Raw genomic sequence first — 57,045 nt, forward strand, 5'->3', positions numbered from 1 at the left:
CAGCGACGGCACCGTGTCGATCACCGACAGCGTCGGCCAGGTCGCGCGGGTGATCACCGACATCCCCGGCGACGGGTACGGCGTCGTGCGCGTCGTCGTCGGCGGCCACACCCTGCGCTTCAACGCCAGCGCCCACCAGCCCATCGCCGCCGGTACCGAGGTCAACGTGACCGGCGTCCTCTCTCCGACCGCGGTGAGCGTCACCGAGGTCTGGCAGCCCTGATCGACCGCCGACCCTGAACCCCCCACCCCAATGAATCGGAGACCGACGTCATGAACGCCGAAGTCCTCGGGCCCATCGCCGGCATCGTGGTCCTGCTCATCCTGCTGGTGCTGCTCGTCACCAGCCGCTACAAGGTGGCGGGGCCGAACCAGGCCTTCATCGTCACCGGCCGCAAGGGCAAGGCGGTGATCAACCCCGAGACCGGTGAGCTCACCACCGACCTCTCCGGCCAGAAGGTCGTGCTGGGTGGCGGCGTCTTCGTCATCCCGTTCGTGCAGAAGCTCGCCACGATGGACCTCTCCAGCCGCCGGATCTCGGTGCAGATCCGCGGCGCCGTGTCCGGCCAGGGCATCAAGCTCAACCTCGACGGCGTCGCCATCGTCAAGGTCGGCGGCAACGCCGACCAGATCCGGCTCGGTGCGCAGCGCTTCCTGAGCCAGCAGGGCGACATCGAGACCTTCACCCAGGAGGTGCTCGCCGGTGCGCTCCGCTCCATCGTCGGTGGCCTGACCGTCGAGCAGATCATCCGCGACCGCGCCGCCTTCGCGCAGCGCGTGGCCGACGAGTCCGAGAGCTCGCTGACCGGCCAGGGCCTGATCCTCGACGCCTTCCAGATCCAGGACGTCACCGACGACGGCACCTACCTCGCCGACCTCGGCCGTCCCGAGGCCGCCCGCATCCAGCAGGCCGCCGCCATCGCCGAGGCCAACGCCCGCCAGGCCGCCGAGCAGGCGCAGATCGCCGCCGAGCAGGAGATCGCGGTCGCTCAGCGCACGCTCGCGCTCAAGCAGGCCGAGATCAAGTCCGAGACCGACGCCGCCGCGGCCCAGGCCGCCGCGTCCGGTCCGCTGGCCCAGGCCGAGCGCGACCAGGCGATCCTCGCCGAGCAGGAGAAGGTCGCCGTCCAGCAGGCCGCGCTGACCGAGCGCCAGCTCGAGACCCAGGTCCGCAAGCCCGCCGACGCCGAGCGCTACCGGGTCGAGCAGGAGGCCGAGGGACGTCGTACGGCCGAGATCGCGGGCGCCGACGCCCGCAAGGCCGCCACCATCGCCGCGGCCCAGGCCAAGGCCGAGGAGACCAAGCTCAGCGGTGAGGCCGAGAAGGCGCGGCGTGCCGCGCTCGCCGAGGCCGAGGCGATCGAGGGTCTCAAGCGCGGTGAGGCCGAGAAGGGCCGGCGTCTGGCCGAGGCCGACGCCACCCGGGCCGAAGGTGAGGCGCAGGCCGCCGCGACCCTCGCCATCGGCCAGGCCGAGGCCGAGGCGATGGACAAGCGGGCCGAGGCGTTCGCGCACTACAACGACGCCGCCGTCCTGCAGATGCTCATCGAGGTGCTGCCGCAGATCGCCAAGGAGGTCGCCTCGCCGATCGCCGCGATCGACCAGCTCACCGTGCTCTCCACCGACGGCGCCGGCGCCCTGCCCAAGCAGGTCACCGACAACGTCACCCAGACCCTGCAGATGCTCAAGACCTCGACCGGTCTCGACCTCGAGTCGCTGATCAAGAAGTCGGTCGGCAAGGCCGCCGAGGGCGCGATCGCCGGCGAGCTCGACGGCACCGGCAACGGGACCGGCGCCGGGGCCTGACGTGGCTTCCTCGACAAGGTCAAGGCCGCCTTCGCCGGCCCCGACATCGACATCGCGGAGGAGATCGCGAAGGTCGAGCCGGGGCACCGGGTGATCGGTCACGCGCGCGTCGTCGCCAGCGCCTTCGAGCGCGGCGGCGGCGTCGCCTCGGGTCCCAACAAGCTGCTCGGCAAGGCGGTCGAGGCCGCCTCGACCGCCGCGTCCGGCGCGCGCCACGTCGGCGGCGACGACGGCACCGTCGCCCGCGACCTGCCGCGGGCGGCCGACCTGCACGTGCTGGTGCTCTCCGACCGCGGCCTGTCGCTGTGGGACTTCGGCATGACCGGGACGTCGACCCCGCCCGACCACGTCGCCAGCGTGCCGCGGGCGTCGGTCGCGGCGATCACCGACACCGGCAAGAAGGCCCAGGGCGGGGTCACCGTCGCCCGGGTCTCCTTCACCGACGGGTCGTTCTTCGACTACCGGATCATGGAGAGGCCCGACACCGCCTTCTGGGAGGCGGTCGCCCGCTTCGACGACGCGGGCTAGGCCCGGCCGGGAGCGACCAGGCCGTGGTCGTACGCGTAGACGATCGCGGCCGGTCGGTCCCGCAGGCCCAGCTTGGTGAAGATCCGGCCGACGTGGCTCTTCACGGTCAGCTCGGAGATCACCAGCTCGGCGGCGATCTCGCCGTTGCTGCGGCCCAGTGCGATCGCGCGCAGCACCTCGAGCTCGCGCGCGGTCAGCGGGTCGACGGCGGCACTGGGCGCGGCGGCGGTCAGGCCGCGGAAGCGGTCGAGCACGCGGCCGGTGACGGCGGGGTCGAGCCAGCTGCCGCCCTCGGCGACGGTCCGCACCGCCCGGATGAGGTCGTCGGCCGAGGAGTCCTTGAGCAGGAACCCGGCCGCGCCGGCCCGCAGGGCGCCGGAGAGCATCTCGTCGTCGTCGAAGGTGGTCAGCACCAGCACCGGCGGGCCGCCGGCGTCGACGACGGCCTGGGTGGCGGTGATGCCGTCGACGACCCGCATCCGCAGGTCCATCACGACGACGTCGACCCCCGCCTCGCCGAGGCGGTCGAGGGTGCCGGGGAGCTCGCCGCCGTCGGCGCACTCGGCGGCGATCTCGAAGCCGTCGCGGCGGCGCAGGATCCGGCGCAGGCCGGAGCGGACGAGCTCCTGGTCGTCGACGAGGACGACCCGGACGGGGGTGGGGCTCACGCGGTCTCCGCCTTCCAGAGGGTGCGGCCGCAGGGCAGCTCGCCGCGGGAGCGCCCCGGCGCTCCCAGCCGTACGTCGACCACCCACGCGCCGCCGTCCGGCCCGGCCTCGAGCCGGGCACCGAGCTGGGCCGCGCGCGCCTGCATGCCGGCCAGACCGGAGCCGAGCCCGTCGGGGCGGGGGCGTCCGGCGGGCAGCGGGTTCGTCACCAGCAGCCGGGCCCGCGCGCCGGTCACCGCGAGGCGCACCTGCACCTGGGCGTCGGCGCCGCCGTGCTTGACGACATTGGCGAGGGACTCCTGCGCGATCCGGTAGAGCCCCAGGCCGGCCGCGGCCGGGAGCCGCCCGGGGTCGCCCTGCTCGTCGTACTCGACGGCGAGGCCGGCGTCGGCCAGCTGCCGCACCAGCGCGCCGATGTCGCTCGCGCCGGGCAGGGCGCGGCGCTCCGCGGTGCCGTCGGCCAGCGTGCTGACCGCGCGGCGGATGTCGCCCATCGCGCGGCGGCCGACCTGCTCGGCGTCGGCGAGCGCGGCATCGACCTCGGCGACCGCCTCGGCGGTCTCGTCGGGCCCGCTCGCCTCGCGGACGTCGCGCAGCGCGTGCCGGGCGCCCGTGATCTGGAGCAGCGAGACGCTGAGCGAGTGGGCGACGAGGTCGTGGATCTCGCGGGCGATCCGCTCCCGCTCGGTCGTGGTCGCCCGCTCCCAGGCCTGCTCGCGGGCGTGCCGCTCGGCGATGAGCGCTCGCATCTGCCACAGCAGCATGGCGCCGATGACGAAGCCCAGCAGCAGCTCGGCGGTGTAGAGCGGGGCGCCGGTCAGGCCCGGCCCGAGCGCGGCGCCGATGAGCACGACCTGCCCGACGCCGGCCACCGCGAGCCCCTCGCGCAGCCCGTCGCGCGCGGTGATCTCGGCCGTGGCGAGGGCCAGCAGGACGGGCGCGAGGTCGAGCGCGCCGTCGACCGGGCGGGACAGCAGCAGCGCGGCCGCGGTCACGCTGCCCGCGGCGTCGATCCACCACGGCAGCCAGCGGTTGGTGGTGAACTGGACCAGCGGCGAGGCGAGGACCAGCGGGACGCACACCAGCAGCGGGTCGAGCGGCCAGAGCGCGTCGCGGAGCGCGAGTGCGACGAGGAGCGACGCCACCTGCCCGAGGTGGGACGCGAGCGGCACCCACCACGGGTAGAGGATCTGGTGCCGTTCGAGGTTCGTCTCGATCCCGGCGCGCAACCAGCGCAGCATGCCCACCAGCCTAGGGAGCGCGGCGCGCGCGGTCATCCCGCGGCGGAAGGGCGGTCGTCTCCTCCCCTGGTAGGAGACGCAGTGCCTGCCGTCGTCCGATGTCCCCAGGGGTACCGCGCTCGTAGGTTCGAGCCATGACCTGGACCGAGACCAACCGCCGCTGGCAGGCGCTGCGCGTCGTCGAGGAGCAGCTCCGCACCTCGGTGCACCCGGTGCTGCCGTGGGACGACGAGCTCGCCCTCATCTTCGGCGACCGCGCCGGTCTGGTGGCGGCGCTCCGCTACCGCTGGCGGCTCACGATGAGCACCCAGCTCGACACGCACCTGCCCGAGCACGTCCTCGAGCAGAACCGGCGTGACCTCACCGCGCGCTTCCGCGCCCTGCGCGAGGCACTGGACAACGCGGCCGACGACGAGTTGGGTACGACGCATGCGGTCGCCTGATCTCGCTCGCGCCGCCGACCTGCCGCGCTCGTTCACCGCGTGGGCGCTGGCGCACGGTCTGCAGCGCTCGCTCATCCAGCGCGGTGCCCGCAAGGGCGACCTGATCAGCCGGATGGTGATGGACCCCGCGCTGCGGGTGGACCCGTTCCCGGCGTACGAGGAGCTGCGGGGACGGGGCCCGATCAGCGCCAACGACCTGATCTCGGCCAGCGTCGACCACGCGGTCTGCAACGAGGTGCTGCGCAGCGACGCCTTCGGCACGGCCGGCGGTCAGGGCGAGCTGCCCAAACCGCTGCAGTGGCTGCACCACAAGGTGCTCGACCCCGACACGCTCGGCCCGGTCGACCCGCCGTCCATGCTCGCGGTCGACCCGCCGCTGCACACCCGCTACCGCAAGCAGGTGGCCCGGGCGTTCACCGCCCGCAAGGTCGGCCGGATGGGCGACCGCGTCGAGCAGGTCGCCGCGAGCCTGCTCGACGACCTGGCCGGCGTCGAGGACTTCGACCTCATCGACCGCTACGCCTCGCAGCTGCCGGTGACCGTGATCGCCGACCTGCTCGGCGTCCGCGAGGAGGACCGCGGACGCCTCCTCGAGCTCGGCAACGAGGCCGCGGTGACGCTCGACCCGGGCCTGTCCTGGCGCCAGTTCCGGCGCGCCGAGAGCGCGCTGCGCGAGATGCACACGTGGTTCCGCGGGCACGTCGAGCGGCTGGCCGCCGACCCCGGTGACGACCTGATCAGCCAGCTCACGCTCCTCGAGGGCGACGACAGGCTGACGCCGGTCGAGCTGCACCAGGTCGGCCTGCTCGTCCTGGCCGCCGGCTTCGAAACCACCGTCAACCTGATCGGCAACGCCGTGGCGCTGCTCGACGCGCACCCCGAGCAGCTGCGCTGGCTGCAGGAGAACCCGGACGGCTGGACCAATGCCGTCGACGAGGTGCTGCGCCACCAGTCGCCGGTCCAGCTGACGCTGCGGATCGCGCTGCGCGAGACCGAGGTGGCCGGCAAGCGGTTCGAGCCGGGGCACGGCATCCTGCTCTACCTCGGCGGCGCCAACCGCGACCCGGCCGTCTTCACCGACCCGGCGTCGTTCGACGTCACCCGGGCCAATGCCGACCAGCACATCGGCTTCTCCGCCGGCGTGCACTTCTGCCTCGGCGCGAGCCTGGCCCGGCTCGAGACGGCGGTCGCGCTGCGCGCGCTGTACGAGCGGCACCCGGACCTGCACGTCGCCGGGCGCTCCGAGCGGCGCGGCACCCGCGTGCTGCGCGGCTACGAGCGACTGCCGGTGCGCACCTCGGCGTCCGTCACCGCCTGACCGGCAGTCTCCCCGAACCGCCGCGCGCGCCACCGCCGGGCCGCTAGATTCACCCGGTGAGAGTCTCCTCCCGACTCTCCGGCCTGGTGGGGCGCGCGCCGGCGCCGGAAGGGCCCCCCGAGCTCACCGCCCCCGAGCTCCGCACCCGCCTGCGCCGCGCCCGGGCGCGGGCGCGCCGCCTGCAGGCGGAGCTGGCCGACCTCAGGGCGCGGTACGACGGCCCCTCCCACCAGGCCCAGCTGACCGCCGCCTGGCGCGAGTGGCGCCACGTCCGGACCGCCGGCGGGGTCGAGGAGGGGCGCCAGTTCGACAACAAGCTCGTCTCCTACGCCTTCGCCCAGTCGCACGGCGTGGCCTTCCCCGCGCTGCACGGGCGCTGGGAGTCCCTCGACGACGTCGACCCGGTCGCCCTCGCGGCCGCCCCCGAGTCGGCCTTCCTCAAGGCCGCGCACGGGGCCGCCGCCCTGGGCGTGGTCGCCACCGACGACGCCGCCGAGATCGCCTCCGCCCTGAGCCGCTGGCGGACCCTGGCCCGGCCCACCGAGCTGCGCCTCGACCCGCCGGTGATCGCGCCGCCGTACTTCACCGAGGAGCGGCTGCGCCCCGAGGGCGAGCTGCTGCTCGACATCAAGGTGTTCGCGTTCTACGGCGAGGTCGCCCAGGTGCTGCTGCTGGCCGTGCCGGACTACCGCGACCGCAGCGCCAACCGGATGCGCGTGCTCGGCCCCGACGGCGCCGACCTCGGCCCCGTCGTCACCACCGCCCCCATCGACCCGGACCTGCCCGTCCCCCGCCACCTCGCGGAGATCGTTGACGTCGCCCGCCGGCTCTCGCTCGCGCTGCGCCGTCCCTTCGTGCGCCTCGACTTCTACGACACCGGTGACCGCGCGCTGCTCGGCGAGATCACCCCCATGCCGGGCAACGTGAACCGCTACGTCCGCGCGCACGACGCCTTCCTCGGCGAGCACTGGGAGCGGTCCCGCGGCCGGATGCGCGCCGACGTCGCGGCCGGCCTGGACCCGCGCGTCGTCTGGGGCCCGGGCCCGCGCGAGCTGGTCTTCCGGGACGCCTCGCCGTGGCGGCCGGGCGAGCTCGCGCACCGCTGAGCCTGCCTCAGTCGTCGACGGCCTCGGCGTCGCTGAGGTCCTCGACGCGGACGGGCCGGGAGCCGGCGAAGACCACGCTCACGCCGTACGGGTCGCAGAGCGGGAGGTCGCCCTCCGCGAAGCGCAGGTGCCACTCGTCGGCGTAGAAGTTCGCCTGCGCGCGCTCCAGCGGAAGGTCGGCGGCGGGACGGGCGACCAGGTCGGCCGCCGCGCCGGGGGTGAGTCCGTAGAAGGCGGGATCGGCGGCGAGGTGCGCGTGCAGGTGCTCGATCGCCGCGGCGACGTACGTGTCGACCTCGCGGACCACGCGCGCGACCAGGTCGAGGTCGAGCGTGGTGAGCGGGGCGTCGTCCTCGAGGAGGAGGTTGACCTCGACCGGCTGGTCGAGCAGCGCGCTGTGCGGGAGCGGGGTCGGCTGCCAGAGCGTGGTGGTCACGACGGCCACCCTAGGGATGTGACGGCGAGCACTTTACAACTCCGCCCCTCTTGTCAAACGCCTTTACAAGTCCTACGGTCTTGTCAAACAGCAGGCGATGCCGACTGCGAGGAGGGCACGACGATGACCGGACCGACCATCGGTGCGACGGTTCCCGAGGGATCGACCGAGGAGTGGAAGGACAAGAAGCGCTACCTGTGGCTGCTCGGGCTGATGGTGCCCGGGCTGGGCATCATGGCGGTGGTCGGCTGGCTCTACACCGACTGGGTCTGGCTGCTGCTCGCCGGGCCGCTCCTGGTCAACGTGATCATCCCGGTGCTCGACCTGGCGTTCGGGCTCGACCCGTCGAACCCGCCGGACGACGTCATGGAGGAGCTCGAGAACGACCGCTACTACCGGTGGGTCGTGTTCATGTACATGCCCGCCCAGTTCCTCATCCTCTTCGCGGGCTTCGCCCTCATCGCCGGCATCAACCCCGTCCTGTGGTTCACCGACCTCGTCGGCGCGACCGGCTGGGTCACCGACCACCTCGGCGCCGACGTCGTGCGCTCGATCGACATGGCCTGGTACGAGAAGGTCTTCCTCGCGGTCTCGATCGCCGGCGTCCAGGGCATCGGCATCAACACCGCGCACGAGCTCGGCCACAAGAAGGAGTCCGTCGAGCGCTGGCTGAGCAAGATCGCGCTCGCGCCGACGTTCTACGGCCACTTCTACATCGAACACAACCGGGGTCACCACGTCCGCGTCGCGACCCCGGAGGACCCGGCGTCCAGCCGCCTCGGTGAGTCCTTCTGGGCGTTCTGGCCGCGCACGGTCAGCGGCTCGCTCAAGTCGGCCTGGGAGGTCGAGGCCAAGCGCTACCGCCGCAAGAACACCCACCCGTTCCACCTCGGCAACGACGTCCTCAACGCGTGGCTCATGTCGGTGGTCGTGTACGGCGCCATGTTCGCGCTCTACGGCTGGCAGATCGCGCCCTACGCGCTCATCACGATCGTCTTCGGCTTCTCGCTGCTCGAGATCATCAACTACCTCGAGCACTACGGCATGAAGCGCCAGAAGGTCGGCGCGAAGCAGCGCTACGAGCGGGTGCTGCCGATGCACAGCTGGAACAGCAACAACATCGTCACCAACATCTTCCTGTACCACCTGCAGCGCCACAGCGACCACCACGCGAACCCGACCCGGCGCTACCAGACGCTGCGCGACTTCAAGGAGTCCCCGGCGCTCCCCACCGGCTACGCCGGCATGCTGACCATCGCCCTGTTCCCGCCGCTGTGGCGCCGGGTGATGGACCACCGCGTCGTCCAGCACCTCGACGGCGACGTGACGCTGGCCAACATCCAGCCGGGCAAGGAGGCGAAGTACCTCGCCAAGTTCCCGCCGCCGGCCGACCACGCGGTCAAGTCCGACGACCTCTTCGCGCAGCAGTTCGTGGGCGAGGTCCTCGCCGCCCGGTGCCCCGGCTGCTCCTACGTGTACGACGTCGCCGCCGGTGACGAGCACGAGGGCTTCGCCGCCGGCACCGCCTGGTCCGACATCCCGGACGACTGGTGCTGCCCCGACTGCGGGGTTCGCGAGAAGATCGACTTCATCCCCTTCGACCCCGAGAAGATCGGAGCCTGACGTCGTGAAGATCTCCGTCGACATCGACAAGTGCGAGGGCCTCGGCATGTGCGAGGCCATGGCCAACGACTACTTCGAGGTGGACGAGGACGAGGACAAGGTCGTCATCCTCGACGACAGCCCGGACGAGAGCGAGCGCGGCCACGTGTACGCCGCCGTCCAGGCCTGCCCCGTGCTCGCGCTGACCCTCGAGGGCTGACCGCGCCCATGTCGCTCCTCGCGGGCCGACCCGCGCCGTTCGTCGTGGGAGGGCAGGTGGCTACCCTCGGTGAGGTGGCCACCTCCCCCCTGCGCGAGCGCCTGATCGAGGCCGCGGTGCAGATCACCACCGACTCCGGGTGGGCCAAGGTCACCATGGCCCGGCTCGCCGACGACGTGGGCGTGAGCCGGCAGACGGTCTACAACGAGATCGGCACCAAGACCGACCTCGCCGAGGCCATGGTCATGCGCGAGCTCGACCGCTTCCTCGCCGGCGTGACCCGCTCGTTCGACGAGAACCCCACCGACCTCATCGGCGCCATCCGCGACTCGGCCCGCCGGGTGCTCAAGTACGCCCAGAACAACGCGCTCCTCCACGCCGTCGTCTCCGCCACCCACGGCGCCGACACCGAGCTCCTGCCGCTGCTGACCACCCACTCCGAGTACCTGCTCGAGGGGGCCAAGCAGGTCATCACGGAGCGCGTCGCGTCGTACGACGTCGCCCTGCCGGACCACCGCCTCGACGCCAGCATCGACATGGTCGTCCGCCTCGTCCTGAGCCACGTCATGCAGCCCACGGCCGACCCCGCGCAGACCGGTGACGACATCGCCTGGATCGCAGAACGCGTCCTGCGCTGAGGTGACCCGTACTACCCTCGGGCCAGGGAGGACTGCCGGGAGGACCGGCGGCAGGGAAGGGGCCATGCGGTGCGCGCGACGCCACAGGGCGCTGACGGCTGGGCTGTCGGCGGCCGCCGTCGTGCTCGCGCTCGGCGCCTGCGCCACCCCTGAGAAGGGCACCCCCGAGTCCGACCCGAGCGAGGCCGCCGCCTCCACCACCGCCACCGACCCCCCAGCCGACGACGCGGCCGACCCGGGCCACGCCGTCGCCCCGCCGGGCGACTTCGACGGCACGCTGTTCGGCGACGACCTGCTCGTCGTCTCGCAGGACACGCTGACCGAGGACGAGATCGCGGCGATCACGGGGGTCAAGGTCAACGGCGAGAAGGGCGTCGCCGCCTTCACCCAGCTGTCCTACGGCCAGTTCACGATGCAGAACCGGCTCTTCAACATCGCCGCGGTCGACCCGGCCGGCTACCGCCCCTTCACGGGCAGCGACAACGCCGCCTTCCAGCAGCAGTGGGACCGGATCGCGGGCGGCGAGGTCGCCGTCCTCGAGTCGTTGAAGAAGGAGCTGCCCACCGACGACGACGGCTACCTCACCGTCGACGACCAGCGGATCCACGTCGGTGCCTGGTCCCGCCCCGGCGTCGACGGCGTCGACGCCGTGGTCAACGCCAAGTGGGGTGCCGACCTGGGCCTGCCGCCGCGCAACGCCGTCCTGATCAACACGGGCATCGCCTCGCCGCAGGTCGTGCGCGCCAAGATCGAGAAGGCCGTCGGCGTCAAGACCTACGCCATCAGCAACCTCGACATCGTCGCCCAGCGCGGCCTCGACCTCGACACGTTCCAGAACGTCGTGCCGGTCGGCGCTTTCCGGGACGCGGTCGGGGTCTTCCGGTACACCGCCATCGGTGGCGGCCGGATCGCGCCTGACCCGGCCTGGGTGCGCTCGCACATCGTCAAGGAGGCTGTGCCGATCCTTGGTGTGGTCACGTGCAACAAGTACATGATGCCGCAGCTCAAGGCCGCCCTCCAGGAGGTCGTGAGGCGCGGGCTCGAGAACGAGATCCGTCGCGACCAGTACGCCGGCTGCTACTACCCACGCTTCATCGCCGGGTCGACGCAGCTCTCGAACCACTCCTTCGGGCTGGCCCTCGACCTCAATGTGCCCGGAAATCAGCGCGGCACGGTCGGTGACATGAACCGCGAGGTCGTCGCGATCTTCAAGTACTGGGGCTTTGCGTGGGGCGGTGACTGGGCCTACACGGATCCCATGCACTTCGAGCTGCACAAGATCGTGAATCCGGGCTAAGTCCCCAGTTTGTCCCTTGCCTTGTCTGTACGTGCCGGGCTACCGTGCCGGGACCCTGTTCTCGGCCAAGGGGGAAGTGGTGGCACTCAGCGCGATGGTCCTGGTGGGCGTGCTCTCGGGCGGTTTGATCGCAGGGGTGCCGCCGGTGACCGCTGCCGACGGCAGCGCGGCGCCGCGCTTGGCAGCGGCCACCGACCCGTGCCCGGACCTGTGCAGCTTCGACGTCAGAACCCCGATGGGTGGCGCATCGGCCAACGGCAACGCCGGCGGCCAGGCACGTGGCTGGGGTGACCTCTACTTCTTATCTGCGAAGAAGGTGAGCGTCTTCGTGAAGGTTCGCGACATCTGCAATGCCGCAGGGACGGGCGACGGACTGGGGGCCTATCTCTGGCTGCAGGCGGAAGAAGCAGGGACTGGCTTCAGGAATTTCGCTCTCCAGTACAAGACACCGTTCAAGGATGACAACGGTTGTGGGAACGGCTTCTACCAAGGGAATGCGGCACTGACCGAGGCATACAAGATCGCGCGGGTTCGGTTCAAGATCGTCGAATGTGACTACGACGGCGCGGTCAGGTGCTATGACAGCACCTGGAGCAACTGGAAGAACAACCCGTACGCCTGAGTGCCAAGCTCACCTTCGAACGAGAGCGTCAGCCGATCCGGCAGGCATTGGTCGCCCCCGGCAGCCGGTAGCGGTAGCGCGCGACGATCCGGTAGCCCACCGCCGCGAACGGCCGCACCACCCGCCAGGTCAGCACCCGCCCGGCCCAGCGCCAGGGAGCGCCGCAGGTCAGCAGCGCCTGGGCGACGGCGTCCGCGCCGCTCGCCGTGACCCGGCCGTCGGCGTCCTGCCACTGGACGGCGGAGGTGACCTGCTCCTCGGTGAGGCCGAGGGCGGCGAGGTCGAGGGCCTGCCAGGGGACGATCGCGCAGCTGCCGTGGCGCTCGAGCCACTGCGCGGACTGGGTGCAGAAGCCGCAGTCGCCGTCGTAGATGCAGGTGCCGGCCATGTCCTCAGCCTAGGTCGGTCGGGTGTCGCTCGGGTGCCGGGACGGCCGTGAACTCTGACACCATCGCTGTCACGTTCATGCCATGATCGCCCCATGACGTTCGCGCTGGGTCAGGGAACCGGTCCGCTCAAGGGCCTCAAGGTCGTCGAGATCGCCGGGATCGGGCCCAGCCCGCACGCGTGCATGATCCTGGCCGACCTGGGGGCCGACGTGATCCGGGTCGAGCGCCCGGGGGGCCAGATGCTCACCGGGGGCTCGCACGACCTGCTCAACCGGGGTCGGCCGAGCGTCGCGCTCAACCTCAAGGACGCTGAGGCGGTGGCCACGGTCCTCGACCTGGTCGAGCAGGCCGACGTGCTGGTCGAGGGCATGCGGCCGGGGGTCGCGGAGCGGCTCGGGTTCGGTCCCGAGGAGTGCCACGCGCGCAACCCGCGGCTGGTCTACGGCCGGATGACCGGCTGGGGGCAGGACGGGCCGTGGTCGCAGGCGGCCGGGCACGACATGAACTACATCGCGATCACCGGCACCCTCCACGGCCTGGGTCAGGTCAAGGAGAGGCCGCAGTTCCCGACCAACCTCGTCGGCGACTTCGGCGGCGGGTCGACGTACCTGGTGATCGGCATCCTGGCCGCGGTCTTCGAGGCCAAGGCGTCGGGCCAGGGGCAGGTCGTGGACGCCGCGATCGTCGACGGGACGGCGAACCTCAACGCCATGACGTCCGCCTTCCTCGCCGGCGGCGGGTTCAAGGAGGAGCGGGCGGCGAACCTGCTCGACGGCGGCGCGCCGTACTACGACATCTACGAGACCGCCGACGGCGAGCACATGTCGGTCGGCGCGCTGGAGCCGCAGTTCTACGACCTCTTCGTCGAGCTGCTCGGCATCAAGGACACCGCGCCCGACCGCTGGGACCTCGCCCAGACCGACGCGCTGCGCGAGCTCATCGCGTCGACGTTCAAGCAGCGCACCCGCGACGAGTGGTGCGCGGTCTTCGACGGCACCGACGCCTGCGTCGCGCCGGTCCTGAGGATGAGCGAGGCGCAGCACCACCCGCACATCAAGGGCCGCGAGATCTTCGTCGAGCACGAGGGCATCGTCCAGCCGCAGCCGGCGCCGCGCTTCTCCCGCACGAAGGCGACGCTGTCGCACCCGCCGGCCGCTGGCGCCGGCGTCCACACCCGCGAGGCGCTCACCGCGTGGGGCGTCAAGGACGTCGACGGGCTCATCGAGCGCGGCGCTGCGGTGCAGATCACGCCGTGACCAGGGCCCGGGATTGAGGGGTCACGGCTCCGAACCCCTAGGCTGGATGCACCGATCCGGCCAGTCTTGCCCCGGATCCCGGCGCTCCGCTCGCGGTGGCGCCCCTCATCTGAGGCACCGCTCCACCGCCCGTCGCCGACGGGCAGCACGGCGAGACGCCCATGAGGGGAACGCGCCGACCCGTGCTGCGGTCCCCGGAGAGAACCACGTGACCACCACCTTCGCCGAGCTCGGCGTGCCCACCGACCTGCTCGCCGTCCTGACGGCCGACCAGATCACCATCCCCACCCCCATCCAGGCGGCGACGCTGCCGGACTCGCTGGCCGGACGCGACGTTCTCGGCCGCGGTCGCACGGGGTCGGGCAAGACCTATGCCTTCGGGCTGCCGCTCGTCGCCCGCCTCGCGGCCGACGGCCGCCGTCGTCCCGCCCCCAAGCGGCCCCGCGCGCTCGTGCTCGCGCCGACCCGGGAGCTCGCCTCCCAGATCGCCGCGACCGTCGCGCCGCTGGCCAAGGCCGTCGGCCTCAGCACCACCACCGTCTTCGGTGGCGTCGGCCAGGGCCCGCAGGTCAACGCGCTGCGCAACGGCGTCGACATCCTCATCGCCTGCCCCGGCCGGCTCGAGGACCTCATCGGGCAGGGCTTCTGCAGCCTGGCCGACGTCCAGGTGACCGTGCTCGACGAGGCCGACCACATGGCCGACCTCGGCTTCCTGCCCGCCGTGCGGCGCCTGCTCGACCAGACCCCCAAGGGTGGCCAGCGGATGCTCTTCTCCGCCACCCTCGACGGCGCGATCAACGTGCTCGTCAAGCGCTTCCTCGACAACCCGGCCGTCCATGAGGCCGACTCGGCGCAGTCGCCGGTCGCCAAGATGGACCACCACGTCCTCCACGTCGAGCGCGAGCAGCGCCTCCCCGTGCTGCTCGACCTGGTCAGCGCGCCGGGCCGCACCGTCGTCTTCACCCGCACCAAGCACGGCGCCAAGGCGCTCGCCCGCCAGCTCAACAAGAACGGCGTGCCCGCGGTCGACCTGCACGGCAACCTCAGCCAGGGCGCCCGCACCCGCAACATGGACGCCTTCCACAGCGGAACGGCCACCACCCTCGTCGCCACCGACATCGCGGCCCGCGGCATCCACGTCGACGACGTCTCGCTCGTCGTCCACGCCGACCCGCCGGCCGAGCACAAGGCCTACCTGCACCGCTCCGGCCGGACGGCGCGCGCCGGTGCCGCCGGCACGGTCATCACCCTGATGACCAGCGACCAGCGCCGCGACGTCAGCGACCTCACCCGCGCGGCCGGCATCAAGCCGACCACCACGCGGGTCCAGGGCCCCGACCACCCGGTGCTCCAGGACCTCGCCCCCGGCGAGCGCACGCGGCCCGGCGGCATCGACCTCACCCCGGCCACGCCCCAGGGCGGCGGCAAGGGCGGCAGTGGCGGCGGCAACGGGGGCGGCGGCGGTCGCAACCGCAACCGCCGCTCGGGCGCCAAGCCCGCGGCCAAGGCCGGCGCCGGTGCCAAGACCTCCGGCGGCGCCAAGACCTCGGGTGCGCCCAAGGCGAGCGGCGGCGGCCAGGGCGGCAACCGCAACCGGCGTCGTCGTGGCGCCGGTGGTGCTGGTGGGTCCGGTGGGTCCGGCGGCGGCCACAGCGCCGCCAGCTTCAGCGGCCGGCGCTGAGCACGCGCGGCAGTTTCACCGCCTAGGCGGTGAAACTGCCCCTGGGCGCACGGAACTCCGTGCGCCCAGGACCAGTTTCGTACGCCGAGTCCGCGCGATCAGCGCACCCGCCGCGGCTGCCGTGCCGCCCGCGCGACGGCCGCCTCGTACGCCGTCACGAGCCCGCCGACCGACAGCGGCTTGAGCCGCTCCATGATCTCGCGGAAGTGCTCGGACTTGTCGTTGTCGTACAGCGGCGCCAGCTGGTCGTTGATGACGGCGTACAGCTCCTCGGCCATCTGCTGGCCGTGCTCCTGGTAGACCTTTGCGGCGGCGACGGCGACGTCGCGCGGGAAGCCCAGCTCCAGCAGTCGCACGCCGATGGCGAGCTGGTTGCTCGCCACGAGGTACGCCGACCCGCGCAGCCGGATCACGCCCAGCGCCTGGAGCGTGGCGACGTCGTCGTCCGACAGTGCCCGCCCGGCCTTCTTCTGCAGCTGGGCCGCGTCCATCTCGACCGGGAGGTCGGACTGCCAGGGCGCGAGCATCGTGCGCGCCAGGGCGATGTCCTCGGGGGAGGCGTCGTCCGGGATGCCGGCGACGTAGCGCTCGATCGCGGACAGCGTGAAGCCGTGGCTCTGCAGCTCGAGGACCAGCTCGATCCGGGCCACGTGCACGGCGGAGTAGTAGCCCGACCGGCCGCGCCGGATCGGCGGCGGCACCAGCCCCCGGGACGTGTAGAAGCGCACCGTGCGCACCGACAGCCCGACCCGGGCGGTGAGCTCCTCCAGGGTGAGCAGCGTGTCCGCCGGTGCGTCGTGGGTCACACCGTCCCCTGGGCCCTCGCTCTTGACCATGACAGTAATAGTGTCACAATCGTCCTCAGAGACACCGCCGAGAAACGCAGAGAACAAGGACGGTCATGGCAGAAGCATTCGTGTACGACCACCTCCGCACGCCGCGCGGGCGCGGCAAGGCCAACGGCTCCCTCCACGAGGTGAAGCCGATCGACCTCGCGGTCGGCCTCCTCGACGCCGTCAAGGAGCGCAACCCCGGTCTCGACGCGAACCGCGTCGACGACGTGATCCTCGGCGTCGTCTCGCCGATCGGCGACCAGGGCGGCGACATCGCCAAGTCCGCCGCCATCGCGGCCGGCTACCCCGACACCGTCGCGGGCGTCCAGCTCAACCGCTTCTGCGCCTCCGGGCTCGAGGCCGTCAACCAGGCCGCCGGCCGGGTCCGCGGTGGCTTCGAGGACCTCATCATCGCCGGTGGCGTCGAGTCCATGAGCCGCGTCCCGATGGGCTCCGACGGCGGCGCCTGGGCCTCCGACCCGGCCACCGCGTTCAAGGCGGGCTTCGTGCCGCAGGGCATCGGTGCCGACCTCATCGCCACGATCGAGGGCTGGAGCCGCGAGGACGTCGACGCCTACGCCGCCGAGTCCCACCACCGCGCCGCCAAGGCGCAGGCCAACGGCTACTTCGACGGCGCCATCGTGCCGGTCAAGGACATCAGCGGCCTCACCGTGCTCGACCGTGACGAGACCGTCCGTCCCGGCACCTCGGTCGAGGGCCTGGCCGGCCTCAAGCCGTCATTCGCCCAGCTCGGCGCCGACGCCGGCTTCGACGACGTGGCGCTCGAGAAGTACCACTGGCTCGAGAAGATCAACCACGTCCACCACGCCGGCAACTCGTCGGGCATCGTCGACGGCGCCGCGCTCACCCTGATCGGCAACGAGCAGGTCGGCAAGGACCTCGGCCTCACCCCGCGCGCCCGCGTCCTCGCGACCGCGGTCTCCGGTGCCGACCCGATCATCATGCTGACCGGCCCCGCCCCGGCGGCCCGCAAGGCGCTGGCCAAGGCCGGCCTCGAGGTCGGCGACATCGACCTGTTCGAGATCAACGAGGCGTTCGCCGCCGTCGCCATGCGGTTCATGCGCGACATGGGCATCGGCCCCGACATCACCAACGTCAACGGCGGCGCGATCGCCATGGGTCACCCGCTCGGCGCGACCGGCGCGATGATCCTCGGCACCCTCATCGACGAGCTCGAGCGGCGCGACCTGCGCCGCGGCCTCGCCACGCTCTGCGTCGGCGGCGGCATGGGCATCGCCACCATCGTCGAGCGCGTCTGAGCGCCCCTCCCTCGTACCTCTCGAACTCAAGGAACGACATTGAGCACCGACACCCAGACCGCAGTGCGCTACGAGCGTGACGCCGACGGCATCGTCACCCTGACCCTCGACGACCCCAACCAGAGCGCCAACACCATGAACGAGCTCTACCGCGCCTCCATGGCGGCCGCGGTCGAGCGCCTCTACGACGAGCAGGACGACGTCACCGGCGTCGTCATCGCCTCCGCCAAGAAGACCTTCTTCGCCGGCGGCGACCTCAAGCTCATGGTGCAGACCACCAAGGAGAACGCGGGCGACGTCTTCGCCCAGTGCGAGAGCATCAAGGCCGCGCTGCGCCGCCTCGAGCTCTTCCCCAAGCCGGTCGTGGCCGCCATCAACGGCGCCGCGCTCGGCGGTGGCTACGAGATCACCCTCGCCACCCAGCGCCGGATCGCCGTCGCCGGCTCCTACAAGGTCGGCCTGCCCGAGGCGAGCCTCGGCCTGCTGCCCGGCGGTGGCGGCGTCACCCGCACCGTGCGCAAGTTCGGCCTGCAGACCGCGCTGATGGACGTCCTGCTCCAGGGCACCCAGTTCGGCATCGACGCCGCGCTCGCCAAGGGCATCGTCGACGAGGTCGTCGCGACCCAGGACGAGCTGATCCCCGCCGCGAAGGCGTGGATCAAGGCCAACCCCGAGGCCGCGCTCTCCCCGTGGGACGCCCCCGGCTACAAGATGCCCGGCGGCACCCCGAAGTCCCCGGCCCTGGCCGGCTTCCTGCCCGCCTTCCCGGCGCTGCTGCGCAAGCAGACCAAGGGCGCCGTCTACCCCGCCGCCCGGGCGATCCTGTCCGCGGCCGTCGAGGGTGCGCAGGTCGACTTCGACACCGCCTCGCGGATCGAGTCGCGCTACCTCACCAACCTGGTCGTCAACCAGAGCTCGAAGAACATGATCCAGGCGTTCTTCTTCGACCTGCAGGCGATCAACTCCGGCTCGCTGCGCCCGCAGGGCATCGAGCCCTTCAAGGCCACCAAGGTCGGCGTCCTCGGCGCGGGCATGATGGGCGCGGGCATCGCCTACGTCTGCGCGCGCGCCGGCATGGACGTCGTCCTCAAGGACGTCGCCCTCGAGAACGCCGAGAAGGGCAAGGCCTACAGCGAGGGCATCAACACCAAGGCGATCTCGCGCGGCAAGCTCACCGAGGAGAAGTCGCAGGCGCTGCTCGACCGGATCACCCCCACCGCCGACCCTGCCGACCTCGCCGGCTGCGACCTCGTCATCGAGGCCGTCTTCGAGGACCCGGCCCTCAAGGCCAAGGTGTTCGCCGAGATCCTGCCGCACGTCAACCCTGACGCGCTGCTGTGCTCCAACACCTCGACCCTGCCGATCTCCGGCCTGGCCGAGGGCATCGAGGACGCGTCGAAGCGCCCGCAGTTCATCGGTCTGCACTTCTTCTCGCCCGTCGACAAGATGCCGCTGGTCGAGATCATCGCCGGCAAGGAGACCTCCGACGAGGCGCTCGCGAAGGCCTACGACGTCGTCCTGCAGATCCGGAAGACGCCGATCGTCGTCAACGACAGCCGCGGCTTCTACACCTCGCGCGTCATCGGCTACATGGTCAACGAGGGCATGGCGATGCTCGCCGAGGGCGTGGCGCCGTACACGATCGAGCGGGCGACCACCTCGGCCGGCTACCCGGCCCCGGTGCTGCAGCTCTCCGACGAGCTCAACCTCGAGCTGATGGCCAAGATCGCCAAGGCGACCGCCGACGCCAACCCCGACCTGCCGGTGCACCCGGGCCAGGCCGTGGTCACCAAGATGCTCGAGGCGGGTCGCGCGGGTCGCCTGCGCGGCGCCGGCTTCTACGACTACGAGGACGGCAAGCGCGGCTCCATCTGGGCCGGTCTCGCCGACCTGTTCCCCGTGGCCGAGGAGCAGCCCGACATCCAGGACGTCCGCGACCGGATGCTCTTCGCCGAGGCGCTCGAGACCGCGAAGTGCTTCGAGGAGAACGTCATCACCTCGGCCGCCGCGGCCAACATCGGCTCGATCATGGGAATCGGCTTCCCGCCGATGACCGGTGGCGCCGCGCAGTTCATGACCGGCTACGAGGACAAGGCGACCGGCGAGGTCGGACTCAACGCGTTCCTCAAGCGGGCCGACGAGCTGGCCGCGAAGTACGGCGACCGCTTCGCGGCGACGCCGTGGCTGCGCGAGCTGGCGGCTTCGGGTGGGTCGTTCCCGGCCTGATCGTGGGCTGATCCAGCGCTGAACCAAGAGGGAGTTTCGCCGGTCGACCGGCGAAACTCCCTCTTGTCGTACGAAACTCCCGCCTCCCCCTCACCCCCATCCCGGTACCTTTCCGGCATGGAACGGCCGCGCCGCACGGTGCTCAGGGTGATCGCGGCGAGCCTGCTCGGGCTCGCGCTGCTCACCGGCGTGGGCGTGGTCGCCGTCTACAACAGTTGGAACGGCAACCTCGAGCACCCCGACGTCGTCGGCAAGAACCGCCCGACGAAGAAGACCAAGGCGCTCAACATCCTGGTGATGGGCACCGACACCCGCGACTGCGCGGGCTGCGGGATCGACAGCGAGGCCGGGGGCGGGCTGTCCGACACGACGATCCTGTTCCACCTCTCGGCCGACCGGACGTTCGCCTACGGCATCTCGATCCCGCGCGACACCGCGGTGCTGCGGCCGGCCTGCTACCGGGCCGACGGCAGCGAGATCCCCGCCGGGACGACGTACGAGAAGTGGAACGAGGCCTACAAGGTCGGGGGCCCCGGGTGCACCCGTCAGCAGCTCGAGCAGCTCACCGGGATCCCGGTCGACAGGTTCGTCGTCGTCGACTTCAGCCAGTTCAAGGACATGGTCGACGCGCTCGACGGCGTCGAGATCTGCGTGCCGCAGGAGATCGACGACACCACCGGCAACATCCACCTCGACGCCGGCACCCGGGAGGTCGACGGCGACGAGGCGCTGGACTACGCCCGGGTCCGGTACGGCGTCAGCGGCGGCATCGATCCCTACCGGACGCGGCGCCAGCAGGCGCTGATGGGCGCCATGATCGACAAGGCGCTCACCGGCGGGATGCTCGCCCGGCCTGATCGGATCGTCAGCTTCGTCGACGCCGCGACGACCGAGCTGCAGACCGACTTCAAGTCCGTCGCCCAGATGGCGAAGGTGGCCACGAGTGCCAAGGGCATCGACGCCGACGACATCAAGTTCATCACCACGCCGTGGACGCTCGACACCGACAAGGTCAGCGGCGGGGTCGAGTGGCTGCCGTCGGTCGAGCGGCTGTGGCCGCTGGTGATCGACGACCGGCCGCTCACCCGGGAGTTCCTGGCCGGCTCGATCAGCGCGGGCCGGCCGCCGTCGGACCAGCCGTCCGACCAGCCGTCGGGTACGCCGTCCGTGGCGCCCACCGCGCAGCCCGGCGGGCAGCCGTCGGGTGGCGGGCTGTCGCCCGAGGAGCGGGACAAGGCGGGGCTCTGCTCCTGAGTCCCGGGACCACTCAGGACCTTGGGCCCGGAGCCGATGCCACCGGTATGAGCAGCGGCGGTGTCGAGGTGACCGGCCTGCGCGTCCGGTTCGGCCCGGTCGAGGCGGTCGCGGGCGTGGACCTGCGGGTCGAGCCGGGCCAGGCGCTGGCGCTGCTCGGGCGCAACGGCGCGGGCAAGTCGACGACGATGCGGGTGCTCGCGGGCGTGGTGCCGCCGAGTGCCGGCACCGCGCGCGTCGCCGGGTACGACGTCCGCGCGGCGCCGCTCGAGGCCAAGCGCATGGTCGGCTACTGCCCGGACGTCGGCGGCCTGGTGCCGCGGGCGACGCCCTGGGAGCACCTCCAGCTGAGTGCCCGGCTGCGCCGGCTCACCGGCTGGGAGGAGCGGGGCCGGCTGCTCCTGGAGCAGCTCGACCTGGGAGGCGTCGCGCACCGGGTCACGGCCGGCTTCAGCCACGGGATGAGCCGGCGGCTGAGCGTCGTCCTCGCGGCGCTGCACGAGCCCGCGGTGCTGCTCCTCGACGAGCCGTTCGACGGGGTCGACCCGATCGGCGTCGAGGCGACCTTCGGCGTGATCGAGGACGCCCGGGCGCGCGGCGCCGCCGTCCTGGTGTCGACGCACCTGCGTGACCTCGCGGTGCAGGTCTGTGCCGAGGTCGCGGTGCTGCGCGGCGGGACCCGGACGGCGACCGTCCCCGCCGGTTTCATGAGCGGCGACGAGGGCGCCCGTGCGTACCGCGCTCTCCTGGCCTGAGCTGAGCCGGTCGCTGGCCGACCTGCGGCACCTGCTCTGGTTCCGCGCCGCGACCGTACGACGTCCGCGGGCCGTCGTGCTCGCGCTGGCCGCGCTGACCGGGGTCACGGTCGCCGCGGCGACGCTGCCGGCCGCGGCGCCGAGCCCGGCCGAGCTGGACGGGTGGGTCCGGCCGGCGCTGGCAGCCATCGTGGTGGCCGCGGTCGGCGCGGCGGTGGCGGCCGGGGGCGGCCGCGAGCTGCTCGCCCGCGACCCGGCCGCCGTCCACCCGATCGCCCCGGTCACCGACCACCTCGGCGCGCTGGTGCTGGCGCCGTTGAGCGCCGGCTGGCTGATCCAGGCCTGGGCCCTGCTCGCCCTGGCGGCCGCGTCGGCGGGCCCCGCCGCCCAGCCGGTAGCGCTGGCCTGGCTGCTCGCCGTGACCGCGCTGGCCCAGGCCGTGGGCTGGGCCGCCGAGTGGCTGCGCCGGCGCCGGCTCCCGGCCGGGCTCGCGCTGCCGCTGGCCGGTGCGGGCCTCGCGCCGACCGCGCCGGTGGCCGCGGTGCTCGTCGACGGCTCCGCCGCCGGGCGCGGGCTCACCGCGGCCGCGCTGCTGCTCGCGGCCGGCGTCCTGGCCGCCCTCGGCGGGATCCTGGCCGTGGCGGCCGCGCGGCGCGCCCCGCGCGACGAGGTGCGCCGCGAGACCCGGCTCCACCCCGCGCGTCCGACGCCCGCCTCGGACCTCGCGATGGTCCGCCGGATCGACCGGGCGTCGGTGTGGCGCAGTGTCCCGCTGCGCCGCGGCAGCCTCTTCCTCGGTGTGGCGCCCGGCGCGGCGGCGCTGGCCGGCGGCCTGGACTGGTCGATGCTCGTGCTCGTGCCCGGCCTGGTGGCCTCCGGCTGCGTGCTGCTCTTCGGCGTGAACCTGTGGTGCCTCGACGGCCGCGGCCTGCTCTGGCGGGAGTCGCTGCCCGTGCCGCCGCGCACCGTCGTCGCCGCCCGGGTGTGGGTCCTGGCCGAGGTCCTGCTCGGGGGCGGTCTGCTGACGCTCGTCCTGGGATCGCTGCGCGCCGGGCGCCCGACCGGACCGGAGGCGCTGGCCGTCGTCCTCGCGCTGGCGGCGGTGGTCGGCCAGGCCGTCTCCGCGGCGCTGCGCTGGTCGGCCGCGCACCCCCACGCGGTCGACCTCCGCTCCGCGCGGGCCACCCCGGCGCCGCCGCTGGCGATGGTCGGCTACTCGATCCGGCTCGCCGTCGCGACGACGCTGACCGGGCTCCTGCTCGGCGGTCTCTGCGTGGCCGGCCGGGTCGACCTGCTGCTGGCGGCGGCAGCCGTGCTGCTCACGGTCTCGGCGGTCCGGATCGTGCGGGCCGCGCGCCGCTGGGCCGATCCCGTACGACGCGCGGCCGTGGTCGCCGTCGTCGCGGCCTAGGTGACCAGCCCCTCGGTCACCAGCGCCGCGCCGCCCAGGTAGCCCGCGAGCAGCGCCCGGGCGACCGCGCGAAGGTCGGCGTCGCTGGGCAGGAAGGTCGCGGTGTGCAGGGAGGCGTCGGTCTCGCTGCCGACGAACATCATGGTCGCCGGCATCCGCTCGGAGAAGAACGAGAAGTCGTCGGCGCCGAGCGAGCGCAGGTCGGTCGAGACCGGCATGCCCTGCGCGTTGAGCTGGGTGGCGACGACCTCGACCAGGCGCGGGTCGTTCTCGAGGACCGGCTCGCCGTGGGTGATCCGGACCTCGGCCTCGCAGTCGTGGGCGCGAGCGATGTTCTCGGAGACGGAGACGATCCGCTCGTGCAGGAGCGCCCGGGTCTCGGACGACAGTGCGCGGATGGTGCCGGTGGCCCGGGCGAAGTCCGGGACGACGTTCGCGGCCTGGCCGGCCTGGAACGACGAGACGCCGACGACGGCCGAGCGCATCGGGTCGACCGAGCGGCTGACCACGCTCTGGAGCGCGACGACGGTCTCGGCGAGCGCGAGCAGCGGGTCGTCGGCCAGGTGCGGGTAGGCCGCGTGCCCGGACTCGCCGCGCACCACGATCTCGAACTCGTCGGACGACGCGTTGACCCCGCCCGGCACGCAGGCGACGACGCCGGCGGGCAGGGCCGGCTGGATGTGCGCGCCGATCATGACGACGCACTCCTCGGCGTCGAGGACGCCGTGCTCGGCGATGTCCTTGGCGCCCGAGGGGTAGGTCTCCTCGCGCGGCTGGAGCACGACGAGCAGTGGCACCGGCACGCCCGCGTCGTGGATCGTCCGGGCGACCGCGACGAGCGCGGCCAGGTGGACGTCGTGACCGCAGGCGTGCATCACGCCCGGGTTCTGCGAGGACCAGGGGACGCCGGTCGCCTCGGTGACCGGCAGCGCGTCCATCTCGCCGCGGACGCCGACGCAGGGCCCGGGGCCGCCGATCCGGAGCACCGCGCCGGTCTCGGCGACCTTGACCGGCGTCGACGTCCCGGGCAGCGCCTGGAGCACGAGGTCCCGGGTGAGGGACTCGTCGCCGGAGAGGTCCGGCTGCCGGTGCAGCGCCTGGCGCAGCACGGCGGCGTCGGCGAGATGGCTGTCGAGGACGGCCCAGAGGTCAGCCACGACGGCCTCCGTAGACCCGCTCGGCGTTGTCGCGCCCGACCAGGGTGGCGACCCGGACGGCGTCCGCGACCGACCACTCGCCGGCGTCGACCCAGCGGGAGAGCACCTCGGTCATCCCGCGGCGCCAGAGCACGGCGCCGAGCAGGTGCAGCTCGGAGGGACCCCAGGCGTCGGAGGAGTAGAGGACCTTGCCGAACGGCGCCAGCTCGAGCGACTCGGCGAGCACGGTGGGGGAGGCGGCGCCGGTGTAGTTCACCGCGAGGCCGACGTCGAGGTAGACGTGCGGGAACGCCTGGGCCAGGAAGCCCGCCTGGCGCTGGAAGGGGTAGCAGTGCAGCAGCAGGACGTCGCTGCCCGACGGCTCGACCAGGCGCAGCCAGTCGGCGAGCAGCAGCGGGTCGCAGCGGCGCAGGTCGAGGTCGGGGTCGCCGAAGCCGGCGTGCAGCTGCAGCGGCAGGCCGGTGTCGACGCCGTGCCAGAGCAGCATCCGCAGCAGCACCGGGTGGTCGACGCGGGGGACGACGGTCTCGTCCTCGAGCGCGGCGAGCCAGTGCGACGCGGCCTCCCGGACCTCCTCGGGCGTGGGCCGGGTCGGGTCGAAATCGAAGCCGTGCCGGTAGGCGATGACCGACTTGAGGCCGGCGGCGCCGGTGGTGGCGCTCGCGAGGGCGGTCAGGAAGCGCTCCTCGAGCCCAGCGGCGTCGCCGTCGCGGGCGACCGACTCGAGCACGGTCTCGAGGCGGACGATCTCCTCGACGGACGCACCGGGGACCCGGGCGCCGAAGTCGTCGAGGCTCACCAGCGCGTCGCCGCGGAAGCCGGTGTCGATCAGCCAGCGCTCGACGCCGGCCGCGCCGAGCAGGCGCCGGTCGACCTCGTCGGTGGGGAGTGCGGCGCGCGCGGCGACGTAGTCCCCGATGGGGGCGTGCGGGTCGAGGCCGAGCAGCGGCGCGCAGTGCCGTCGTACGGCGAACGCGACCTGGCTGTCGAAGGGGGAGGTGCCGGCGGCGGCCGGGCGGTCGGACTCGGTGAGCAGGTCGCCGAGCTCGGCCAGTCCGACGGGTGCCGCGAGCGCGGAGTGGACGTGGTGGTCGACCAGGCGCAGCGCGCCGATCGCCTCGGCCAGCGCCGCGGTGGCGCCGGAGGGCTCAGTAGACATCGGCGAACCTCGCGCAGCGCTCGACGTCCGACAGGTCGGCGACGGCGGCCAGCTCGGCCCGCTTGACGGCGACGTGGGTGTCGAGCAGGTCGGGGTGGAACCAGCCGGTGACGACAGGGTCGGCGGCCAGGTCGTCGAGGGCCGCGGAGAGGTCCTTGGGCAGCAGCGGGACGCCGGCCAGCTCGTCCTCGGTGACCGTCTCGGGCCAGATGGTGGGCTCGGGCAGCTCGCCGGTGAGCCCGGCCAGGCCGGCCCGGATCAGCACGCCGAGGGTGAGCCACGGGTTGGCCGTCGCGTCGGCGGCGCGGAACTCCAGGTTGTACTGGCGCGCGGGGTCGCCACCGCCGACCGTGCTGGTCGGGCAGATGCGCAGCAGCGCCTCGCGGTTGCGCTCGGCGAGGAAGACGCCGCCGGCGCTCCACCGGTGCGGGGTGAGCCGCAGGTAGGACACCGGGCTGGGCGCGGTGAAGGCGAGCAGCGCCTGGGCGTGGGCGAGGATGCCCGCGGCGAAGCGCCGGCCGACCTCGCTCAGCGCGGCCGGGGCCGACGGGTCGTAGAGGGCGGGCGCGCCGTCGGCGGTCTGCAGCGAGAGGTGGACGTGGACGCCGTTGCCGCTGCCGTCGGGGTGGGTGAGCGGCGCGAAGGTGACGGAGCGCCCGTGCCGGCGGGCCAGGTCGCGGACGAGCTCCTTGACCAGCACGGCGCGGTCGGCCGCGACCAGCCCGGGCGCGGGCTCGAGGGTGACCTCGAACTGGTCGGCGCCGAACTCGGGCAGCCAGTTCTCCGGCTGCAGGCCGGTCGCGGCCAGCAGCGCGACGAGCTCGGAGCCGAAGGGCTCGATGCTGCGGTGCCGGGCGAAGGAGAAGGGAGCGGTCGTGGGCAGGCCCTCGACCATGAACTCGTGCTCGAAGGACGCGGTGACCTCGAGCCCGGTCGCCGTCCGGAGGTCGTCGAGGGCCTGCCGGGCGAACGTGCGCGGGCAGCACGCCCACGGCGTGCCGTCGGGCTGGGTCTGGTCGGCGAGCACCAGCGACACCGCCGGGTCGTCGCCGCGCGCGGGGATCTCGACCCGGGTGCCGGCGTCGGGCATCAGCTTGAGGTCGCCGGTGGAGCCGAAGACGTTGGGGGCGATCGCGCCGAAGGCGGTGATCGCGAGGTCCGCGGGGACCCAGCCGACGCCGCGCTGGAGGACGGAGTCCGCGGCGGCCGCGGGCACCGAGCGTCCGCGCAGCTGGCCGGCGAGGTCGCTGGTCGCGACGAAGAGCGTCTGGTCGGGGGTCATCGTCCACCTTCTCGGTCGGGAGCAGGCACGTCCGCGCACCGGCTAGAACGATTGGTACACGCATTACAGGATCAGGTCAAGAGATCCATTCTGCAATGGGCGTTACGAAACTGTGCTGCTCTCGATCATCTCATCCCGGGTCCGCGGGACTGGCACGGCCGTTACAGAAAGTTCTCCGAAGGGTATTGCCGTAAGAAACGTTTCAGCCTACGGTGATCCGGGTCTCGCCATCGTCGAAGGAGTTCCCCGATGAGCAAGCGCATCCGGTTCCGCAACCTGGCGGAGGCCGAGCGACTGGCCAAGCGCCGCCTGCCGCGTGCGGTCTGGCTGGCCGTCAAGGCCGGCAACGAGCAGGGCTGGACGCTGGACGAGAACATCCAGGCGTTCAACGAGCTCGGCTTCTCGCCCACCGTCTTCGACCGCCCGACGAGCATCGACCTGAAGACGTCGCTGCTGGGCCTCGACATCGACTTCCCCGTCGTCATCTCGCCGGTGGGCGCCCAGGCGATCCACCCCGACGGCGAGATCGGCGTCGCCCGGGCCGCCGCCCGGGCCGGGACGGCGGTCGGCCTCAGCTCGTGGGCCTCCGACCCCGTCCAGGAGGTCGCCCGCGCCAACGACAAGACGATCTTCCAGCTCTACTGGGTCGGCACCAAGGCCGAGATCGAGGCCCGCGTCGAGGCGGCCCGCGCCGCCGGCGCGAAGGCGCTCATCGTCACCCTCGACTGGTCGCACACCCCGCGCCGCGACTGGGGCGTCCCGCCGGCTCCGCCGAGCGACATGAAGCTGCGCACCATGGCCGAGCTCGCCCCCGAGGCGCTCTCCCGCCCGCTGTGGTTCGGCAGCTACCTGCGCCGCGGCCGGATCCCCGACCTCAAGGTGCCCAACCTGTTCGAGCTCGACGGCTCGACGCCGTACTTCGGCGCCGCCTGGTCGCGCTTCGAGGAGACCCCCGCTCCCACCTGGGACGACGTCAAGTGGCTCCGCGAGCTGTGGGGCGGACCGTTCATGGTCAAGGGCATCAACACGGTCAAGGACGCCAAGCTCTGCGTCGACCTCGGTGCCGACGCGATCGGCATCTCCAACCACGGCGGCAACAACATCGACGGCAGCCCCTCGCCGCTGCGCTACCTGCCGAGCATCGTCGACGCGGTCGGCGACCAGGTCGAGGTCACCCTCGACGGCGGCATCCGCCGCGGCTCGGACGTCGTCAAGGCGCTCGCGCTCGGTGCCCGTGCGGTCTTCGTCGGCCGGGCCTTCCTCTACGGCCTCGCGGTCAACGGCGAGGACGGCGTCCACGAGGTCCTGCAGATCCTGCGCAGCGGGATCCGCGAGACCATGTTCGGTATCGGGCGCAGCTCGCTCTCGGAGCTGAGCCGCGAGGACCTGATGGTGCTCAACCCGCACTTCTTCGTCCCGCCGGCGAGCTGACCCACCCGGCGACCGCACGGAACGGAGAGAGCAGATGGCACGCATCATCATCGTCGGAGCCGGCAGCGCCGGCTGCGTCGCCGCCGCCCGGCTGAGCGAGGAGCACGAGGTCGTGCTGCTCGAGGCCGGCCCCGACTGGCAGGGCACCGCCACCGGCGCCCGGCTCGCCTCGGCGAACTGGATGGACGCGATGGTCTCGCCCGAGGCCTTCGACCCCGGCCTGACCGCTACCCGGCTCTCCGGCGACGCGCCGCGGCAGTACCACCGCGGCCGCGGCGTCGGCGGCTCGTCGTCGGTCAACGCGATGCTGGCCCTGCCCGGGCTGCCCCGCGACTACGACCGCTGGGCCGAGCACTACGGGCTCGACGACTGGTCGTGGGACGCCGTGGCGCCGACCTTCGAGCGGCTCGCCCGCGACCTGGTCGCCACCCCGGCCGACGACTACACGCCGATGGACCGGGCACTCGTCGACGCCGCCGGCGCGCTCGGCCTGGCGACCGGCGTGAACACGCTGACCCCGGACGACGGCGGCGGCACGCTCTGGCGCAACGCCGACGCGCTCGGGCGCCGCTCCAGCGCCGAGGTCTACCTGCGCCCCGCTCTCGACCGTGGCGCGGTCGAGCTGCGGACCGAGGCCCGCGTCGACCGGCTGCTGCGGGAGGGGGACGCCGTCGTCGGCGTCGTGCTCCTCGACGGCACCCAGCTGCGCGCCGACCAGGTCGTCCTCGCGGCCGGCGCCATCGAGACGCCCGCGATCCTGCTGCGCAGCGGCTGCGACCGGCCCGGCGTCGGCAAGGGCCTGCAGGACCACCCCGCCGCCTCGATCCTGCTCGCGCTGCGCCCCGAGGCCCGCGCGGTCCGGGCCGGGCAGCCGTGCATCAACGCCGTGGTCCGCACGTCGTCCAGCATCGAGGATGGCGACATCCACGTGCTGCCCATGCAGGGCGCGCTCGCGGAGACCTCGCCCGCGCACCACGCCGTGGTGATGGCCGCCGTCATGACGGTGACCTCCACCGGCGAGGTCCGGCTGAACCCCGAGGACCCCACCGGCCCGCCGGTCATCGCCGAGCGGATGCTCACCACCGACCGCGACCGCCAGGTCATGCGCGAGGCGGTCGACGTCGCCCGGCGGCTGCTGGGCACCGCGCCCTTCCAGGAGATCGTCGAGGAGGCGTTCATCGACGCCACCGGCACCCACGTCTCGGCGCTCGACGACCCCGCGACGTACGACGCCTGGCTGACCTCGTCGATCGGCGACTACTTCCACGCCGTCGGCACCGCCCGGATGGGCCGCGCCGACGACCCCGGCGCCGTCGTCGACCAGCGCGGCCGGGTGCACGGCCTGGCCGGCGTCCGGGTGCTCGACTGCTCGGTGATCCCCGAGGTCCCCGCGGCCAACACCCACCTGCCGGTCGTGATGGTGGCCGAGCGGCTCAGCGCCGCCCTGCTCGCCGACCTGGCCCCGAACCCCGCCGACTCCGAAGGAGCCACCGACCGTGTCCACTCTGTCTGAGCCCACCGTGACCGAGCCCGCCGACCAGGCCGCGACCTGGCGGCGCTCCGAGGCCGTCGTCCCGCGCGGCGTCTCGTCGGGCCACCGGGTCGGCTGGAAGCAGGTCTTCGTCCGCACCCAGGGTGCCTACATCTGGGACCAGGAGGGCCGGCAGTACGTCGACTACCTCAACGCCTGGGGCCCGATCGTGCTCGGCCACAGCGACCGCCGGGTCAACGAGGCCGTGCTCACCGCCGCCAACACCTGCGACCTGACCGGCGTCGGCCCCCAGGCCGGCGAGGCCGAGCTGGCCGAGCGGATCTGCGCGGTGATGCCGTCGGCCGACAAGGTCGCCTTCTGCACCTCCGGCACCGACGCCACCATGCACGCCGTGCACGTGGCCCGGGCCGCGACCGGCCGGCTCAAGATCCTCAAGTTCCACGGCTCGTACCACGGCTGGAACGACCACGTCGCCGTCGGCAGCTCGCGCAAGGACCTCACCGAGGGCTCGGCGCTCAACACCCCCAACGGCGGCGGGCTGCACCCGGCCGTGGTCGCCGACGTCGTCGTCGTCGAGTGGAACGACGCCGCGGGCCTGCGTGCCGCCTTCGACCAGCACGGCGCCGAGCTGGCCGCCGCGTTCACCGAGGGCTACGTGCACAGCTTCGGCTGCGTCCCGGCCGCGCCCGGCTTCCTCGAGCTGCTCCGGGAGCTCTGCACCGCGCACGGCGTCGTCATGGTCATGGACGAGGTCAAGACGGGCTTCCGCGCCGCGATCGGCGGCTACCAGTCGATCTGCGGCGTCACGCCCGACCTCACCGCCTTCGGCAAGGCCGTCGCCAACGGCTACTCGCTCGCCGGCCTGGCCGGGATCGACGCGCTGATGGGCCACCTGGGCGCCTACAGCAAGACCGAGGCGACGATCGACGGCACCTACAACGCCTCGCCGTACGCGCTCGCCGCGGCCAACAAGACGATGCAGATCATGGAGAGCGACGACATCTTCACCACGCTCTACGCGCGCGGTGAGCAGATGCGCACCGGCATCGCCGACGCCATCGCCGAGACCGGCGCCCCGGCGACCGTGACCGGCCTCGGCTCGGAGTGGTGCGTCTACTTCCGTCCCGAGCTCCCCACCAACTTCCGCGAGGCGATGCAGTCCGACGCGGAGATGTACGGGCGTTACCACGCCTCGCTGCTCAGCCAGGGCGTCCTCGAGCCGGCCTTCCCCACCGGGGACCGCCGCCTCAACGCGGCCACCACCGAGGCCGACGTCGCCACCACGATCGAGTGCGTCCGGGTCGCACTGCGGGCCGCCGTCTCCTAGCGGCCTCCCGCCCCGGGCGGCGTCCCGCCCGCATCCACCACCACTCCGACCCCACCTCCTCTCACCCTAGGTAGGACCCATGCTTGGTTTCGCGCGCCCTTTTACAGGCCGTAAGGCCCTGGTGGCGGCTGCTGTCGCCCCTCTCGTCCTGACCGCCGCCTGCTCCGGCGGCTCCGACGCCGCGAGCGGGGACGACGACCAGCTCGTCATCGGCTTCGCCCTCAGCCAGAGCGGCAACATGGCGCCGTTCGACGTCGAGCCCGGTAACGCCGCGCTGCTGCGGATCAAGGAGATCAACGACGACGGCGGCATCGACGGCAAGAAGATCAAGGTGATCAGCAAGGACGTCCGCTCCAACCCCGACACCGTCGGCACGGCGGCCACCGAGCTGATCGCCGAGGGCATCGACCTCCTCGTCACCCCCTGCGACTTCGACCTCAGCGCCCCCGGCGCCTCGGTCGCGCAGGCCTCGGAGATCCCGTCGGTCTCGATCTGCGCGGGCGACCCGAAGATGGCCGACACCAAGACGCTCGGCGACTACGTCTTCTCCGCCAACGCGGGCAGCGACGTCGAGGGCTCCTCGGGCGCGGCCTGGGCCTACGAGAAGGGCTGGCGCACGGCGTACGTGCTGCAGGACGAGAGCATCGAGTACACCAAGTCGGCCGGCCGCTACTTCACCGCGAAGTTCGAGGACCTCGGCGGCAAGATCGTCGGCGACGACGCGTTCCCCGGCGGCGACAACGTCAACATCAGCAGCCAGGCGAGCCGGCTCAAGGGCCTCTCGACCCAGCCCGACTTCGTGTACGTCGCCAGCTGGAACCCCGGTGGCGCCACGGCGATCCGCCAGCTCCGCGAGGCCGGCGTGACCGTCCCGATCGTCGGCCCGGCCGCGCTCGACGGCCAGGTGCTGCTCGACGTCGTCGGTGAGAAGGCCAGCGACATCTACTACACCGGCTTCGCCTGCTACGTGTACTGCACCGGCGCCGACTCCGCGGCCGACCTCGACGCCTTCGTCAAGGCCTACCAGGCCGAGTACAAGTCCGAGCCGGCGTCCAGCTACGCACTGCTCGGCTACAACATGGTCACCGCGCTCGCGGATGCCGCGGGCAAGGCGAAGTCCTTCTCCGGCGGCGACCTGAAGGCGGCCCTCGAGGGCGACGGCTCGGTGAAGACGCCGATCGGCGACGTCGCCTACTTCTCGAAGACCTGCCACAAGATCATCGACACGCCGATGACGGTGGTCGAGGTCGCCGACGGTGCGATGACGTTCGCCGGGCAGCAGCGCGTCGACTCCATCCCGGACGTCGGCGACGGCAACTCCTGCGCGTCATGACCACCGCCACCCAGCTCTCCCGTCGGTCATCCGTGCTGCGGATGGCCGACGGGGGGATCCACTTCGACGGCGTCAAGGCCGTCGACGGCGTCTCGATCGAGGTGCGCAGCGGTGAGGTGCTCGGCCTGATCGGGCCGAACGGCTCGGGCAAGACGAGCACGCTCAACCTGCTCAGCGGGATGCTGCGCGCGACGTCCGGGACGATCTGGCTCGACGACATGAACCTCACCCGGCACTCGATGCGGCAGCGCGCCCGCCGGGGCGTCGTCCGGACGTTCCAGAGCGGGCGCGTGTTCGGCCGGCTCACCGTCCGCGAGAACGTCGAGGCCGCCGCGCTCGGCGCCGGCCTCGGGCGGCGCGAGGGGCGCGCTCTCACCGAGGAGATCCTCGAGGAGCTCGCGCTCGACGGCGTCGCCCACGACCGGGCCGAGCAGCTCACCGCGGGCCGGGTCCGCACGACGGCGATCGCCCGCGCGCTCGCCGCCCGGCCGCGCTTCCTGCTCCTCGACGAGCCGGCCGCGGGGCAGAACGAGACCGAGGCGGTCGAGCTCATCACCGCGATCCGCGGCTTCGCGCAGCGGCGCGAGTGCGGCGTCCTGCTCGTCGAGCACGACATGTCCGTGGTGATGGGCACCTGCGACCGGCTGCACGTCCTCGACAGCGGCCGGACCGTCATCGAGGGCGCGCCGGCGGCCGTCCGCTCCGATCCCCAGGTCATCGAGATCTACTTCGGAAAGCGACACTGACATGGTCCTGCGCATCGAGGACGTCCACCTCCAGTACGGCTCGTCCGTTCGTGCCGTCCAGGGCTGCTCGCTCGACGTCGGCGAGGGCGAGCTGGTCTCGCTCATCGGCCAGAACGGCGCCGGAAAGAGCACCCTGGTCAAGGCGATCATGGGCGAGGTGCCCGTGGCGTCCGGCTCGATCACCGTCGACGGGGCGTCGGTGGCGAGCAAGTCCTACTCGACGATCCGGGCCGGCGTCTCGCACGTCCCCGAGAGCCGGGGCATCTTCGCCAGCCTCACCGTCGGCGAGAACCTCCGCCTCGGCGCGGTCACCCGCAAGGACAAGGCGCAGGTGGCCGCCGACATCGAGCGCGAGCTCGAGCGGTTCCCGATCCTGCGCACCTACTGGAACCGCGGCGCCAGCCTGCTCTCCGGTGGGGAGCAGCAGCAGCTCGCGATCGCGCGGGCGCTGCTGCTCAACCCCCGCATCCTCCTGCTCGACGAGCCGACGCTGGGCCTGGCGCCCATCGTCGTCGACCTGATCTTCGACGTCGTCGTCGCGCTGCGCGAGCAGGGCATGACGATCCTGCTCGTCGAGCAGAACGCCGTCCGCTCGCTCGAGGTCTCCGACCGCTCCTACGTGCTCCAGGCACCCGGCAAGGTGCTGGGCAGCGGGACCGCGGCCGAGCTCGGCCGGATGCCGGCCGTCGTGGAGTACCTCGGCTTCTCTCCTGCTGAAGTGGGTGTCACCCGATGATCCTGGAGTTCCTGATCAACGCGGTCGGGCTGGGCGCGCTCTACGCCCTGCTGACGATCGGCGTCGCGCTGCTGTTCGGCGTGCTCGGCCTGATGAACTTCGCGTACGGCGAGCTCATCCTCGCCGGCGCGTTCGCGATGTACCTGTTCCGCGACCAGCCCTGGCCGTTCGCGCTGCTGATGGCGATCGTCTTCGCCGTCGTGGTGGCGCTCGTCAGCGAGCGGCTCGCCTTCCACCCCCTGCGCAACGCCGACCCGGTGACGCTGATGATCGCGTCGTTCGCGGTCAGCCTCGCGCTGCAGAGCCTGGCCCGGATGACCGTGCTGCCCCGCACCCGCGGCGTGCCGCCGGAGCGCTTCCTGTCGCACCGGGTGAGCATCCTCGGCGCCGACGTGAGCGTGCTCGACCTCGTCACCCTGGTGCTGTGCGGCCTGATGCTGCTCGTCGTCGCGTGGCTGATGGGCCGCACCAGCCTGGGCATCCAGCTGCGCGCCGCGGCCGAGGACTTCCGGATGGCGTCCAGCCTCGGCGTCAAGGCCAACCTCGTCATCCCCGCGGCCTTCGTCATCGTCGGCGTGCTGTCGGCGATCGGCGGCGCGGTGCTCGTGGCCCGGCAGGGCTCGGTCGGCGCCGACATGGGCCTGCAGCCGATGCTCATCGGCGTCGTGGGCGCCGTCCTCGGTGGGATGAGCAGCCTCAAGGGCGCCGCACTCGGCGGCTTCCTGCTCGGTGCGGCGACGGCGCTCCTGGAGTCGCTGCTGCCGACCGACCTCATCGCGTTCCGCGACGCGTTCCTCTTCTCGGCGCTCATCGCGGTGCTCGTCGTCCGGCCCCAGGGCCTCCTCTCCGGTGCGAAGGTGCGTGTCTCGTGAAGAACCTGAACCGTCTCCTCGCCGCGGTGCAGACGCCCGCGATCCTCGTCGGCCTCGTCCTGCTCGCCGCTCTCGTCGGCGTGACGGGCGACGTCACGACCGCCCGGGTGGCGACGCTCGCGCTGGTCTCGGTCGTCTTCGTCGTCGGCCTGTCGGTCTTCTCCGGCAACTCCGGCGTGATGTCGTTCGGGCACGTCATGTTCATGGCGGCCGGCGCGTACACGACGGCGTACCTCACGATCCCGGTGCCCCTGAAGAAGACGCTCTTCTCCGATCTGCCCGGCTGGCTGTCGTGGCTGGCCGAGGTGCACAGCAGCTTCCCCGTCGCTCTGCTGGCCGGCGGCCTCGTCGCCGCCGTCGTCGGCCTGGTGACGGCGCCCGTCGTCGCCCGCCTCAGCGGCCTGCAGTCGGGCATCGCGACGCTGGCGATGCTGCTCATCACCTACAACGTCCTCAACAGCTGGACCGAGGTGACCCGCGGCTCGTCGAGCATGATCGGCATCCCCCGCGGGACGACGACCTGGTGGGCGTTCGGCGTCGCCGCGGCCGCCGTCGTCGTGGCCTGGCTGTATCGCTGCTCGCGCAGTGGCCTCCAGCTCCGCGCCTCCCGAGAGGACTTCTGGGCTGCGCAGGCCTCCGGCATCGCCGTCGGCCGCCACCGCGCGACCGCCTGGGTGCTCAGCGCCCTGGTCTGCGGCCTGGCCGGCGCGCTCTACGCCGGCTACCTGACGTCGTTCAACGTCAACGGCTTCTTCCTCACCGCGACCTTCTCGTTCGTCGTGATGATCGTGCTCGGCGGCTACCTCTCGCTCAGCGGCGCCGTCGTCGGCGCCCTGGCCGTGAGCGCGCTCCAGGAGGTCCTGCGACGCTTCCAGGACGGCCAGTTCACGGGCGGCAACGAGCTGCCGGCCGGCGTGGCCGACCTGATCGTGGCGGCGGTGCTGCTCGTGGTCCTGGTGAAGGCGCCGTACGGGCTGATGGGGGTGCGCGAGCTGCGGCTGCCGCGCCTCACGCGCCGCGGCCGGGGCGACGCCGAGCGGTCCGCTGACGCGACGGCGAAGGAGCCGGTCAGCGTCGCCTGAGCCTGCTGAGCCCGCTGAGCGGGAGTCGTGTGCCTGAGAACTCGCCTGGGCGGGTTCTCGGGCACACGACTCTGCTCGCCGGCGACTACTCCGGCGACTCCTCCAGCAGCTCGAGCCGCTTCACCCCCGCCTCGCCGAGCTCGGCCGCGACGGCCGCGACGATGCTCTCGGTGAGCGCCATCGACGCGACGAGCGAGTCGAAGGGGGACGCCGAGTCGACCCGGGTCGGCAGGACGACGCGCGCGATCTTGGCGATCGGCGAGAGCCAGTTGTCGGTCATCAGGCAGACGGTCGCGCCGCGGGCGGCCATCCGCTCGGCGAAGCCGAGGTTCTGCTCGGTGTAGCGGCGGTAGTCGTAGATCACGAAGACCGTGCTCCCCGAGGCGTCCGCGATCGTCGTCCGGCGGTCGAGGTCGTCGTTGCTGACGTGGTGGACGCCGGAGCGGAGCAGCCGCAGGTGGGCGACGAGGTACTCGGAGACCGAGCCGCTGAAGCGGCCGCCGGCCACCCGGACCTCGCGGCCCGGGTCGCACAGCAGCTTGACCAGCTTGGCGAACTCCGACTCCGGGAGCTCGTCGTACGACGCCGAGAGCATCGCCGCGAACGCCTGGTGGGTCTCGGTGAGCACGCCCTCCTCTGAGGGACCGCCCTTCTCGGGGTACTGCTTGAGGGGTGAGCCCAGCTCGCCGTTGAGCTCGTGGACCAGTGCCCGCTGGAAGGCGGGGAAGCCGGGGAAGCCCAGTCGGGTCACGAAGCGGACGACGGTGGGCGGGCTGACCGAGGCCGCCGACGCGAGGTCGACGACGGTGGTCAGGCCGGCCGTGGGGTACTGCGCGAGCAGTGCCCGCCCGACCTTGCGCTCGCTGTTGCTGAGCTCGTCGAGCGTGGCCATGAGCAGCTTGCGCACCGACGCGTGTCCGCCGGGGATGTCAGTCACTGTCCGAACCTAACGCAGCCGCCGGTGTCGGGCCCGATCATCGCCGGATCACCAGACCCGGTCGGTCAGGTCGACCTCGCGCGGGTCCTGCATGTGCGGGTAGGTGTGGGCGACGGCCGGGACGAACGTCTCCTTGATCGAGCGCGGGCTCGTCCAGCGCAGCAGGTTGGTCGCGGCGCCGGCCTTGTCGTTGGTGCCCGAGGCCCGCCCGCCGCCGAACGGCTGCTGGCCGACGACGGCGCCGGTGGGCTTGTCGTTGACGTAGAAGTTGCCGGCCGCGAAGCGCAGCCGCTCCGACAGCCGGTGGACGACGGTCCGGTCGGTGGCGAACACCGCCCCCGTCAGGGCGTACGGCGACGTCGCGTCCACGATGCCGGCGATCGCGTCGAGCGCGCCGGGCAGGCTGTCGTCGTAGACGTGGACGGCGAGGATCGGGCCGAAGTACTCCGTGCTGAACGCGGGGTGCTCGGGGTCGTCGATGCGCAGCACCGTGGGCCGGACGAACCAGCCCTTGCTGTCGTCGTACGTGCCGCCGGCGACGACCTCGACCTTCGGGTCGGCCTGGGCCTCGTCCAGCATGGCGCGGTGCTTCGCGAAGGCGCGCTCGTCGATGACGGCACCGATGAAGTTGCGGTGGTCGCGGACGTCGCCCATCGGCAGTGCGTCGACGATCTCGGCGAGGTCGTCGCGGATCTGCTCCCACAGGCTGGAGGGCAGGTACGCGCGCGACGCGGCCGAGCACTTCTGGCCCTGGTACTCGAAGGCGCCGCGGACCAGCGCGGTGCGCAGCGCGACCGGCTCGGCGCAGGGGGCGGCGAGCACGAAGTCCTTGCCGCCGGTCTCTCCGACGAGCCGCGGGTACGACGCGTAGGTGTCCAGCCGCTGCGCCGTCTCGCGCCACAGGTGCCGGAAGGTCGGGGTCGAGCCGGTGAAGTGGATGCCGGCCAGGTCGGGCTGCTCGAGCACGACCTCGCTGACGGCGAGACCGTCGCCGGTGACCATGTTGATGACGCCCGGCGGGAGGCCCGCCTCGCGGAGCAGCTCCATGGTCAGCGACGCGGCGCGCTGCTGGGTGGGGCTGGGCTTCCAGATCACGGTGTTGCCCATCAGCGCGGGCGCGGTGGGGAGGTTGCCGGCGATGGCGGTGAAGTTGAACGGGGTGATCGCGTAGACGAAGCCCTCGAGCGGGCGGTGGTCCGTGCGGTTCCAGATGCCCGCGCTGTTGGCGACGGGCTGCTCGGCGAGCACCTCGCGGCCGAAGTGCGCGTTGAACCGCCAGAAGTCGATGAGCTCGCAGGCGGCGTCGATCTCGGCCTGGTACGACGTCTTCGACTGCCCGAGCATGGTGGCGGCCACGAGGCGCGCGCGCCAGGGACCGGCGAGCAGGTCCGCGGCCCGGAGGAAGACGGCGGCGCGCTCGTCGTACGGCAGGGCGCGCCAGGCGGGCGCCGCGGCACGCGCGGCGTCGACCGCGGCCTGGGCGTCGGCGGTCGTGGCGTTGCGCAGGGTGCCGAGCAGCAGCTTGTGGTCGTGCGGCGCGCGGACCTCGATCGGCTCGCCCGTGCCGGTGACCGGGTGGCCGCCGATGACGTGGGGGAGCTCCCCCGGAGTGCTCGCCAGCACGGCGAGCGCGTCGTTCAGGGCAGCCCGCTCGGGGCTGCCGGGGGCGTAGTCGAGCACCGGCTCGTTGACGGGTGCCGGCACACGGGTGATCGAGTCCACGGGTTCCTCCTGATTCGTAACAGAGATTTCAGAATAGCCCCTTGCGAACCAAAGTGGAATGAATCATTCTATCCACATGACGACGACCACCGCCGTGTCCAGCGCCCCCGGGACGACGCCGCCGGAGGGCGCCGACCCGGGCTCCACCGCGTCCCACATCGCGCGCACCGAGACGCACGCCGCGCACAACTACCACCCGCTGCCCGTCGTCCTCGCCTCCGGCGAGGGCGCCTGGGTCACCGACGTCGAGGGCAACCGCTACCTCGACTGCCTCGCCGGCTACTCCGCGCTCAACTTCGGCCACGGCCACCCGCGCCTGGTCGCCCGCGCCGCCGCGCAGCTGCAGCGGCTCACGCTGACCAGCCGGGCGTTCTTCAACGACCAGCTCGGCCCGTTCGCGCAGGCCCTCGCCGAGCTCACCGGCAAGGACATGGTGCTGCCGATGAACTCCGGCGCCGAGGCCGTCGAGACCGCCATCAAGGTCAGCCGCAAGTGGGGCTACCAGGTCAAGGGCGTCGCGCCGGGCACGGCGAAGATCATCACGATGCACGGCAACTTCCACGGCCGGACCACCACGATCGTCAGCTTCTCCGACGACGACGAGGCGACCGCCGACTACGGCCCGTTCACGCCGGGCTTCGTCAGCGTCCCCTATGGCGACATCGACGCCGTGGCTGCCGCTATCGACGACTCGACCGTCGCCGTGCTCTTCGAGCCGATCCAGGGCGAGGGCGGGGTCGTCGTCCCCACCGAGGGCTTCCTGCCGGCGCTGCGCGCGCTGTGCACCGAGCGCAACGTGCTCATGGTCGCCGACGAGATCCAGTCCGGTCTCGCCCGGACCGGGCGCACCTTCGCCTGCGACCACGACGACGTCGTCCCGGACGTCTACGTGCTCGGCAAGGCGCTCGGCGGCGGGCTCTACCCGGTCTCCGCGATCGCCGCCGACAGGGACGTGCTGGACGTCGTCCGTCCCGGCACGCACGGCTCGACCTTCGGCGGCAACCCGCTCGCCGCCGCCATCGGCCACGAGGTGGTCCAGCTGCTCGCGACCGGCGAGTTCCAGGAGCGCGCGCAGGTCCTCGGCGCGCGGCTCGAGAAGGGCCTGCGCGAGCTGATCGGGACCGGCCTGGTCGCCGTCCGGGTGCGGGGGCTGTGGGCCGGCGTGGACGTCGACCCGTCCCTGCTCACCGGTCGCCAGGTCTGCGAGGGCCTGATGCGGCACGGCATCCTCGCCAAGGACACGCACGGCTCGACGGTGCGCTTCGCGCCGCCGCTGGTCGCCACCGAGTCCGACATCGACCTCCTCGTCACCACGCTGCGCACCGTGCTGGAGGAAGCGCGCCGATGACCGCCACGCTCGCGGCTCCGGTCCAGGACCGGAACCCGCTCGTCGCCGCGCGCAGCCAGCTCGCCGACGCCATCGCGCTGCTCGACTACGGCCCGGGCATGCTCGACATGCTCGGCACCCCGCGCCGCGAGGTGACCGTCTCGGTGCCCCTCCGCCGCGACGACGGCAGCGTCGAGGTGCTCATCGGGCACCGCGTCCAGCACAACCTGTCCCGCGGCCCGGCCAAGGGCGGCGTCCGGTTCGGCCCCCACGTCTCGCTGGACGAGGTCCGGGCACTGGCGATGTGGATGACCTGGAAGTGCGCGCTGGTCAACATCCCCTACGGCGGCGCGAAGGGCGGCGTCACCCTCGACCCGCGTCAGTACTCGCGCGGCGAGCTGCAGCGCGTGACCCGCCGCTACACCTCCGAGCTGATGCCGCTCCTCGGGCCCACCACCGACATCCCCGCGCCCGACATCGGCACCGACGAGCAGGTCATGTCCTGGATGATGGACACCTACTCCGTCAACCGCGGCCACACCGTGCTCGGCGTCGTCACCGGCAAGCCCGTCGCCCTCGGCGGCTCGCTCGGCCGGGCCAGCGCCACCTCGCGCGGCGTCGTCCACGTGGCGCTCGCGGCGCTCGGCCACCGCGGCATCGCCGTCCGCGGTGCCACGGCCGCGGTCCAGGGCTTCGGCAAGGTCGGCCGCGACGCCGCCCGCCTCCTCGCCGACGCCGGCGTCCGGGTGCTCGCCGTCAGCGACCAGTACGGCGCGGTCCACGACCCCGCCGGGCTCGACGTACCGGCCCTCATGGAGCACGTCGACAGCACCGGCAGCGTGGTCGGCTTCGCCGCCTCCGAGCCGATGGACGCCGGTGACGACCTCCTCTACCTCGACGTCGACCTGCTCGTCCCGGCCGCCGTCGAGGCGGTCATCAACGCCGACAACGCCCACCGGGTGCAGGCCTCCGTCATCGCCGAGGGCGCCAACGGCCCCACCACCCCCGCCGCGGACGAGGTGCTCGCCGAGGCCGGTGTGCTCGTCGTACCGGACATCCTGGCGAACGCCGGCGGCGTGATCGTGTCGTACTTCGAGTGGGTCCAGGCCAACCAGGCCTACTGGTGGAGCGAGGACGACGTCAACGCCCGCCTCGCCGAGCGCATGCAGTCGGCCTGGGAGGGCGTCGTCGCGTACGCCGAGCGGCGCGCCATCTCGCTGCGGCGGGCGGCCACCACGCTCGCGGTCGAGACGGTCGCGAACGCGCACCTGGCGCGGGGGCTCTACCCGTAGCAGGGAATGATCGGCGCCGTGGTGCGCGGCGTGATCGACGGAGTGGGACTGGTCGTCCTGGTCGTGCTGGTACTCCGCGCCGTGCCCCACCTCTCGGCGAAGGCGCTGTGGTTCGGCACGGCCGCGGTGCTGGGCCCGCTGGTCACCCAGCTCTCGCTCAGCAGCCGCGGGTACCGGGCGTCCATCTCGCTCGACCTCGCCTACGTGGCGATCGTCGTGGTCACGGCGGTGTGGTCCCGGGGCGGCGTCTGGCGCTACTTCCCCGAGGCCTACCGGCGTCCCGGCTCTCCCGGGGCCACCCTGCCGAAGACGGACATCGGGTGGACGGGTGGCGTGGCGATCATCGCGCTCTTCCTCCTGCTCGAGCACTTCGTCGGGAGCGGCATCACCGGCGAGTGACCGAAGCACTACTGTCGGCCGGGTGACCGACGCACCCCTCGACGCACCACTGAGAGTCCTCGTCACCGGCGCCGCCTCCGGGCTCGGCGCGGCCCTCGCGGCCGCCTGGGAGGCCCGGGGTGCCCAGGTGCTCCGCACCGACCGCGCCGCCGACGACGCCGGCATCCACCCGCTCGACATCACCAGCGACGCCGACTGGGCCGCGGCGCGCGAGCACGTCGAGCGAACCTGGGGCGGGCTTGACGTCCTGGTCAACAACGCCGGCATCGCCGGTGGGGGGCGGCTCGACGTGGCCGGGATGGACGAGTGGCAGCGGCTGGTCGAGATCAACCTGCTCGGTGCGGTGCGGGGGACGGCGACGTTCACGCCGGTCTTCAAGCGCCAGCGGAGCGGGCGGGTCGTCAACGTCGCCTCGCTCGCCGGCCTCGTGCACCCGGCGGGGATGGCGGGCTACAACGCGACCAAGGCGGCGGTCGTCGCCCTGACCGAGACGACCGGCCACGAGCTGGCGTCGTACGGCGTGACGGCGCACGTGGTGTGCCCGTCGTACTTCCGGACCAACCTGATGGCGGGCGTCGAGGGACGCGACGCGGCGCTGCAGACCGTGATGACGCGGCTCGTCGAGGACAGCCCGCTCGGGGCCGACGACATCGCGGCGGCCGTGCTCGACGCGATCGACGCCGGCACCGAGATGATCCTGCCCGACCCGGCCGCGCGCTCGGCGTACGAGCTGAAGGTGAGCGACCGGGCGTCGTACGACGCGGTGATGCGCGCGCAGGCCCGCAAGCTGGAGGCGATCGCCGATGAGTGACGACTCCCGTCCGGTCCGCGACGAGGACGCCTTCGACGTCCGCGCGGTCGAGAAGTGGCTCGGGCGCGGGGTGATCACCGAGGTGCGCCAGTTCCCCGGCGGCGCCTCGAACCTGACGTACCTGCTGACGATGGCCGAGGGGCCGGCGCTCATCCTGCGTCGTCCTCCGGTGGGCACCAAGGCCAAGGGCGCCCACGACATGGGCCGCGAGTACCGCATCCAGGACGCGCTCGCCCCGGTCTTCCCCCAGGTCCCGGCGATGGTCGCCTACGCCACCGAGGCCGACAGCCCCATCGGCAGCGAGCTCTACGTGATGGAGCGGCTCGACGGCCGCATCCCGCGGCGCGACTTCGGCTTCCCGGTCTCGCCGGAGCAGGCCTCGGCGCTGTGCGACGCGGCGGTCGACACGCTCGTCGCGCTGCACTCGATCGACGTGTCCGCCGTCCCGGGCCTGGCGGCGCTCGACAAGGGCGACGGGTACGTCGCCCGCCAGATCGGCGGCTGGACGCAGCGTCTCGCCAACGCCCGCACCGACGACACCGGCGACTGGTCGGACATCACGGGCTGGCTCGCCGACAACCAGCCCGCCGACTCCGGCTCGGCGATGATCCACAACGACTTCCGCTTCGACAACCTGGTCCTCGCCGAGGACGACCCGACGCGCGTCGTCGGGGTCCTCGACTGGGAGCTGGCGACCGTCGGCGACCCGCTGATGGACCTCGGCTGCACGCTCGCCTACTGGGTCCAGGCCGACGACGACGAGTTCTTCCTCGCGTTCCGCCGCCAGCCCACGACCACGCCGGGCATGTGGACCCGCGAGCAGCTCGTCGACGCCTACCTGTCGCGCCGCGGCCTCACCCTCAGCGACGACGAGCTGCGGTTCTACGAGGTCTACGGCCTGTTCCGGCTCGCCGTGATCGCGCAGCAGATCTGGTACCGCTACGCCACCGGCCAGACCACCAACGAGGCGTACGCCGCGTTCGGGCCGGCCGTCGGCTACCTCGAGGCGCGCTGCCGCCGGATCCTGTTCGGCTGAGGGGGCGCACGATGGGTGTTCTCCTGCTGGTCCGCCACGGCCAGGCGTCCTTCGGCGCCGACGACTACGACGTCCTCTCCGAGACCGGGTGGGAGCAGGGCCGCACGCTCGGCCGCTGGCTCGCCGCCCAGGACGGACCGCTGCCCGTGTCCGCCGTGCACGGCGGCATGCGCCGGCACCGCGAGACCTGGGAGGCCCTCGCCGAGGGTGCCGGGCTCTCCCTGACCGCCGACGTCGACGAGGACTGGGCGGAGTTCGACCACACCGCCGTCCTCGCCCGCCACGCCGCGCTGACCGGCGGCGTGGTCGACCACGGCGTCGACCGCCGCGCCTTCCAGGAGCAGTTCGAGATCTCCACCGCGCACTGGTCCGCCGCCGGCCCCGACGCCGGCTACCCCGAGCCGTACGACGCCTTCGTGGCCCGCGCCCGGACCGCCCTCCACGCCGCCGCCGCTCGCCCCGGACCCACGCTCGTCGTCACGTCCGGGGGAGTGATCGCCGCGCTGGCTGCGCTGCTCGTCGTACCGGAGGGTGGGGCGGGGACGGTGCTCGGGCCGGTGTGGGCGCGGTTCAACACGGTCATCGCGAACACGTCGGTGACGCGCGTGATCGTCGGCAAGACCGGGGCGCGGCTGCTCACGTTCAACGAGCACCCGCACGTCGGCACGGAGCTGCTGACCTACCGGTGAGGTGAGCCCGTGTCCGACCAGCTGATGAACGGCGTCCTCGCCACCGCGCTCGGCAGCGTGGTGGCGGTCGTCCTGCTGCTCCCCGTCGCGGCCGTGGAGTACCGCCGCGACGGCCGGCTCAGCCCACGCGACCTGCTCACCCTCCTGGCGGTCGCGGTCTACGGCCTCGCGCTGTGGACCTACACGCTGCTGCCGATGCCGGTCGAGGGCGACTTCACCTGCGTGGGCCGGCAGACCACGCCCTTCGACACGATCGGCGCGATCGCCTGGGGCGACGCGGGCTCGCGGGCGGGGTTGTCGGCGCTCGTGCGCGACGCGGCGTTCCTGCAGGTGGCGCTCAACGTGCTGCTGTTCGTCCCGCTCGGCTACTTCGTACGGCGTATCGCGCGGCGCGGCGTCGTCGTCGCGACGGTGCTCGGCTTCGGTGTCTCGCTGCTCATCGAGACCACCCAGACCACCGGGGTGTGGCACCTCTACGACTGCGCGTACCGGCTCTTCGACGTCGACGACCTGATCCTCAACACCCTCGGTGCGACCGCGGGATCGCTCGTCGCGGCGATCTTCATCCGGCGGACCCGGCCCGAGGTGGTGTGGCCGACGTCGATCACGTTCGGCCGGCGGATGATCGGCATGGTGTGCGACGTGCTGTTCGTCGTGCTCACCGGCGCGGCGCTCGTCGTCGCCTACCGCGCGTTCCAGCTCTATGTCGTCGGCGTCGAGCTCGACGACCTCCGCGCACAGCCGCAACGCCTGCTCCAGTGGGGCGTTCCGGCCGCGGTCGAGGCCGCGGCGGTGCTGCTCGGCGGGCGCACGGTCGGCGAGTGGGCGGTCGCAGTCCGGGCGGTCGCCCGGCGTCGTCCCGCCGTGCTGGCCCGGCTGGTCAAGCTGCTCACCGGCGTCGGTCCGCTCGTCGCCCTGATGGCGACGCCGCAGGCGTGGTCCGGTCCGGCGCTGCTGCTCTTCGGGGTCGTGACGGTCGCGGCAGCGGTCCGCGGGCGCGAGCACCGCGGGCTCTCGCACACCGTGGCCGGCATGGACCTCGAGATCGTGCAGCCCCGGGCCTACGAGCAGGTGTCGCGGCCGGGCTGACCGGCGAACCGCTCCTCGGTCCAGGTCAGCAGGTCCGCGATCGCCGGTGAGTCCGCCTCGACCAGGCCCACGTGGTCGCGTCCCGGGTAGGTCCGGTGGTCGATCGGCTGGCCGTCGGCGCAGCGGTCGGCGACGTAGGCGTCCTGCGCGGCCGGTGTCACGAGCTCGTCGGCCGCGCCCTGCGCGAGCAGCAGCGGCGCGGTGACGGGACCGGTGGGCACGTTCTCGCGCAGCCGGACGGCGAACGGGCCGGCGCCCGGGTCGCGCGACCAGATCGGCTTGTCGAGCGAGAGCACCGTCGCGACCGAGACCAGCATGCTCGGCTCGCCCAGGCAGCGGGCGGCCGTCTCGCGGACGATCGGGCGTGCAGCCGGGCGGACGTAGTCGGCGAGCCGGATGTCGTCGTAGGCGCGGGCGTAGGCGTCGATCACGTACGACGCGAAGATCTCGCCGCCGGTCACCTCGTCGAGGCTGTCGACCAGGGCCGGCAGGTTGGCGGCCGGCGCGAGCGCGGCGACGCCGTCGAGCCGCACGTCCGGCGCGTACGACGGCGCCAGGGCGCCCGCCCAGAGCGCCGCGTGCCCGCCCTGGCTGTGTCCCCACACCACCGTCTGCTCCCCGAGCCCGGCGGCGGTCAGCTCGCGCGCAGCCCGGGTCGCGTCGAGCACCGAGCGCCCCTCGCCCTGCCCGATCAGGTAGGGGTGCGGGCCCGCGGTGCCGAGCCCGGGGTAGTCGGTGGCGACCAGTCCCCAGCCCCGGTCGAGCACGTCGTCCAGCGCGTAGAACGCACCCGACTCGAACGGCTCGCCGACCGTCGGGGCGCAGCCACGGGCGGCGCCGGTGGTGCCGTGCGCCCAGGCGACGACGGGCAGCGGGCCGCTCCGCTCGCGCGGCACGACGACGAGCGCGCTCGCCAGCGCGGGCACGCCGTCGTCGAGCGTGGTCGTGTAGAGGATCCGCCACGCCTGCGCGCCGTCCGGGATGTCGCGGGTGAACGGCTCGCTGCGCAGCAGCCGTCCCGGCTCCGACGGAACCGACGCGGGCGCGCTGTAGAAGGCGTCCGGCCGTGGCGCGGCGCGGTCGAGGGTGAGCCCGAGCACCAGCAGGGCCAGCGCGAGGGCGGCGACGAGCGCGCTGCCGGCGACGCTGCGGCGCTCCCGGCGCCGGCGACCGGTGAGCACCCGGGCGCCGAGCAGCACCAGCCGGACGCCGAACAGCACCCCGACCAGCACGACGCTCACGTCCGGCCAGGTCAGCGCGAGCAGGCCGAGCGCCACCGAGGCGATGCCGCCCAGCGCCGCACTCCACCGCTCGGTCGCGTGCAGCCGGCGGGCGGTCCAGAGCTCCAGGACGCCGTGCCCGAGCAGGCCGGCCCCGACGACCACGACGACGGCAGCGATGCCGGCGCCCGTCCACAGCACGAGGACGGCCGCCGCCAGCACCGCCACCGCGGCGCGGGCCTGGGCGAGCCGGCGGTGCACCGGGTCGTCGGGGAGGTCGACCAGCTCGCCCGCCGCGAGCACGACGAGGCCCACGACGAGCAGCAGGAGCAGCACCGCGAGCGACGTGAACGGCCGCACCGCGAGCACCGCGCCGAGCGCCACCAGCACGAGAGCGGTCGTCGTCCGGGCGGCGAGGAGGACGGCTGGGGGGATCGCCACGACCGCAGCGTAAGCCTTGACGCCGGCCGCGGGAGCCGATGGGGTGATGCCTGGTGGGCGCCTCCAGCCCGCCGCCCATCTCGGACCGGAGGACAACTTCATGCACGTCTCGGGAAGACTCGTGGTGGCCGCAGCCTCGGTGCTCGGCCTCACCCTCACGCTCGGCTCACCTGCCGTCGCGGACCCGTCCGGACCGGGTGATCCCGGGCCCGGCGCGGCCGACGGCACCGGTCGCACCGCGCAGCGCGACGACCTGACCCGCTACCAGGCAGGGCGCTACGTCGTCATGCTCGCGGCGCCGGGCGCGACGACGTACGGCAAGACCCGCGCGGCAGGGGGCAAGCAGTTCGACGCGAAGGGGACCGGCGTCGCGTCGTACACGAAGAAGCTGCGGGGCAGCCACGACCGGCTGGCCGACGACCTCGGCTTCGACATCGCGGAGCACTACACCATCTCGGCCAACGGCTTCGTCGCCGACCTCACCGCGAAGCAGGCCACCGAGCTCGCCACCGACCGGCGCGTGCTGATGGTGCAGAAGGACACGATCGTCCACGCCGACACCTGGAACACCCCCGACTTCCTGGGCCTGACCGGCAAGCGCGGCGTGTGGAAGCAGGCGGGCGGGCAGGACCGCGCGGGCGACGGCGTCGTCGTGGGCGTCATCGACAGCGGCATCTGGCCGGAGTCGGCGTCGTTCCGCGGCAGCCGGCTCACCGCCAAGCCGCAGGGCCGCTGGGGCCTGAAGATCAGCGGCCGGGTGACGTCGATGAAGAAGTCCGACGGCAACGTCTTCCGCGGCGAGTGCGAGACCGGTGAGGAGTTCGCCGTCACCGACTGCAACAGCAAGCTCATCTCGGCGCGCTCGTTCGTCAAGGGGTACGGCGAGAACCGCACCATCGAGGCCGACTACCTCTCCGCGCGCGACGGCAACGGCCACGGCTCGCACACGGCGTCGACGGCGGCCGGCAACCCGGTGCGCGACGTCGCCACCGAGGGCGTCGAGTTCGGCGACGTCAGCGGCGTCGCGCCGGGCGCCAGGATCGCCGTCTACAAGGCACTGTGGGCGACCGACGACGGCCGCGCCTCCGGGACGACGTCCGACCTGGTCGCCGCGATCGAGCAGGCGGTCACCGACGGCGTCGACGTGCTCAACTACTCGATCTCCGGGCCGACCGACACCACGCTCGAGGCCGCGGAGATCGCCTTCGAGGGTGCCGCCGAGGCCGGTGTCTTCGTCGCCGCCTCCGCGGGCAACGAGGGTCCGGGTGCGTCGACGGTCGCGCACAACAGCCCGTGGGTGACCACGGTCGCCGCGAGCACGCACCACAGCTTCGAGAACACCGCGGTCCTGGGCAACGGCGAGAAGCTCGTCGGCGCCTCGATCAGCAGCACCGCGCTGCCCTCGACCCGCCTCGTCTCCGCGGCCGAGGCCGGTGACGGCACGGCGCTCTGCGCACCTGGCAGCCTCGACCCGGCCGAGGTCGCCGGCGCGGTCGTGGTGTGCGAGCGCGGCGGTGTCGACCGGGTCGTGAAGAGCGAGGAGGTCGAGCGCGCCGGAGGCGTGGGCATGCTCCTGGTCAACGTCACCGAGGGCAGCCTCGACGCCGATTTCCACGCCGTACCGACGGTGCACGTGTCGCACGTGGACGCCCCCAAGGTCGACGCGTACCTCTCCTCGGCGGGAGCCGGTGCCACGGTGAGCTTCGTGCTCGGCAACCAGACCGGCACCGTCACGCCGGTGCCGCAGGTCGCCGGCTTCTCCTCGCGCGGCCCGGCCGCCTCCGACGACAGCGACCTGCTCAAGCCGGACCTCGCCGCGCCGGGCGTCTCGGTCCTCGCGGCGGTCGCGCCGCCGTCCAACCACGGGCGCGACTACGACCTCTACTCCGGCACCTCGATGGCCGCCCCCCACGTCGCCGGCCTCGCCGCGATCGTCCAGGGCGTGCACCCGGCGTGGACGCCGATGCAGATCAAGTCGGCGATGATGACCACCGCCTACGACCTGAAGGATGCGGCCGGCAAGCCCTCGCGCGACCTGTTCGCCCAGGGCGCCGGGCACGTGAACCCCCGGTCCTTCCTCGATCCCGGCCTGTTCGTGCTCTCCGACTGGGAGCAGTGGCGCGGCTACGTCACCGGCCTCGGCCTCGACACCGGCGTCCCCGCGCTCGCGCCCAACGAGGTCAACCTGCCGTCGCTCGCCGAGGGCCACGTGATGACATCCGCGACCCTGACCCGCACCTTCACCGCCGCCCGCCGTGGCACCTGGCGGGTCAAGGTCGACGTCCCGGGCTTCCGGAGCACCGCCAGCCGGAGCACCGTCTCGGCCCGCCGCGCCGGCCAGGAGACCGCGGTCGACTTCCGGTTCGACCGGACGACCGCCCCCCTCAGCGCGTGGGCCTTCGGCCACATCACCCTCACCGGGCCCACCACCGTCCGCCTGCCCGTCGCCCTCCGCCCGGTCTCGGTCAAGGCACCCGCCTCGGTCGCCGGCACCGGCACCGACGGCTCGGTGCCGGTTCCCATCACCGGCGGCTTCACCGGCGAGCTCGACGTCGCCCACGCCGGCCTGGTGAAGGGACAGGTCGCCGAGGGCGGGCTCGAGGTCGGCGACTACGCCCTCGAGTGCGTCACCGTCGGCGCCGGCAACGACCTCGCGCAGTTCGACCTGGTCGCCCCCGACGCCGAGAGCGACCTCGACATGTACGTCTACAAGTCGCGCACCTGCGACCCCGGCTCGGTCACCGCCGTCGCCGGCGAGATCGCGACGCCGTCCGCCGGCGAGACGTTCTCCCTCGAGAACGCCCCCGCCGGCACCTACATCGTCGAGATCGACGCCTTCGCCGCCGGCGACCAGGGCACCCCCGTGCCCTACTCGCTGCGCGTCTACGACCTCGGCGGCTCCCCCTCGGTCGGCAACCTGAAGGTCGACCCCGACCCGGTCCCGGTCACCACCGGCGGCGACACCTCGTTCGACGTCTCCTGGACCGGCCTCGACCCGGACGGCCACTACTTCGGGCTGCTCGGGTACGACGGGGCGCCGGGGTCGACGTACGTGTACGTGGACACGACCGTCAGCCCCTGACGGACGCCGAGGGCCCGGCTCCGCGCTGCGCGGGCCGGGCCCTCGGTGCGCATCATCGACGTTCTGCGAACAGGGACCGCCGTCCGGATTGACTCCTGCGCGGACGAGACGAGATTGGACCTCCCGGGGGCTCGGACCACGAGGAGGAACCATGGAGGAGCGGCGGCCGGTGTCGCGGCCCCGGCGTTCGCCGAGGCGACGAGGACCAGCTCGATGACCGGCTGGACCAGCGGTGACGCGTCGAACAGCTGGTACGACGGCAACACCGACGCCGTCTACGCCGGCGACGTGCCCGCGGGCAACTACCACTTCGACGTCACCGAGTTCTCCGGCAGCACCACCGTCAAGAAGCTCACCGAGCACTGGTGAGCGAGCCCGTTCTCGAGGCAGCCGGCCTGCGGTTCTCGTACGGCCGGCTGCGCCGGACCCGGGTGTTCGACGACTTCACCTGGCAGGTCGCACCGCACGAGACCACCCTCCTGCTCGGGCCCAATGGCGCGGGGAAGTCGACGCTGCTGCGTCTCCTCAGCGGCTTCGACCGGCCCACCGGCGGCGAGGTGCGCGTCGGCGGGGTGGCGTCGCGTCGCGAGCTCTTCCGGCGGGTCGGGTGGATGCCGCAGGACGTCCAGCCGGGGCGCGGCATGACCGTTGCGGAGCAGGTCGAGTACGTCGCCTGGGTCGGTGGGCTCTCGCGCCGCCAGGCGCGCGACGCGGCGGGGGAGGCCATCAGCCGGGTCGACCTGGACGACAAGCGCGCCGTCCGCACCGACCGTCTCTCGGGAGGGCAGCTGCGCCGCGTCGGCCTGGCGCAGGCCCTCGTGCGCCGGGGCGACGTGCTGCTGCTCGATGAGCCGACCGCGGGCCTCGACCCGGCGCAGACACTGGGCTTCCGCGCCCTGGTCAAGGACATCGCCTGCCCGGGCGGCGTGGTCATCTCGACCCACCAGATCAGCGACCTCGTCGACGACGTCGACCGCGTGGTGATCCTGGCCGACGGCCGCATCAGGTTCGACGGGACGCCGGCCGGGTTCGTCCAGCAGCACGTGTCTGCCGCCGGCGGCGCCACGACCCTGGCGGAGGCCTTCAGCGCGATCGTCGGCGGGGGCCGGCATTGACGCCGGTGCGCGCGGTCGTGCGCAGTGGCGCGGCCTGGTTCCTGCCGGTCCTGTTCGCCCTCGCGGCCTGGTACGGCGCGCGGCTGACGGTCCCGATCGGCTACGCCGCGGGTGATCTCGCGCAGGCCGGCATCGGCCTCTACGTCGCGGCCCCGGCGACGGCGGCCTTCATGGCCCTGCAGTACCGCGGCTTCACGAGCCTCACCCGCCCGCTCCGGTCGGTCCGCTCGGGACTCCGGCTCGCCGTCCGGGCCTGGTGGCCGCTCCTCCTGGGCGCGCCCACGGCACTGTGCCTCGCCGTGCTCGTGAGCGGACGAGCCGTCCCGGACGACGGGCCTGCGTGGGCGCTCCTGGCGATCGACTTCCTGACCGTCCTGACGGCAGGTCTGACGGGTCTGGCGTGCGCCTGGGCGTTCCCCGCCGTCGTGGCGGTGCCGCTGGCGGCCGTCGGCTGGTTCGCCTGGATCGGCTACGGGCCGGCGAGCGCGAGCACCCTCGTGCACAACCTCGACTCGACCTTCGGCTGCTGCTCGTCCGACACCCGGCCCGCCGCGGTCGCGGTCCAGGCCACGCTGCTGCTGCTCCTGGTGACCAGCGCGAGCATCGCGTGCCTGCTGGCGCCCGCGCGCTCCCCGCGGATCCCGCGGCTCCTGGTCGCCGTCGCACTGGTCGCTGCGCTCGCTGCCGGGTTCGGGGCGGGCGCGGCCACCCTGGGCACGTCGGACCGCCCGCTCGACCTCACCGCGACCGAGCCGCGCACGACGTCGCTGACCTGCCGGACGACGTACGACGTCGAGGTCTGCCTGTGGCCGGAGAACGGTGACCGGGCGGTCGCACTGGCCCGCATCGTCAACGCGCTGGGCCCCGAGCTGCGGCTGCTCGGCCTGGCGCCCGTCCACCGCCTGGTCCAGGGCGGCCCCGTCCCGGACGCCGTATCGGTCGAGGCGGGCGCCGGCCTCTCGTCGCAGGACCTGCGCCTCGGCGTCGCCTCCGGTTACGTCGACGCTCGCGCCGGATGTCGCTCGGCCCCGAGCGCCGCCCGCGACAGGTCGGTGGCGCTGGTCGCCCTGCTGACCGGGCTCCGCCCCGACGACGTCGTCCCGCGGCTCGGGACCGGGCCGGTCGCCGCGGCCGAGGACGCGCTGGCGCTGCGGGAGCGGACGCCCCCGGAGGTGGCGCGCTGGTTCCGCGCGAGCGTCGCCGAGATCAGGTGCGCGCGGACCCGATGATCCTCTGGCTCCGGGCCCGGCGCGCGGGCTGGCTGGCCGCCGCCGCTCTCGCGCTGGTGGCCCTCGACCGTGCGGCCGGCGAGCTCTCGCTCAGCGTCCCCGCGCTCTTCGGGACGACGTCGGGCGTGGTCTTCCTGGACACCTTCCTGCCGCTGATCTGGGCCGCCGCGATCGCCGACGCGTTCACCGGGCGCGGGCTCGGCACGGAGGCCAGGCCTGCCCTCCTCGCGCGGCTCCCGGCGTCGCGCCTCGGCGTCCACGACGCCGGTCTCTTCCTGACGGGATCAGCAGCCGCGGGCGGGCTCGTCGCGGGGGTCGCGGGCGGTGGGGTGCACGGCCTGGCCGCCGTCCTCATGCTCGCCGGTCTCACCTGCGCCGGGACGCTCCGTGCTGGACCGGCCGCGGGCATCTTCGCGAGCACCCTGCTGGCCCTGCTCACGTCGGTCTACCCCCGCAACGCTCCCGCAGCCCGCTTCGTCCACCTGCTGCAGCCCGACGGCGAACCCGCCTGGGCTCTCGGCTGCGGGATCGCGACCTGCCTCGTCGCGGCCGGACTGCTGGTCACCGGGAGGGTGCACGTCCGCCTCTACGCCACCGACGTCGGCGCGCTGTGACGGGTCGGCCGGCCCTCCCCTCAGATCAGCTTCTTCAGCACCCCGAGCGGCGCGTGCTTCATCACCGGCGCCATCGCGGCCCACGGCAGCGGCGGCACGCACGCGTCGGCGACCTCCTTCTCGATCGCCGCGACCATCGCCCGCACGCCCTTCTCGGTCGACGACATCAGCGGCGTCGACTGCTCCACCTTGTCGTTCATCTCCGAGCGGATGTAGCCCGGGTAGAGCACCGTGACCTTGATCCTCTTCTGCAGCCGGGTGCCGTGCAGCTCGGTCCGCAGCCCCTCGGCCAGGTGGGCGACGCCGGCCTTCGTGGCGGCGTACGTCGTCATGGACGACGGCATCCCGCGCATCGCGGACATCGACGACACCATCACCAGGTGCCCCGCCTCCTGGGCGCGGAAGATCTCCATCGCCGCCTCGGTCTGCGCGAGCGCCCCGACGAAGTTGGTCATCGCGGTCTCGAGGTTGGCGTCGAACCGCCCGGTGCCGAGCTTGGCACCCTTGCCGAGCCCGGCGTTGACGACCACCCGGTCGAGCCGACCGAGCTCGTCGCGCAGCTCGCCGAAGACCCGGAAGACCGCCTCGTGGTCGGTCACGTCGAGCGCCCGGTAGGCGACCTTGCGCTCGGGGTGCTTCGCCGTGATCTCGCTCGCCAGCTCCTCCAGCCGCTCGGTGCGCCGCGCGGCCAGCCCGACGTCGTACCCCTTGTCGGAGAGCTGGCGGGCCATCTCGGCGCCCAGGCCGCTGGACGCGCCGGTGATCAGGATCGTCTTCGCCATGGGGTCAGTGTGGCTCACCGGACGGGCGTCCGGACTTGGTGAGGGATCGCCGAGTGAGCGTTGACGGGAGGCACCGGGACTCTGACAGTGGTGGATCCACCGCACCCGAGGAGACCCCCATGGCCATCACCCACCGCGCCGCTCGGGCCGTGCTGGCCGCGACCGCGGCGACCAGCGCGACGCTGGCCCTGACGGCAACCTCGGCCCAGGCCTGGACGACCTACAAGCCGACCGGCGGACCAGCGGTCAGCTTCGTCAACCAGGGCGCCATCAAGATCGACTTCCCGCTGGGAGGGTTCACGCTCGACTGCACGTCGTTCACCCTGGGAGGCACCGTCTCCAGCCCGGGCACCAGCCGCGCCTACGCCGCTCCGACCGGTAGCACCGGCCCGGCGGCCGCCTCGATGGGCACCACGAGCAGCGGGTGCAGCCATCCGGTCTGGTCCTCCACGGTGACACCGCAGGGCACCTGGAAGCTCGCCCTCACCGGCGACCCCGTCGTCGTCCCGAGCGCGACGGGCACGACCGGGCTCCGGGCGGTCGCCGAGTACCCCGCCAAGATCTACGACATCCGGGCGTACGTCGACGTGGCCGGCTGCACGTTCTACGTCGGTGGCGCGGCCGACACGGCCACCACCACGACCGGCACTGGCTGGGTCAGTGGCACCTTCGATCCCCTGACCCAGGTGTTCAAGGCGAAGGCGACGTCGGCCGGCCTGGTCGTGGCGACGGTGCCCTCAGGGCCCATGTGCACCGTCCTCGACTACTTCTACGAGGACGACCCGGTGGCGATCATCGGCGCCACCACCGGATCGGCGGCACTGTGGAAGAACATGCCGCCCGCCGGTTCGACGTCGCTGCTGGTCGGCTACCCCTGACTCCGGACGACCGAGGGCGAGGGCGCGCGCCGGTTCGACCAGCGACCACATACCGGGTATACATATCCCCATACCCGGTATGTACCCCTGGACGGAGACCCCCGCATGTCCGTGAAGCACGCTCTCCTCGCCCTGCTGGAGCAGGAGCCGATGTACGGCTACCAGCTGCGCGCGGAGTTCGAGCAGCGCACCGGCACCACCTGGCCGCTCAACGTCGGGCAGGTCTACACGACGCTGAGCCGGCTCGAGCGCGACGGCCTGGCGCAGGGTGGCGGTGAGGACACCGAGGGGCACGTGATCTACCGGATCACCGACGCCGGCCGCGACGAGGTCGCGACCTGGTTCACCACGCCGGTGGCGCGGACCCAGCCGCCGCGCGACGAGCTGGCGATCAAGCTCGCCCTGGCGGTGACCGTGCCCGGGGTGGACGTCGCGACGGTCATCCAGCAGCAGCGCAGCGCCACGATGGCTGCGCTGCAGGACTACACCCGCCTCAAGCGCCAGGCCACCGGCACCGCGCGCGCCGAGCTCGCCTGGAGCCTGGTGCTCGACTCGCTGGTCTTCGCGGCCGAGGCCGAGGTCCGCTGGCTCGACCACTGTGAGGCCCGGCTGCGGCGGGCGGCGGCGGAACTTGACGTACAAAACTCACGCTTGACCGACGGAACTTCATCGGTCAAGCGTGAGTTTCGCCGGTCGACCGGCGAAACTCACGCCGACCGGACGCGCCGATGACCCCCGACGAGCAGGCAGCCCGCCGCCTCGCCCACGCCGAGCGCCGCTGGCTCGCCGACGCCCGCGCCCGGCTGAGCACCCACCCCACCGCGCCCCCCACCCGCGCCATCCGCGCCACCCGCGCCGCCCGCCCCACCCCGACCCACCCGGAGGCCGACCGATGACCGCCGTCCTGCAGCTCACCGACGTCGTGCGCGTGCACGGCGAGGCGCCCCACGAGGTCCAGGCGCTGCGCGGCGTCTCGTTCGCCGCGTACGCCGGCGAGCTGGTCGCCGTGATGGGCCCGTCGGGCTCCGGCAAGTCCACTCTGCTCACGATCGCCGGGGGTCTCGACCAGCCGACGAGCGGCGCGGTCACGGTCGAGGGCGTCGACCTGGCCCGGCTCGGGCAGCCCGAGCGGGCCCGGATGCGGCGGACGTCGATCGGCTACGTGTTCCAGGGCTTCAACCTGATCCCCGCGCTGACCGCGGCCGAGAACGTCGCCCTGCCGCGCGAGCTCGACGGCGTCGCGCCGCGCCAGGCCCGCGCGGAGGCCCGCCAGGCGCTCGAGGAGGTCGGCATCCCGCACCTCGCCGACCGGTTCCCGGACGACATGTCGGGCGGCCAGCAGCAGCGGGTCGCGATCGCGCGCGCGGTCGTCGCCGAGCGGCGGCTGATCCTCGCCGACGAGCCCACGGGTGCGCTCGACACCGAGACCGGCGAGGAGATCCTGCGCCTGCTCCGGGCGCGCTGCGACGCCGGCGCGGCCGGCGTCCTGGTCACCCACGAGGCGCGCCACGCGGCGTGGGCCGACCGGGTCGTGTTCCTGCGGGACGGCGTGGTGGTCGACGAGACCGGTGCCGACCGCGCCGAGACGCTCACCGAGCCCGCCGCCCGATGAGCGGCGGTACGACGAGCAGCCGGCTCGGCGGCTGGCGGGTCGCTCTGCGCCTGGCCCGCCGCGAGGCCTGGCGCCGCAAGGCGCAGACCGCGCTGATGCTTCTCCTCATCTGCCTGCCGGTGATGGCGGTGAGCGCGGCGACCGTCGTGTGGCGCACCTCGGACGTCAGCTCCGCCGAGAGCGTGACCCGCCGGATGGGCGCCGCGGCGGCGGTCCTGACGCCGCAGCAGACGCGCGACGTGGCCCAGAAGTTCGACCCGGACGACGGCACGGCGTGGGGCGCCGAGAACGAGCCGCCCGCGACCGAGGCCGAGATCCGCACCGTCCTCGGCGACCGTCCGCTGCTGCCGGTGCGCCGCGACTCCGCCGACTACCGGACCACGCACGGGATCGCGGGCACCAACCTGCTCGTGGCCGACCTCCGCCAGCCGCTCGCCGCCGGGCTGTTCCGCCTCGACGACGGCCGCTTCCCCCGCTCCGTGGACGAGGTCGTCGTCAACCAGGCGGTCGCCGACCGCGGTCCGGGGCTCGGCGACACGCTCGTGCTCGAGCGCCGGGCGCCCGACGGCACGAAGGTCCCGATCGAGCTGCGCGTCGTCGGTGTCGGCGACTACGCCGACAGCCGCACCCGGGCGTGGGCGGCGGTCCTGCCCGGCGCGCTCGGCGAGCCGACGGCCGACGACGGTCCGCCCCAGCTGCTCGTCGGGGGCGGTCCGGTGACCTGGTCCGACGTGCGCGCGCTCAACGCGCTCGGTGTCATCGTCGCCTCGCGCCAGGTGCTCACCGACCCGCCGCCGGAGTCCGCGCTCGCCCCCGACATGCGCGGCGGCGACGAAGGTGACGACACCGCGCTCACCGTGCTCGGCCTGGTCGTCGCGATGGTGCTGCTCGAGGTGGTGCTGCTCGCCGGGCCGGCGTTCGCGGTCCGGGCGCGCGCCCAGGCGCACACCCTCGCCCTCGTCGCGGCCAGCGGCGGGACGCCGGCCCAGGCGCGCCGTACCGTCCTCGCCTCGGGCGTCGTCGTCGGTCTGGTGGGCGGCGTGCTCGGCGTGGGTCTCGGGATCGCCGGCTCGACGCTCGCCGTGCCGATCGCGCAGCGGCTCGACGCCGCCTGGTTCGGGCCGTTCGAGGTGCCGTGGGCGC

General features: G+C 73.0%; 55 protein-coding genes (2 of these 55 cut by a window edge). 43 read left to right on the forward strand and 12 right to left on the reverse strand.

The window, feature by feature from the left end; all coding sequences use genetic code 11:
• The 3 genes from BM223_RS18710 to BM223_RS18720 all read left to right on the forward strand — a co-directional run.
• Nucleotides 1–223 carry the 3' portion of an NfeD family protein gene (locus BM223_RS18710; RefSeq protein WP_038675878.1) on the forward strand. 275 nt of this gene lie to the left of the window's left edge, so 223 of the gene's 498 nt are visible here — the last part of the coding sequence; its start codon lies off the left edge, out of view; the stop codon is at nt 221–223.
• A gap of 50 nt (nt 224–273) precedes the next feature.
• Nucleotides 274–1,806, forward strand: coding sequence for a flotillin family protein (locus BM223_RS18715; RefSeq protein ID WP_038675880.1), 1,533 nt, complete (start codon nt 274–276; stop codon nt 1,804–1,806).
• Between the two features lie 90 nt (nt 1,807–1,896).
• Nucleotides 1,897–2,334: a hypothetical protein gene (locus tag BM223_RS18720; RefSeq protein ID WP_038675883.1), complete on the forward strand. Its 438-nt coding sequence runs from the start codon at nt 1,897–1,899 to the stop codon at nt 2,332–2,334.
• On the opposite strand, the gene BM223_RS18725 is transcribed toward BM223_RS18720, so the two are convergent.
• Both BM223_RS18725 and BM223_RS18730 read right to left on the reverse strand, forming a co-directional pair.
• Entirely contained in the window at nt 2,331–3,002 is a 672-nt protein-coding gene (locus BM223_RS18725; protein WP_038675885.1) for a response regulator transcription factor, read from the reverse strand. The genes BM223_RS18720 and BM223_RS18725 overlap by 4 nt on opposite strands.
• Nucleotides 2,999–4,243: a sensor histidine kinase gene (locus BM223_RS18730; RefSeq protein WP_052138079.1), complete on the reverse strand. Its 1,245-nt coding sequence runs from the start codon at nt 4,241–4,243 to the stop codon at nt 2,999–3,001. Before BM223_RS18730 ends, BM223_RS18725 begins: the two co-directional genes overlap by 4 nt.
• 134 nt (nt 4,244–4,377) lie before the next feature.
• On the opposite strand from BM223_RS18730, the gene BM223_RS18735 reads away from it, so the two are divergent.
• The 3 genes from BM223_RS18735 to BM223_RS18745 are packed head-to-tail and all read left to right on the forward strand — an operon-like array spanning nt 4,378 to nt 7,110.
• Entirely contained in the window at nt 4,378–4,686 is a 309-nt protein-coding gene (locus BM223_RS18735) for a hypothetical protein (RefSeq protein WP_038675886.1), read from the forward strand.
• Nucleotides 4,673–6,004: a cytochrome P450 gene (locus BM223_RS18740; RefSeq protein ID WP_052138080.1), complete on the forward strand. Its 1,332-nt coding sequence runs from the start codon at nt 4,673–4,675 to the stop codon at nt 6,002–6,004. Before BM223_RS18735 ends, BM223_RS18740 begins: the two co-directional genes overlap by 14 nt.
• 56 nt (nt 6,005–6,060) lie before the next feature.
• Nucleotides 6,061–7,110: an ATP-grasp fold amidoligase family protein gene (locus BM223_RS18745; protein WP_158510146.1), complete on the forward strand. Its 1,050-nt coding sequence runs from the start codon at nt 6,061–6,063 to the stop codon at nt 7,108–7,110.
• A 7-nt stretch (nt 7,111–7,117) separates the two neighbouring features.
• On the opposite strand, the gene BM223_RS18750 is transcribed toward BM223_RS18745, so the two are convergent.
• On the reverse strand, nt 7,118–7,546 hold the full coding sequence (locus tag BM223_RS18750; RefSeq protein ID WP_141267423.1) for a hypothetical protein: 429 nt from the start codon (nt 7,544–7,546) through the stop codon (nt 7,118–7,120).
• A gap of 123 nt (nt 7,547–7,669) precedes the next feature.
• On the opposite strand from BM223_RS18750, the gene BM223_RS30200 reads away from it, so the two are divergent.
• The 5 genes from BM223_RS30200 to BM223_RS18775 all read left to right on the forward strand — a co-directional run bounded on the left by BM223_RS30200 (nt 7,670) and on the right by BM223_RS18775 (nt 11,925).
• The gene (locus tag BM223_RS30200; protein WP_038675890.1) at nt 7,670–9,169 is read left to right on the forward strand and encodes a fatty acid desaturase; all 1,500 of its coding nucleotides are present in this window, start codon (nt 7,670–7,672) and stop codon (nt 9,167–9,169) included.
• A gap of 4 nt (nt 9,170–9,173) precedes the next feature.
• Nucleotides 9,174–9,368 (forward strand): ferredoxin, encoded by a 195-nt coding sequence (locus tag BM223_RS18760; protein WP_038675891.1) that lies wholly within the window; start codon nt 9,174–9,176, stop codon nt 9,366–9,368.
• Nucleotides 9,369–9,442: 74 nt separating this feature from the next.
• A complete protein-coding gene (locus BM223_RS18765; protein WP_038683050.1) occupies nt 9,443–10,006 on the forward strand; it encodes a TetR/AcrR family transcriptional regulator in 564 nt (187 codons plus the stop codon).
• A gap of 64 nt (nt 10,007–10,070) precedes the next feature.
• Nucleotides 10,071–11,303 carry a M15 family metallopeptidase gene (locus BM223_RS18770; protein ID WP_052138082.1) on the forward strand — a complete coding sequence of 411 codons (1,233 nt, stop codon included), beginning with the start codon at nt 10,071–10,073 and terminating at the stop codon, nt 11,301–11,303.
• Between the two features lie 79 nt (nt 11,304–11,382).
• The gene (locus BM223_RS18775; protein WP_141267422.1) at nt 11,383–11,925 is read left to right on the forward strand and encodes a hypothetical protein; all 543 of its coding nucleotides are present in this window, start codon (nt 11,383–11,385) and stop codon (nt 11,923–11,925) included.
• Nucleotides 11,926–11,953: 28 nt separating this feature from the next.
• Here BM223_RS18775 and BM223_RS18780 read toward each other — a convergent pair whose 3' ends face one another.
• Nucleotides 11,954–12,313 carry a thiol-disulfide oxidoreductase DCC family protein gene (locus BM223_RS18780; protein WP_038675895.1) on the reverse strand — a complete coding sequence of 120 codons (360 nt, stop codon included), beginning with the start codon at nt 12,311–12,313 and terminating at the stop codon, nt 11,954–11,956.
• A gap of 93 nt (nt 12,314–12,406) precedes the next feature.
• Here BM223_RS18780 and BM223_RS18785 point away from each other — a divergent pair, with 93 nt between their 5' ends.
• Nucleotides 12,407–13,570 carry a CaiB/BaiF CoA transferase family protein gene (locus tag BM223_RS18785; RefSeq protein WP_038675896.1) on the forward strand — a complete coding sequence of 388 codons (1,164 nt, stop codon included), beginning with the start codon at nt 12,407–12,409 and terminating at the stop codon, nt 13,568–13,570.
• A 208-nt stretch (nt 13,571–13,778) separates the two neighbouring features.
• A complete protein-coding gene (locus BM223_RS18790; RefSeq protein ID WP_038675898.1) occupies nt 13,779–15,251 on the forward strand; it encodes a DEAD/DEAH box helicase in 1,473 nt (490 codons plus the stop codon).
• Nucleotides 15,252–15,349: 98 nt separating this feature from the next.
• On the opposite strand, the gene BM223_RS18795 is transcribed toward BM223_RS18790, so the two are convergent.
• A complete protein-coding gene (locus BM223_RS18795) occupies nt 15,350–16,057 on the reverse strand; it encodes a MerR family transcriptional regulator (protein WP_038683054.1) in 708 nt (235 codons plus the stop codon).
• Nucleotides 16,058–16,152: 95 nt separating this feature from the next.
• Here BM223_RS18795 and BM223_RS18800 point away from each other — a divergent pair, with 95 nt between their 5' ends.
• The 5 genes from BM223_RS18800 to BM223_RS29145 all read left to right on the forward strand — a co-directional run bounded on the left by BM223_RS18800 (nt 16,153) and on the right by BM223_RS29145 (nt 23,010).
• Nucleotides 16,153–17,364, forward strand: coding sequence for an acetyl-CoA C-acetyltransferase (locus BM223_RS18800; protein ID WP_038675901.1), 1,212 nt, complete (start codon nt 16,153–16,155; stop codon nt 17,362–17,364).
• 39 nt (nt 17,365–17,403) lie between these two features.
• On the forward strand, nt 17,404–19,590 hold the full coding sequence (locus BM223_RS18805) for a 3-hydroxyacyl-CoA dehydrogenase NAD-binding domain-containing protein (protein ID WP_235319092.1): 2,187 nt from the start codon (nt 17,404–17,406) through the stop codon (nt 19,588–19,590).
• A 117-nt stretch (nt 19,591–19,707) separates the two neighbouring features.
• The gene (locus tag BM223_RS18810; RefSeq protein ID WP_082003483.1) at nt 19,708–20,844 is read left to right on the forward strand and encodes an LCP family protein; all 1,137 of its coding nucleotides are present in this window, start codon (nt 19,708–19,710) and stop codon (nt 20,842–20,844) included.
• 47 nt (nt 20,845–20,891) lie between these two features.
• The gene (locus tag BM223_RS18815) at nt 20,892–21,599 is read left to right on the forward strand and encodes an ABC transporter ATP-binding protein (RefSeq protein ID WP_038675904.1); all 708 of its coding nucleotides are present in this window, start codon (nt 20,892–20,894) and stop codon (nt 21,597–21,599) included.
• Nucleotides 21,574–23,010 (forward strand): hypothetical protein, encoded by a 1,437-nt coding sequence (locus BM223_RS29145; protein WP_038675905.1) that lies wholly within the window; start codon nt 21,574–21,576, stop codon nt 23,008–23,010. Before BM223_RS18815 ends, BM223_RS29145 begins: the two co-directional genes overlap by 26 nt.
• Here BM223_RS29145 and BM223_RS18825 read toward each other — a convergent pair.
• From BM223_RS18825 to BM223_RS18835, 3 genes are read right to left on the reverse strand one after another with little or no spacing between them, the layout of a single operon-like run.
• On the reverse strand, nt 23,007–24,167 hold the full coding sequence (locus BM223_RS18825) for a M20 metallopeptidase family protein (protein WP_038675908.1): 1,161 nt from the start codon (nt 24,165–24,167) through the stop codon (nt 23,007–23,009). The genes BM223_RS29145 and BM223_RS18825 overlap by 4 nt on opposite strands.
• Complete coding sequence (locus BM223_RS18830; protein WP_038675910.1) at nt 24,160–25,326, reverse strand: amidohydrolase family protein; 1,167 nt, start codon at nt 25,324–25,326, stop codon at nt 24,160–24,162. Before BM223_RS18830 ends, BM223_RS18825 begins: the two co-directional genes overlap by 8 nt.
• Nucleotides 25,316–26,608 (reverse strand): glutamine synthetase family protein, encoded by a 1,293-nt coding sequence (locus BM223_RS18835; protein ID WP_038675911.1) that lies wholly within the window; start codon nt 26,606–26,608, stop codon nt 25,316–25,318. Before BM223_RS18835 ends, BM223_RS18830 begins: the two co-directional genes overlap by 11 nt.
• Before the next feature lie 249 nt (nt 26,609–26,857).
• On the opposite strand from BM223_RS18835, the gene mftD reads away from it, so the two are divergent.
• The 8 genes from mftD to BM223_RS18875 all read left to right on the forward strand — a co-directional run bounded on the left by mftD (nt 26,858) and on the right by BM223_RS18875 (nt 35,627).
• Complete coding sequence (gene mftD, locus BM223_RS18840) at nt 26,858–28,039, forward strand: pre-mycofactocin synthase MftD (protein WP_038675914.1); 1,182 nt, start codon at nt 26,858–26,860, stop codon at nt 28,037–28,039.
• Between the two features lie 34 nt (nt 28,040–28,073).
• Entirely contained in the window at nt 28,074–29,552 is a 1,479-nt protein-coding gene (locus tag BM223_RS18845; protein WP_038675916.1) for a GMC family oxidoreductase, read from the forward strand.
• Nucleotides 29,536–30,858 (forward strand): aspartate aminotransferase family protein, encoded by a 1,323-nt coding sequence (locus tag BM223_RS18850; RefSeq protein WP_200887046.1) that lies wholly within the window; start codon nt 29,536–29,538, stop codon nt 30,856–30,858. The genes BM223_RS18845 and BM223_RS18850 overlap by 17 nt, the downstream gene beginning before the upstream one ends.
• Before the next feature lie 121 nt (nt 30,859–30,979).
• Nucleotides 30,980–32,191 carry an ABC transporter substrate-binding protein gene (locus BM223_RS18855; RefSeq protein WP_200887047.1) on the forward strand — a complete coding sequence of 404 codons (1,212 nt, stop codon included), beginning with the start codon at nt 30,980–30,982 and terminating at the stop codon, nt 32,189–32,191.
• A complete protein-coding gene (locus BM223_RS18860; protein ID WP_052138085.1) occupies nt 32,188–32,937 on the forward strand; it encodes an ABC transporter ATP-binding protein in 750 nt (249 codons plus the stop codon). The genes BM223_RS18855 and BM223_RS18860 overlap by 4 nt, the downstream gene beginning before the upstream one ends.
• A 1-nt stretch (nt 32,938) precedes the next feature.
• On the forward strand, nt 32,939–33,673 hold the full coding sequence (locus tag BM223_RS18865) for an ABC transporter ATP-binding protein (RefSeq protein ID WP_038675922.1): 735 nt from the start codon (nt 32,939–32,941) through the stop codon (nt 33,671–33,673).
• Nucleotides 33,670–34,545, forward strand: a complete 876-nt coding sequence (locus BM223_RS18870) for a branched-chain amino acid ABC transporter permease (protein ID WP_038675924.1) — start codon at nt 33,670–33,672, stop codon at nt 34,543–34,545. The genes BM223_RS18865 and BM223_RS18870 overlap by 4 nt, the downstream gene beginning before the upstream one ends.
• A complete protein-coding gene (locus BM223_RS18875; RefSeq protein WP_052138086.1) occupies nt 34,542–35,627 on the forward strand; it encodes a branched-chain amino acid ABC transporter permease in 1,086 nt (361 codons plus the stop codon). Before BM223_RS18870 ends, BM223_RS18875 begins: the two co-directional genes overlap by 4 nt.
• Nucleotides 35,628–35,712: 85 nt before the next feature.
• Here BM223_RS18875 and BM223_RS18880 read toward each other — a convergent pair whose 3' ends face one another.
• Nucleotides 35,713–36,564, reverse strand: coding sequence for a MurR/RpiR family transcriptional regulator (locus BM223_RS18880; RefSeq protein WP_083427857.1), 852 nt, complete (start codon nt 36,562–36,564; stop codon nt 35,713–35,715).
• 48 nt (nt 36,565–36,612) lie between these two features.
• Complete coding sequence (gene pruA, locus BM223_RS18885; protein WP_052138087.1) at nt 36,613–38,286, reverse strand: L-glutamate gamma-semialdehyde dehydrogenase; 1,674 nt, start codon at nt 38,284–38,286, stop codon at nt 36,613–36,615.
• Between the two features lie 76 nt (nt 38,287–38,362).
• On the opposite strand from pruA, the gene rocD reads away from it, so the two are divergent.
• The 7 genes from rocD to BM223_RS18920 are packed head-to-tail and all read left to right on the forward strand — an operon-like array spanning nt 38,363 to nt 44,929.
• The gene (gene rocD, locus BM223_RS18890) at nt 38,363–39,634 is read left to right on the forward strand and encodes an ornithine--oxo-acid transaminase (RefSeq protein ID WP_082003485.1); all 1,272 of its coding nucleotides are present in this window, start codon (nt 38,363–38,365) and stop codon (nt 39,632–39,634) included.
• Nucleotides 39,631–40,905: a Glu/Leu/Phe/Val family dehydrogenase gene (locus tag BM223_RS18895; protein ID WP_038675926.1), complete on the forward strand. Its 1,275-nt coding sequence runs from the start codon at nt 39,631–39,633 to the stop codon at nt 40,903–40,905. The genes rocD and BM223_RS18895 overlap by 4 nt, the downstream gene beginning before the upstream one ends.
• 18 nt (nt 40,906–40,923) lie before the next feature.
• A complete protein-coding gene (locus tag BM223_RS18900; RefSeq protein ID WP_141267418.1) occupies nt 40,924–41,304 on the forward strand; it encodes a hypothetical protein in 381 nt (126 codons plus the stop codon).
• 22 nt (nt 41,305–41,326) lie between these two features.
• Nucleotides 41,327–42,115: an SDR family NAD(P)-dependent oxidoreductase gene (locus BM223_RS18905; RefSeq protein ID WP_038675929.1), complete on the forward strand. Its 789-nt coding sequence runs from the start codon at nt 41,327–41,329 to the stop codon at nt 42,113–42,115.
• Complete coding sequence (locus tag BM223_RS18910) at nt 42,108–43,151, forward strand: phosphotransferase family protein (RefSeq protein ID WP_038675931.1); 1,044 nt, start codon at nt 42,108–42,110, stop codon at nt 43,149–43,151. The genes BM223_RS18905 and BM223_RS18910 overlap by 8 nt, the downstream gene beginning before the upstream one ends.
• Nucleotides 43,152–43,162: 11 nt before the next feature.
• Nucleotides 43,163–43,840, forward strand: coding sequence for a histidine phosphatase family protein (locus tag BM223_RS18915; protein ID WP_038675934.1), 678 nt, complete (start codon nt 43,163–43,165; stop codon nt 43,838–43,840).
• A 9-nt stretch (nt 43,841–43,849) separates the two neighbouring features.
• Nucleotides 43,850–44,929: a VanZ family protein gene (locus BM223_RS18920; protein ID WP_038675936.1), complete on the forward strand. Its 1,080-nt coding sequence runs from the start codon at nt 43,850–43,852 to the stop codon at nt 44,927–44,929.
• Here the strand turns inward: BM223_RS18920 and BM223_RS18925 are convergent.
• Nucleotides 44,902–46,590: an alpha/beta fold hydrolase gene (locus BM223_RS18925; RefSeq protein ID WP_200887048.1), complete on the reverse strand. Its 1,689-nt coding sequence runs from the start codon at nt 46,588–46,590 to the stop codon at nt 44,902–44,904. The two genes, BM223_RS18920 and BM223_RS18925, sit on opposite strands and share 28 nt — an antisense overlap.
• 100 nt (nt 46,591–46,690) lie before the next feature.
• Here BM223_RS18925 and BM223_RS30100 point away from each other — a divergent pair, with 100 nt between their 5' ends.
• The 5 genes from BM223_RS30100 (at nt 46,691) to BM223_RS28545 (ending at nt 52,630) form a co-directional block, all read left to right on the forward strand.
• A complete protein-coding gene (locus tag BM223_RS30100) occupies nt 46,691–49,672 on the forward strand; it encodes a S8 family serine peptidase (protein ID WP_075018675.1) in 2,982 nt (993 codons plus the stop codon).
• Between the two features lie 213 nt (nt 49,673–49,885).
• Entirely contained in the window at nt 49,886–50,041 is a 156-nt protein-coding gene (locus BM223_RS29155; protein ID WP_158510147.1) for a hypothetical protein, read from the forward strand.
• Nucleotides 50,038–50,787: an ABC transporter ATP-binding protein gene (locus BM223_RS29850; protein ID WP_235319094.1), complete on the forward strand. Its 750-nt coding sequence runs from the start codon at nt 50,038–50,040 to the stop codon at nt 50,785–50,787. Before BM223_RS29155 ends, BM223_RS29850 begins: the two co-directional genes overlap by 4 nt.
• A gap of 5 nt (nt 50,788–50,792) precedes the next feature.
• Nucleotides 50,793–52,016 carry a DUF7224 domain-containing protein gene (locus BM223_RS29855; protein WP_038675940.1) on the forward strand — a complete coding sequence of 408 codons (1,224 nt, stop codon included), beginning with the start codon at nt 50,793–50,795 and terminating at the stop codon, nt 52,014–52,016.
• Entirely contained in the window at nt 52,013–52,630 is a 618-nt protein-coding gene (locus tag BM223_RS28545; protein ID WP_141267417.1) for a hypothetical protein, read from the forward strand. Before BM223_RS29855 ends, BM223_RS28545 begins: the two co-directional genes overlap by 4 nt.
• A 20-nt stretch (nt 52,631–52,650) precedes the next feature.
• On the opposite strand, the gene BM223_RS18950 is transcribed toward BM223_RS28545, so the two are convergent.
• Nucleotides 52,651–53,412, reverse strand: a complete 762-nt coding sequence (locus tag BM223_RS18950; protein WP_038675943.1) for an SDR family oxidoreductase — start codon at nt 53,410–53,412, stop codon at nt 52,651–52,653.
• A gap of 119 nt (nt 53,413–53,531) precedes the next feature.
• Here BM223_RS18950 and BM223_RS18955 point away from each other — a divergent pair, with 119 nt between their 5' ends.
• The 5 genes from BM223_RS18955 to BM223_RS18970 all read left to right on the forward strand — a co-directional run.
• Nucleotides 53,532–54,290, forward strand: a complete 759-nt coding sequence (locus BM223_RS18955) for a hypothetical protein (protein ID WP_038675944.1) — start codon at nt 53,532–53,534, stop codon at nt 54,288–54,290.
• 105 nt (nt 54,291–54,395) lie between these two features.
• Nucleotides 54,396–55,022, forward strand: a complete 627-nt coding sequence (locus BM223_RS18960) for a PadR family transcriptional regulator (RefSeq protein WP_082003486.1) — start codon at nt 54,396–54,398, stop codon at nt 55,020–55,022.
• Entirely contained in the window at nt 55,019–55,186 is a 168-nt protein-coding gene (locus tag BM223_RS29165; protein ID WP_158510148.1) for a hypothetical protein, read from the forward strand. The genes BM223_RS18960 and BM223_RS29165 overlap by 4 nt, the downstream gene beginning before the upstream one ends.
• The gene (locus tag BM223_RS18965; RefSeq protein WP_038675946.1) at nt 55,183–55,902 is read left to right on the forward strand and encodes an ABC transporter ATP-binding protein; all 720 of its coding nucleotides are present in this window, start codon (nt 55,183–55,185) and stop codon (nt 55,900–55,902) included. Before BM223_RS29165 ends, BM223_RS18965 begins: the two co-directional genes overlap by 4 nt.
• A protein-coding gene (locus BM223_RS18970) for an ABC transporter permease (protein WP_038675948.1) crosses the window boundary here: on the forward strand, nt 55,899–57,045 show its 5' end (the start). The gene runs 1,505 nt beyond the window's last position; 1,147 of the gene's 2,652 nt are visible here — the first part of the coding sequence; the start codon lies at nt 55,899–55,901; its stop codon lies beyond the right edge, outside the window. The genes BM223_RS18965 and BM223_RS18970 overlap by 4 nt, the downstream gene beginning before the upstream one ends.

It is taken from the genome of Pimelobacter simplex (assembly GCF_900114845.1).
Classification (GTDB): Bacteria; Actinomycetota; Actinomycetes; order Propionibacteriales; family Nocardioidaceae; genus Nocardioides; species Nocardioides simplex.

Coding starts and splice junctions, on each gene's coding strand:
- BM223_RS18715 (WP_038675880.1), top strand. CDS start 274: ATGAACGCCGAAGTCCTCGGGCCCATCGCCGGCATCGTGGTCCTGCTC.
- BM223_RS18730 (WP_052138079.1), bottom strand. CDS start 4,243: ATGCTGCGCTGGTTGCGCGCCGGGATCGAGACGAACCTCGAACGGCAC.
- BM223_RS18735 (WP_038675886.1), top strand. CDS start 4,378: ATGACCTGGACCGAGACCAACCGCCGCTGGCAGGCGCTGCGCGTCGTC.
- BM223_RS18740 (WP_052138080.1), top strand. CDS start 4,673: ATGCGGTCGCCTGATCTCGCTCGCGCCGCCGACCTGCCGCGCTCGTTC.
- BM223_RS30200 (WP_038675890.1), top strand. CDS start 7,670: ATGACCGGACCGACCATCGGTGCGACGGTTCCCGAGGGATCGACCGAG.
- BM223_RS18770 (WP_052138082.1), top strand. CDS start 10,071: ATGCGGTGCGCGCGACGCCACAGGGCGCTGACGGCTGGGCTGTCGGCG.
- BM223_RS18780 (WP_038675895.1), bottom strand. CDS start 12,313: ATGGCCGGCACCTGCATCTACGACGGCGACTGCGGCTTCTGCACCCAG.
- BM223_RS18785 (WP_038675896.1), top strand. CDS start 12,407: ATGACGTTCGCGCTGGGTCAGGGAACCGGTCCGCTCAAGGGCCTCAAG.
- BM223_RS18800 (WP_038675901.1), top strand. CDS start 16,153: ATGGCAGAAGCATTCGTGTACGACCACCTCCGCACGCCGCGCGGGCGC.
- BM223_RS18810 (WP_082003483.1), top strand. CDS start 19,708: ATGGAACGGCCGCGCCGCACGGTGCTCAGGGTGATCGCGGCGAGCCTG.
- BM223_RS18815 (WP_038675904.1), top strand. CDS start 20,892: ATGAGCAGCGGCGGTGTCGAGGTGACCGGCCTGCGCGTCCGGTTCGGC.
- BM223_RS18830 (WP_038675910.1), bottom strand. CDS start 25,326: ATGTCTACTGAGCCCTCCGGCGCCACCGCGGCGCTGGCCGAGGCGATC.
- BM223_RS18835 (WP_038675911.1), bottom strand. CDS start 26,608: ATGACCCCCGACCAGACGCTCTTCGTCGCGACCAGCGACCTCGCCGGC.
- mftD (WP_038675914.1), top strand. CDS start 26,858: ATGAGCAAGCGCATCCGGTTCCGCAACCTGGCGGAGGCCGAGCGACTG.
- BM223_RS18845 (WP_038675916.1), top strand. CDS start 28,074: ATGGCACGCATCATCATCGTCGGAGCCGGCAGCGCCGGCTGCGTCGCC.
- BM223_RS18860 (WP_052138085.1), top strand. CDS start 32,188: ATGACCACCGCCACCCAGCTCTCCCGTCGGTCATCCGTGCTGCGGATG.
- BM223_RS18865 (WP_038675922.1), top strand. CDS start 32,939: ATGGTCCTGCGCATCGAGGACGTCCACCTCCAGTACGGCTCGTCCGTT.
- BM223_RS18870 (WP_038675924.1), top strand. CDS start 33,670: ATGATCCTGGAGTTCCTGATCAACGCGGTCGGGCTGGGCGCGCTCTAC.
- rocD (WP_082003485.1), top strand. CDS start 38,363: ATGACGACGACCACCGCCGTGTCCAGCGCCCCCGGGACGACGCCGCCG.
- BM223_RS18895 (WP_038675926.1), top strand. CDS start 39,631: ATGACCGCCACGCTCGCGGCTCCGGTCCAGGACCGGAACCCGCTCGTC.
- BM223_RS18910 (WP_038675931.1), top strand. CDS start 42,108: ATGAGTGACGACTCCCGTCCGGTCCGCGACGAGGACGCCTTCGACGTC.
- BM223_RS18915 (WP_038675934.1), top strand. CDS start 43,163: ATGGGTGTTCTCCTGCTGGTCCGCCACGGCCAGGCGTCCTTCGGCGCC.
- BM223_RS30100 (WP_075018675.1), top strand. CDS start 46,691: ATGCACGTCTCGGGAAGACTCGTGGTGGCCGCAGCCTCGGTGCTCGGC.
- BM223_RS29155 (WP_158510147.1), top strand. CDS start 49,886: ATGACCGGCTGGACCAGCGGTGACGCGTCGAACAGCTGGTACGACGGC.
- BM223_RS28545 (WP_141267417.1), top strand. CDS start 52,013: ATGATCCTCTGGCTCCGGGCCCGGCGCGCGGGCTGGCTGGCCGCCGCC.
- BM223_RS18950 (WP_038675943.1), bottom strand. CDS start 53,412: ATGGCGAAGACGATCCTGATCACCGGCGCGTCCAGCGGCCTGGGCGCC.
- BM223_RS18955 (WP_038675944.1), top strand. CDS start 53,532: ATGGCCATCACCCACCGCGCCGCTCGGGCCGTGCTGGCCGCGACCGCG.
- BM223_RS18960 (WP_082003486.1), top strand. CDS start 54,396: ATGTCCGTGAAGCACGCTCTCCTCGCCCTGCTGGAGCAGGAGCCGATG.
- BM223_RS29165 (WP_158510148.1), top strand. CDS start 55,019: ATGACCCCCGACGAGCAGGCAGCCCGCCGCCTCGCCCACGCCGAGCGC.
- BM223_RS18965 (WP_038675946.1), top strand. CDS start 55,183: ATGACCGCCGTCCTGCAGCTCACCGACGTCGTGCGCGTGCACGGCGAG.